The sequence below is a fragment of the Roseovarius marisflavi genome (assembly GCF_900142625.1).
Taxonomy (GTDB): domain Bacteria; phylum Pseudomonadota; class Alphaproteobacteria; order Rhodobacterales; family Rhodobacteraceae; genus Roseovarius; species Roseovarius marisflavi.
Map to the genome: position 1 here is coordinate 1 of NZ_FRBN01000013.1, position 57,096 is coordinate 57,096.

50 protein-coding genes, 1 tRNA gene and 6 pseudogenes are annotated in these 57,096 nt (G+C 59.6%); 26 read left to right on the forward strand and 31 right to left on the reverse strand.

The genetic code is table 11. The annotated features are described in order from the left end of the window. A partial coding sequence (locus BUB78_RS12140; protein WP_170865066.1) for a calcium-binding protein occupies positions 1 to 826 on the forward strand: 826 nt, incomplete at its 5' end. A gap of 320 nt (positions 827 to 1,146) precedes the next feature. On the opposite strand, the gene BUB78_RS20110 is transcribed toward BUB78_RS12140, so the two are convergent. Then, positions 1,147 to 2,090 (reverse strand): IS630 family transposase gene (locus tag BUB78_RS20110; protein WP_139279330.1). Its coding sequence is split into 2 segments (ribosomal slippage): positions 1,147 to 1,752 and positions 1,755 to 2,090, totalling 942 coding nucleotides; the frame shifts between segments, so codons are not numbered across the junction. 625 nt (positions 2,091 to 2,715) lie between these two features. On the opposite strand from BUB78_RS20110, the pseudogene BUB78_RS21560 reads away from it, so the two are divergent. After that, positions 2,716 to 2,871: pseudogene (locus BUB78_RS21560) on the forward strand (transposase domain-containing protein); the annotation flags it as partial. 279 nt (positions 2,872 to 3,150) lie between these two features. Here the strand turns inward: BUB78_RS21560 and BUB78_RS12160 are convergent. Continuing rightward, a complete protein-coding gene (locus BUB78_RS12160) occupies positions 3,151 to 3,783 on the reverse strand; it encodes a cyclic nucleotide-binding domain-containing protein (protein WP_073198370.1) in 633 nt (210 codons plus the stop codon). Positions 3,784 to 4,084: 301 nt separating this feature from the next. Continuing rightward, positions 4,085 to 5,503, reverse strand: a complete 1,419-nt coding sequence (locus BUB78_RS12165) for an MATE family efflux transporter (protein WP_073198371.1) — start codon at positions 5,501 to 5,503, stop codon at positions 4,085 to 4,087. 162 nt (positions 5,504 to 5,665) lie between these two features. Between BUB78_RS12165 and BUB78_RS20115 the strand changes: the two are divergent. Continuing rightward, positions 5,666 to 6,231, forward strand: a pseudogene (locus BUB78_RS20115) (IS6 family transposase). A 183-nt stretch (positions 6,232 to 6,414) separates the two neighbouring features. Here BUB78_RS20115 and BUB78_RS20710 read toward each other — a convergent pair. Then, positions 6,415 to 6,621 (reverse strand): hypothetical protein, encoded by a 207-nt coding sequence (locus tag BUB78_RS20710; RefSeq protein WP_170865064.1) that lies wholly within the window; start codon positions 6,619 to 6,621, stop codon positions 6,415 to 6,417. Positions 6,622 to 6,655: 34 nt separating this feature from the next. Between BUB78_RS20710 and BUB78_RS12175 the strand changes: the two are divergent. Then, positions 6,656 to 6,805: pseudogene (locus BUB78_RS12175) on the forward strand (ATP-binding protein); the annotation flags it as partial. A 53-nt stretch (positions 6,806 to 6,858) separates the two neighbouring features. Here BUB78_RS12175 and BUB78_RS12180 read toward each other — a convergent pair. Further along, positions 6,859 to 7,563: an IS6 family transposase gene (locus BUB78_RS12180; protein WP_073198372.1), complete on the reverse strand. Its 705-nt coding sequence runs from the start codon at positions 7,561 to 7,563 to the stop codon at positions 6,859 to 6,861. Here BUB78_RS12180 and BUB78_RS20715 point away from each other — a divergent pair. From BUB78_RS20715 to BUB78_RS12220, 10 genes and pseudogenes are all read left to right on the forward strand, one after another. Next, positions 7,514 to 7,684: a hypothetical protein gene (locus BUB78_RS20715; protein ID WP_170865065.1), complete on the forward strand. Its 171-nt coding sequence runs from the start codon at positions 7,514 to 7,516 to the stop codon at positions 7,682 to 7,684. The genes BUB78_RS12180 and BUB78_RS20715 overlap by 50 nt on opposite strands. 180 nt (positions 7,685 to 7,864) lie before the next feature. After that, positions 7,865 to 10,111, forward strand: a complete 2,247-nt coding sequence (locus tag BUB78_RS12185) for a molybdopterin-dependent oxidoreductase (protein ID WP_073198373.1) — start codon at positions 7,865 to 7,867, stop codon at positions 10,109 to 10,111. 120 nt (positions 10,112 to 10,231) lie between these two features. Next, positions 10,232 to 10,759, forward strand: a complete 528-nt coding sequence (locus BUB78_RS12190; RefSeq protein WP_073198374.1) for a 2,4'-dihydroxyacetophenone dioxygenase family protein — start codon at positions 10,232 to 10,234, stop codon at positions 10,757 to 10,759. A 222-nt stretch (positions 10,760 to 10,981) separates the two neighbouring features. Further along, positions 10,982 to 11,443 (forward strand): MarR family winged helix-turn-helix transcriptional regulator, encoded by a 462-nt coding sequence (locus BUB78_RS12195; protein WP_170865067.1) that lies wholly within the window; start codon positions 10,982 to 10,984, stop codon positions 11,441 to 11,443. Positions 11,444 to 11,540: 97 nt separating this feature from the next. After that, positions 11,541 to 11,783: a transporter substrate-binding protein gene (locus tag BUB78_RS20120; protein WP_139279333.1), complete on the forward strand. Its 243-nt coding sequence runs from the start codon at positions 11,541 to 11,543 to the stop codon at positions 11,781 to 11,783. Between the two features lie 12 nt (positions 11,784 to 11,795). Then, positions 11,796 to 12,761: pseudogene (locus BUB78_RS12200) on the forward strand (ABC transporter substrate-binding protein); the annotation flags it as partial. A 90-nt stretch (positions 12,762 to 12,851) separates the two neighbouring features. Continuing rightward, positions 12,852 to 13,604, forward strand: coding sequence for a branched-chain amino acid ABC transporter permease (locus BUB78_RS12205; protein WP_084732853.1), 753 nt, complete (start codon positions 12,852 to 12,854; stop codon positions 13,602 to 13,604). A gap of 120 nt (positions 13,605 to 13,724) precedes the next feature. Next, positions 13,725 to 14,846 carry a branched-chain amino acid ABC transporter permease gene (locus tag BUB78_RS12210; RefSeq protein ID WP_073198376.1) on the forward strand — a complete coding sequence of 374 codons (1,122 nt, stop codon included), beginning with the start codon at positions 13,725 to 13,727 and terminating at the stop codon, positions 14,844 to 14,846. Beyond that, positions 14,843 to 15,589 carry an ABC transporter ATP-binding protein gene (locus BUB78_RS12215; protein WP_073198377.1) on the forward strand — a complete coding sequence of 249 codons (747 nt, stop codon included), beginning with the start codon at positions 14,843 to 14,845 and terminating at the stop codon, positions 15,587 to 15,589. Before BUB78_RS12210 ends, BUB78_RS12215 begins: the two co-directional genes overlap by 4 nt. Further along, positions 15,586 to 16,050, forward strand: a complete 465-nt coding sequence (locus BUB78_RS12220) for an ABC transporter ATP-binding protein (protein WP_084732854.1) — start codon at positions 15,586 to 15,588, stop codon at positions 16,048 to 16,050. The genes BUB78_RS12215 and BUB78_RS12220 overlap by 4 nt, the downstream gene beginning before the upstream one ends. 94 nt (positions 16,051 to 16,144) lie before the next feature. Here the strand turns inward: BUB78_RS12220 and BUB78_RS12225 are convergent, their stop codons facing one another. Next, positions 16,145 to 16,330, reverse strand: a complete 186-nt coding sequence (locus BUB78_RS12225; RefSeq protein WP_073198379.1) for a hypothetical protein — start codon at positions 16,328 to 16,330, stop codon at positions 16,145 to 16,147. Between the two features lie 55 nt (positions 16,331 to 16,385). Next, positions 16,386 to 17,450 (reverse strand): amidase, encoded by a 1,065-nt coding sequence (locus BUB78_RS12230; protein WP_073198380.1) that lies wholly within the window; start codon positions 17,448 to 17,450, stop codon positions 16,386 to 16,388. A 283-nt stretch (positions 17,451 to 17,733) separates the two neighbouring features. Between BUB78_RS12230 and BUB78_RS12235 the strand changes: the two genes are divergently transcribed. Next, positions 17,734 to 18,927 (forward strand): amidohydrolase, encoded by a 1,194-nt coding sequence (locus tag BUB78_RS12235; protein ID WP_073198381.1) that lies wholly within the window; start codon positions 17,734 to 17,736, stop codon positions 18,925 to 18,927. Between the two features lie 140 nt (positions 18,928 to 19,067). After that, a pseudogene (locus BUB78_RS21185) lies at positions 19,068 to 19,142 on the forward strand (IS6 family transposase); the annotation flags it as partial. A 131-nt stretch (positions 19,143 to 19,273) separates the two neighbouring features. On the opposite strand, the gene BUB78_RS12245 reads toward BUB78_RS21185, so the two are convergent. Further along, a complete protein-coding gene (locus tag BUB78_RS12245; RefSeq protein ID WP_073198382.1) occupies positions 19,274 to 20,149 on the reverse strand; it encodes a hypothetical protein in 876 nt (291 codons plus the stop codon). Between the two features lie 162 nt (positions 20,150 to 20,311). Here BUB78_RS12245 and BUB78_RS12250 point away from each other — a divergent pair. Continuing rightward, positions 20,312 to 20,387: transfer RNA gene (locus BUB78_RS12250), tRNA-Thr, on the forward strand. A gap of 147 nt (positions 20,388 to 20,534) precedes the next feature. On the opposite strand, the gene BUB78_RS20720 is transcribed toward BUB78_RS12250, so the two are convergent. From BUB78_RS20720 to BUB78_RS12275, 7 genes and pseudogenes are all read right to left on the reverse strand, one after another. Further along, the gene (locus tag BUB78_RS20720; RefSeq protein ID WP_170865069.1) at positions 20,535 to 20,699 is read right to left on the reverse strand and encodes a hypothetical protein; all 165 of its coding nucleotides are present in this window, start codon (positions 20,697 to 20,699) and stop codon (positions 20,535 to 20,537) included. A 237-nt stretch (positions 20,700 to 20,936) separates the two neighbouring features. Next, positions 20,937 to 21,755, reverse strand: coding sequence for an exonuclease domain-containing protein (locus BUB78_RS12255; protein WP_073198383.1), 819 nt, complete (start codon positions 21,753 to 21,755; stop codon positions 20,937 to 20,939). Positions 21,756 to 21,771: 16 nt separating this feature from the next. Then, complete coding sequence (locus BUB78_RS12260) at positions 21,772 to 22,320, reverse strand: terminase large subunit domain-containing protein (protein WP_073198384.1); 549 nt, start codon at positions 22,318 to 22,320, stop codon at positions 21,772 to 21,774. Next, on the reverse strand, positions 22,317 to 22,682 hold the full coding sequence (locus BUB78_RS12265; RefSeq protein WP_073198385.1) for a hypothetical protein: 366 nt from the start codon (positions 22,680 to 22,682) through the stop codon (positions 22,317 to 22,319). Before BUB78_RS12265 ends, BUB78_RS12260 begins: the two co-directional genes overlap by 4 nt. A gap of 629 nt (positions 22,683 to 23,311) precedes the next feature. Next, positions 23,312 to 23,662: a hypothetical protein gene (locus BUB78_RS12270; RefSeq protein ID WP_073198386.1), complete on the reverse strand. Its 351-nt coding sequence runs from the start codon at positions 23,660 to 23,662 to the stop codon at positions 23,312 to 23,314. Between the two features lie 38 nt (positions 23,663 to 23,700). Continuing rightward, positions 23,701 to 23,882, reverse strand: a pseudogene (locus BUB78_RS20125) (transposase); the annotation flags it as partial. A gap of 37 nt (positions 23,883 to 23,919) precedes the next feature. Then, positions 23,920 to 25,722, reverse strand: coding sequence for a PHA/PHB synthase family protein (locus BUB78_RS12275; protein ID WP_139279334.1), 1,803 nt, complete (start codon positions 25,720 to 25,722; stop codon positions 23,920 to 23,922). Positions 25,723 to 25,957: 235 nt separating this feature from the next. Here BUB78_RS12275 and BUB78_RS12280 point away from each other — a divergent pair, with 235 nt between their 5' ends. From BUB78_RS12280 to BUB78_RS12290, 3 genes are read left to right on the forward strand one after another with little or no spacing between them, the layout of a single operon-like run. After that, positions 25,958 to 26,665: an ABC transporter ATP-binding protein gene (locus BUB78_RS12280; protein WP_073198387.1), complete on the forward strand. Its 708-nt coding sequence runs from the start codon at positions 25,958 to 25,960 to the stop codon at positions 26,663 to 26,665. 8 nt (positions 26,666 to 26,673) lie between these two features. After that, complete coding sequence (locus BUB78_RS12285) at positions 26,674 to 29,037, forward strand: ABC transporter permease (protein ID WP_073198451.1); 2,364 nt, start codon at positions 26,674 to 26,676, stop codon at positions 29,035 to 29,037. A 5-nt stretch (positions 29,038 to 29,042) separates the two neighbouring features. Next, positions 29,043 to 30,257, forward strand: a complete 1,215-nt coding sequence (locus BUB78_RS12290) for an efflux RND transporter periplasmic adaptor subunit (protein ID WP_073198388.1) — start codon at positions 29,043 to 29,045, stop codon at positions 30,255 to 30,257. Positions 30,258 to 30,273: 16 nt separating this feature from the next. Here the strand turns inward: BUB78_RS12290 and BUB78_RS12295 are convergent, their stop codons facing one another. The 4 genes from BUB78_RS12295 to acsA are packed head-to-tail and all read right to left on the reverse strand — an operon-like array spanning position 30,274 to position 35,511. Continuing rightward, a complete protein-coding gene (locus BUB78_RS12295) occupies positions 30,274 to 30,519 on the reverse strand; it encodes an acyl carrier protein (RefSeq protein ID WP_073198389.1) in 246 nt (81 codons plus the stop codon). Beyond that, positions 30,516 to 31,769, reverse strand: coding sequence for a dihydrolipoamide acetyltransferase family protein (locus BUB78_RS12300; RefSeq protein WP_073198390.1), 1,254 nt, complete (start codon positions 31,767 to 31,769; stop codon positions 30,516 to 30,518). Before BUB78_RS12300 ends, BUB78_RS12295 begins: the two co-directional genes overlap by 4 nt. Beyond that, on the reverse strand, positions 31,766 to 33,769 hold the full coding sequence (gene pdhA / locus BUB78_RS12305; protein ID WP_073198391.1) for a pyruvate dehydrogenase (acetyl-transferring) E1 component subunit alpha: 2,004 nt from the start codon (positions 33,767 to 33,769) through the stop codon (positions 31,766 to 31,768). The genes BUB78_RS12300 and pdhA overlap by 4 nt, the downstream gene beginning before the upstream one ends. Continuing rightward, positions 33,766 to 35,511 carry an acetate--CoA ligase gene (acsA, locus tag BUB78_RS12310; RefSeq protein WP_073198392.1) on the reverse strand — a complete coding sequence of 582 codons (1,746 nt, stop codon included), beginning with the start codon at positions 35,509 to 35,511 and terminating at the stop codon, positions 33,766 to 33,768. Before acsA ends, pdhA begins: the two co-directional genes overlap by 4 nt. Before the next feature lie 171 nt (positions 35,512 to 35,682). Between acsA and BUB78_RS12315 the strand changes: the two genes are divergently transcribed. Both BUB78_RS12315 and BUB78_RS12320 read left to right on the forward strand, forming a co-directional pair. Next, on the forward strand, positions 35,683 to 36,879 hold the full coding sequence (locus BUB78_RS12315; protein WP_139279335.1) for a hypothetical protein: 1,197 nt from the start codon (positions 35,683 to 35,685) through the stop codon (positions 36,877 to 36,879). A 21-nt stretch (positions 36,880 to 36,900) separates the two neighbouring features. After that, positions 36,901 to 37,332, forward strand: coding sequence for a DUF2267 domain-containing protein (locus BUB78_RS12320; RefSeq protein WP_073198394.1), 432 nt, complete (start codon positions 36,901 to 36,903; stop codon positions 37,330 to 37,332). 26 nt (positions 37,333 to 37,358) lie between these two features. Here the strand turns inward: BUB78_RS12320 and BUB78_RS12325 are convergent, their stop codons facing one another. Further along, positions 37,359 to 38,081, reverse strand: coding sequence for a helix-turn-helix domain-containing protein (locus tag BUB78_RS12325; protein ID WP_073198395.1), 723 nt, complete (start codon positions 38,079 to 38,081; stop codon positions 37,359 to 37,361). Positions 38,082 to 38,255: 174 nt separating this feature from the next. Between BUB78_RS12325 and BUB78_RS12330 the strand changes: the two genes are divergently transcribed. Continuing rightward, positions 38,256 to 39,032 carry a response regulator gene (locus BUB78_RS12330; RefSeq protein ID WP_073198396.1) on the forward strand — a complete coding sequence of 259 codons (777 nt, stop codon included), beginning with the start codon at positions 38,256 to 38,258 and terminating at the stop codon, positions 39,030 to 39,032. On the opposite strand, the gene BUB78_RS12335 is transcribed toward BUB78_RS12330, so the two are convergent. Further along, entirely contained in the window at positions 38,999 to 40,549 is a 1,551-nt protein-coding gene (locus BUB78_RS12335; RefSeq protein ID WP_084732861.1) for a PAS domain S-box protein, read from the reverse strand. The genes BUB78_RS12330 and BUB78_RS12335 overlap by 34 nt on opposite strands. 130 nt (positions 40,550 to 40,679) lie before the next feature. Here BUB78_RS12335 and BUB78_RS12340 point away from each other — a divergent pair, with 130 nt between their 5' ends. Beyond that, positions 40,680 to 41,117 (forward strand): host attachment protein, encoded by a 438-nt coding sequence (locus tag BUB78_RS12340; RefSeq protein WP_073198398.1) that lies wholly within the window; start codon positions 40,680 to 40,682, stop codon positions 41,115 to 41,117. Between the two features lie 66 nt (positions 41,118 to 41,183). Here BUB78_RS12340 and BUB78_RS12345 read toward each other — a convergent pair whose 3' ends face one another. From BUB78_RS12345 to BUB78_RS12370, 6 genes are all read right to left on the reverse strand, one after another. Beyond that, entirely contained in the window at positions 41,184 to 41,762 is a 579-nt protein-coding gene (locus tag BUB78_RS12345) for an NAD(P)H-dependent oxidoreductase (RefSeq protein ID WP_073198399.1), read from the reverse strand. Between the two features lie 4 nt (positions 41,763 to 41,766). Beyond that, positions 41,767 to 42,909, reverse strand: a complete 1,143-nt coding sequence (locus tag BUB78_RS12350) for a site-2 protease family protein (RefSeq protein ID WP_073198400.1) — start codon at positions 42,907 to 42,909, stop codon at positions 41,767 to 41,769. 121 nt (positions 42,910 to 43,030) lie between these two features. Then, entirely contained in the window at positions 43,031 to 43,795 is a 765-nt protein-coding gene (locus tag BUB78_RS12355) for a hypothetical protein (RefSeq protein ID WP_073198401.1), read from the reverse strand. Continuing rightward, positions 43,792 to 46,257 (reverse strand): Lon protease family protein, encoded by a 2,466-nt coding sequence (locus tag BUB78_RS12360; RefSeq protein ID WP_073198452.1) that lies wholly within the window; start codon positions 46,255 to 46,257, stop codon positions 43,792 to 43,794. Before BUB78_RS12360 ends, BUB78_RS12355 begins: the two co-directional genes overlap by 4 nt. 158 nt (positions 46,258 to 46,415) lie before the next feature. Further along, positions 46,416 to 46,730, reverse strand: a complete 315-nt coding sequence (locus BUB78_RS12365) for a Kelch repeat-containing protein (protein ID WP_073198402.1) — start codon at positions 46,728 to 46,730, stop codon at positions 46,416 to 46,418. A 69-nt stretch (positions 46,731 to 46,799) separates the two neighbouring features. Continuing rightward, on the reverse strand, positions 46,800 to 47,102 hold the full coding sequence (locus BUB78_RS12370) for a Kelch repeat-containing protein (RefSeq protein ID WP_170865070.1): 303 nt from the start codon (positions 47,100 to 47,102) through the stop codon (positions 46,800 to 46,802). Between the two features lie 445 nt (positions 47,103 to 47,547). Between BUB78_RS12370 and BUB78_RS12375 the strand changes: the two genes are divergently transcribed. After that, the gene (locus BUB78_RS12375; protein WP_073198404.1) at positions 47,548 to 49,533 is read left to right on the forward strand and encodes a hypothetical protein; all 1,986 of its coding nucleotides are present in this window, start codon (positions 47,548 to 47,550) and stop codon (positions 49,531 to 49,533) included. 71 nt (positions 49,534 to 49,604) lie between these two features. Here BUB78_RS12375 and BUB78_RS12380 read toward each other — a convergent pair whose 3' ends face one another. The 4 genes from BUB78_RS12380 to BUB78_RS12395 are packed head-to-tail and all read right to left on the reverse strand — an operon-like array spanning position 49,605 to position 53,530. Beyond that, positions 49,605 to 50,546, reverse strand: a complete 942-nt coding sequence (locus BUB78_RS12380) for an ATP-grasp domain-containing protein (RefSeq protein WP_073198405.1) — start codon at positions 50,544 to 50,546, stop codon at positions 49,605 to 49,607. Continuing rightward, a complete protein-coding gene (locus tag BUB78_RS12385) occupies positions 50,543 to 51,259 on the reverse strand; it encodes a hypothetical protein (RefSeq protein WP_139279336.1) in 717 nt (238 codons plus the stop codon). The genes BUB78_RS12380 and BUB78_RS12385 overlap by 4 nt, the downstream gene beginning before the upstream one ends. 60 nt (positions 51,260 to 51,319) lie before the next feature. After that, positions 51,320 to 53,227 carry a S8 family serine peptidase gene (locus tag BUB78_RS12390; protein WP_073198407.1) on the reverse strand — a complete coding sequence of 636 codons (1,908 nt, stop codon included), beginning with the start codon at positions 53,225 to 53,227 and terminating at the stop codon, positions 51,320 to 51,322. A 30-nt stretch (positions 53,228 to 53,257) separates the two neighbouring features. Next, positions 53,258 to 53,530 carry a hypothetical protein gene (locus tag BUB78_RS12395; protein WP_139279337.1) on the reverse strand — a complete coding sequence of 91 codons (273 nt, stop codon included), beginning with the start codon at positions 53,528 to 53,530 and terminating at the stop codon, positions 53,258 to 53,260. Between the two features lie 293 nt (positions 53,531 to 53,823). On the opposite strand from BUB78_RS12395, the gene BUB78_RS12400 reads away from it, so the two are divergent. Then, entirely contained in the window at positions 53,824 to 56,550 is a 2,727-nt protein-coding gene (locus BUB78_RS12400) for a trypsin-like peptidase domain-containing protein (RefSeq protein WP_073198409.1), read from the forward strand. Positions 56,551 to 57,096: the final 546 nt, after the last annotated feature.

Below are 57,096 nucleotides of genomic sequence, written 5' to 3' on the forward strand. Positions count from 1 at the left end.
GGTGCTGATCAATGCGGATGGCACGCTGAGCTATTCCCCGGATGCCGACTTCAACGGCACCGACACGATCAGCTACACGGTCTCGGACGGCGAGGGCGGCAGCGATACGGCCACGGTGACAATCACCGTGACCCCGGTGAACGAAAACGCGGGTAAGGACGATCCTGATATCGTGAACGGCACCGAAGGGGATGATCGATTGCTGGGCGGAGCCAGTGCAGACCAAATAAATGGCTTGGGCGGTAATGACCTAATAAAAGGTGCGGCGGGTGAAGACACGATTTTCGGAGGCCAGGGGAATGATACGCTAGAGGGTGGCTCAGGCGACGACTCTCTTGCAGGTGGGGCCGGGGTGGACTCGCTCAATGGCGGTCAGGGCGATGACCGTCTGGAGTGGGGTGGTTCAGAGGATGTATATAGCGGTGATGTTGGACGCGACGTTTTGGTTGTGGCTACCGGCAGCAACGTCGGCTCCGATCTGCTTCCTACATTAAAAGGCAGCGACATCGAGGCAATTGATTTGGAAAATACATCCAGTGAAGCACTCAATGTTACTTTTATGGATATAATTGATCTTTCCTCCAAATCCGACACCCTGTTGGAGCAACTTCTGGGAAAGAGTGCAGCAGAGAGCGCGACGATCTACGGAGACGGTAGTGACACCGTGAATTTGGCGGGTGACCCAGCCGGAACATGGTCGTTTAGTGAATCCGTCAATGACGGTGTTAACGATTTTGACGTTTACGAGTTCGTCGATGGGTCTAGTAATGTGCTGGCGACGTTGGCAATTGACGACGATATTTCGGTCACGCTTCCAGTTGCTTGAGTTGGAGGAACTTATTTCAGCACGAGTTGCGAAGATCGCCTTGCCAAGACTTATCTCCAAAACTTTTCGGGGCGGAAATCTAAGTGCGCCTCTTTTTTGAGTGGTAGCACGCGCATGCTATTGGAGCGTCTGAGAAATTCCGGCGCACTTTAGCAAATGCAGAGCATATGATTATGATTTATCCGTCCGGTGTCGCCGCTCTGACGGGATTGAGCTAATGGGATGAACTGCCTTCCCACCGAGACGCAGCTATTGTTGCGAGGAATGGTGGAGAAGAAGGAGCATTCCGATGGACATCGCAGTATTAGAGCGTTTCAGGTTTACACGGAAGCATAACCTGCGTTCTTAAGGTAGTTGGCGCACTCGTCGGGGGTTAAGCGGTTGAGGATAGTTCCGACGGAGCGCCAGAGCGTGTCCCGCGATCGGGGTGCCGCGGTGCGCATCCAGTGTTTGAGCTTTGCGAAGGCCTGTTCGATCGGATTCAGATGCGGGCTGTAGGGCGGCAAGAACAGAAGGTGGGCACCGGTCGAGCGGATCGCCTGCCGCACCGCCTGGCTCTTGTGGCTGCCGAGGTTGTCCATCACCACAACATCGCCGGGTCTGAGGGTGGGGACCAGAACCCGTTCGACATAGGTTCGGAAGATGTTGCCATTCACGGGACCGTCGAACACCCAGGGCGCATCGATGCGGTCATGGCGCAGGGCGGCGATGAAGGTAGACGTGTTCCAATGCCCGAAGGGCGCCGCCCCGGGCAAGCGTTCGCCTTTGGGTGCCCAGCCCCGCAGCGGGGCCATGTTTGTCTTCACCCAGGTTTCATCAATGAAGACCAGCCGTGTCGGATCAATACCTCCCTGATGGCGCTGCCACCTGTCGCGACGACGCTTCACATCGGGACGTTCACGCTCATCGGCGACCATTGTCTTTTTTTGAAACTGAACCCACAGCCGCGCAGGAACCGCCAGACGGTGTCGTGGCTCACCGCGATCCCGCGCCTCGCCAGCATCTCTTGCAGCATCGCCAGCGTGATGTGCGGACGGGACTGCGCCTGTTTCAGCAGCCAGTCCCGGTGCGGTTCAAGAATGGGCCGACGATAGCCACCCATCTGCGCGGGGCTCACCGACCCGGTCTGCGCCGAACGCTGCGTCCATTTCACCACGCTCGACGGCGCGACCCCGAACTGCGCGGCAACGCTACGGCAACTCGCCCCGGATTGCATCGCTGCGACAACACGCTCCCGAAGGTCGTCTGAATACGGTTTCGTCATCCATGCTGGCCTCCTTCACCAGTGTGGATTCTGAATCACAAAAAGCACAACTTGGGAATCCCCTGCCGATTCAGAGAAAGACTGCGACGCTCTAGGCATCGATCTTGGCAAGCCTGTTTGCAGTTTGGCCGGGTTAGACGAGAGCGGGGCGGTGGTTTTGCGTAAACGTATCCAGCGCTTTCGGCTGTTGGAATTCCTGGCCGGGTTACCACCATGTCTGGTAGCCATGGAAGCCATTGCCGAAGCGGCGACCCGTCCGACCATGTCATTCGTCGCGGTGAAGACTGCCGAGCAGCTTGATCTGCAAGCTCTGCATCGTGCGAGGGAGCGGTTGATCCACAATTGCACCCGCCTGATCAATCAGGCACGCGGTTTTCTGATGGAACGGGGTGTTCGCATCGGAACTGGTCGTCATGTTTTCCAGCGAGCTCTTGCCCAGTTGGTTTCGGAAAACAGCAGCGACCTTTCACCGAGCATGATTGGGATCCTTTCGGAGATGGCTGACGAATTGGTCGTGATCAACGATCGGGTGTCGGTGCTTGACGCCGAGATCAGGGGTCATGCGCGTGCTGATGCTGACATGCAGCGTCTGATGGAAATCCCCGGCGTTGGCCCGACGATTGCGAGCGCTCTTGTGGCTGCCACCCGCATCGAGACCGCCAAGATGAAAGAGGTCGACCCCGAAGCGTGGCTCACATGGGTCCTCCAGCGCCTGCCTGATCACAAGATCAATCGCATCGACGAACTCATGCCGTGGAACTGGCAGCCCGAAAAGGCCTGAAACCGGGCCGACACCGGACGGATACGGCGTTTCGGCATTTGGAGCAGACAATGGATGGCAAACAATGGGTGGCGCAACTCTATTGCCATGTCTTCCAAGGTGATCACCGTACCAGCTATCTCGGGCCATTCGCCGCCCCGTAGGATATTTCCGGATCGGCTGCCAAGCATGCGGCATGACAGGACATCGCGTGTTGGACAGGGATGTCAGCCCTGCCACTCTCACGTCTCTATTGCAAAGCGGAAACGCCTTGCCTGGGTATGGGCTCTCCACCCGACATTAAGTGGGCTTAGCCTCCTGCGGGTGCGCGGCGTTCTCCACGAGCCGCCTGGTGACCAAGCGCATCACGGCCATGGCGAATTCGGGGTCTTCATATTGCAATCGCGTAAAGCGTTTCTCGTTGAGTTCATAGACAATCGTATCCTCCAGGCAACGAACCGTCGCCGACCGCGCGGCATTGCTGTTAAAGAAAGCCATCTCGCCGAAAATCTTCCCCGCGTCCACATATACATGCTGATCCTCGACTTCAACGCGACCCTCAGCCAAGTAATAAAGGCTGTCCACCGGATCGCCCTTATTGAAAATGACATCGCCCGCCTTGATGGCACTTTTTTTGCCGTAGGTCATAGCGGCGGAGAAATCAGGTTCCGAGTCATCCGTCAAATCTGTCACCAATCTGCGCAGTGCGATGATTTGGTAGAGGCGAAAGGCGTTCATGGATAGCAAGAAGATTTCAATCGCCAGAAGCGGCCAGATCTGAAGCGCGCCGCTATAGATGATGAAGCAGACAGACGACACCAGTGCGAGCATCCGCAGCCGGATCATTGAATGCATTGAGAAGGTGGCTATTTTCAACAGGACAGCGAGCCAGCCAACGGCCTCAATGATGTGGTGCGCGGTGATTAGTTCCATTGGCTTTTTTTCCTAATGAGCCCATCGAGCCAGGATCCAATTCATGAAGTGGGTAAGGCATTGCAGTGCTGTTGCCGCTTCCGTCAGGGATTATACAGGTCGAGGACGAGTTAACAAAAGAGTTTCACATCGGTGAGCAGGCATGTTTCAAGCTTTTACCTGCTATAGAGACCAGCTTTGCACGAGACCTAATGTCAGAAAGAAATTGGCGTTTTTTCAATTGCATATCCTGCTCGACTCCTGCGCTAAACGAGCGCAACAAGGGAGATTTGGCGACAGGGTTTTCGCCTCTTGGTGAGGATCATTTGTCTCCCGCGTGCTTGTTTAGAGTATACGCGATAAGGCTGCCGTGGCCAAACAGGGGGTGATGATGGCGATGCAATATGTTGTCTTGCGGTGGGTTGTTGATCAACCGCCAGCCCATCCAAATCGCGATTGATGCAAAGACGACGCTTCCAAGTGCCTGTCCGATCAGAACCCCATGCGCCCCCATCAACATACCGCCAGTGACCACAAAGGGCCAAGTGCCTAGCGTGTTCTGCCCCCAACCCAGCCACGTCGAATAAGATGGGCGGCCCAGCGTATTAAACGAGGCGCTGGCGACGAATATCGCGCCACTGAAGAACGATGAAAGTGCCACCGGAAAACAGTAGAGGAAAATCAGTGATTTCGTTAAGTTCTCGGCACCGAACAACTCGGCGATCTGGCCACGGAAAACCAGCAATAACATGGTGATGGACATCACATAGATCGCAACAAACTTAAGAGCGTCGACATAAGCTCTTTTGACCCTATCCATATTGCCTGCGCCAAAATTCTGGCCGATGATCGGCCCGATGGTGCCCGAGAGTGCCCAAATTACTGAGAATGCAACCGGGGTCATCCTTCCGATCACCGCCATGCCGGCGACTGCCTCAGGGCCAAATTTCGACATTTCACGGGTAACTATCGCGGTGCCGATTGGCGTGGCCACGGTAGCTAATACAGCCCTAACGGCGAAGTGTGAAACCGTCTGAAAATCTCGCCAGAGCAACCTTGCTCGTGGGTAAACAAAAGCCTTGTGCCGGCGCAACGCCGGATAAAATGCAAAGCCGAGCGTAACGAACCTTGCTGCAACCGTTGCCCAGGCAGCACCCTGCAGGCCCATGTCCAAACCGAAGATCAAGATAGGGTCAAGTACGGCGTTGGTCACCGCCCCCAAAAGCGATGGGTACATCGCCAGCCTGTTCTCACCATAACAACGTAGCGCCGTTACCGCGACCATGGACAGTCCCGATACCCACGTAAATGGGACGACTATCCAAAGATAGGTTGCGGCCAGTTCGGCCACCTCACCCGTAGCCCCGAGAAGTCCTACAAAAAATTGAATATTCAACAATAAAACAAATGGTATAGCGAGCCCGGTAAACACAACAAACATCGCCGTGCTTGTGGCATATTCACGGGCCTCTTGCTCGTCGTCCTCACCGATTGACCGAGATACCAAGACACCTGCAGCTACTGATAGGCCGATATTGATAGCGCTGGTAAAGAACATGAGCGCGCTGGCATAGCCAGCTGCGGCGGCCATCTCCTCGTACCCGAGCATCGAAATGAATATCAGGTCGATCAGATCGACCGCATAGATCGCCATCAGGCCGATGCTAGCCGTGAAAGATGACACCGACACGTGACGCATGATGCTGCCAGTGGTAAACACGGCATTTTTCTTGGCCGTCATCTCAAATCTTTCATAGTTGTGCCGACCATCGGCTGTGCAAGTGTTCTGGAGTCGCAGAATTCCCCGTTGCACTGAACCACTGTACAAGAATTAGTCGGTCTTGTCCGAGAAAACGGCCTTGAGGCGGGCGGGGTGGCTTCGTAACCTTGCTATAATGACGAAATGCTCCTTTTTAGGCATTTCAAAACGAGCCCCGGGATCATTCGCCTGGCTGTGATGTTGTACGTCCGGTTTCAACTATCACTTCGCAATGTCGAGAATTTGTTGCATGAACGCGGCATCGAAGTCAGCTATGACGCTGTGAGATATTGGAGGCATCGGTTCAGCCAGATGTTCGCATCCGGGAGCCGAAAATACGGGTCGCCGGGATGAAATCGATCAGGTGGCGTTGGCATCTGGACGAGATGTTCGTGAAGATCAACGGAGAAATGCACTACCTTTGGCGGGCCGTTGACCGCGACGGCGATATCCTGCAAAGCGACGTGACCAAGCGACGCGACAAGAAAGCGGCATTGAAATTCCTCAAAAAATCGATGAATCGGCACGACCGCCCTAATATACTGGTGGCCGACAAACTCTGATCCTATGGCGCGGAAATGAAGTGCAACGCCGTTCATTCCACCGTCTGCAATCATTTCAATCTGGAGTGCGCGCTTTACAGTAGAGGCAATTTAAAGGCCAACCGAGCCGCTGTTCTCGCCGAGTGGCGCGCGCTCTGTGTGGCATAAGGGGCAGCTTCACGGCTCTTGTAGAGACGAGTTCTCATCTGTCTGACATCACCGCCACAAACGACGACCAAACGTTTGATATTAAACAATAAAGCAAGATACTTTCGTTCACGTTCCCACGCGTGTTCCCACGGGCAAGGATCGTACCCCTTCTGCTTTCTGAACACGTCTGGGCGTGTCTCTTCATTCATCAGGCTTCCGCCCTGTGATCAACTCCCTCTGGCGTTCTCTGCTGATCTGGTCGTAGCTGCGCAGGGTGGTCAGAACATCGGTATGGCCAAGGTTTTGCGAATTGGCGACGAACTCGGCAACAGATGTGGACGTATTCGCAGCGTGGCGCGCCAGCATGTGTCGGAAGGCGTGCTTGGGTTTGATCGATGGCAGCTCCATCTCTTTTTCAACCGTCGTTCAAAGCCAGAATTGGCGCGAGAACGTGATCGCCCTCGGCCCAAGCGGCACTGGCAAAACCCATGTCGCCCTCGGCTTGGGGCTTGCCGCCTGCCAGAAAGGGCTGACCGTCACCTTCACCACCGCCGCAGCCCTGGTCAACGAACTGATGGAAGCGCGCGACGAGGTGCTCGTCAGACCAATTCGAACCAGTCCATGCAAGGGCAGTAACGCTGTCCTTTATACCGCACAAAGACCGCGCCACTCGGTCAGAGCGGCGGCCCGGTTGAGCTTGAAATTGGATCGTGCGGTGAGACTTCTTTCCGAATTGAACAGGTTGTAAATCGAGGCGTGAACGGCGGCGAATTTCTGCAAACTTTGCATGCGCCTGAAACATAGCATCGCCCTCTCTCGTCGTCGAAACGGCAAGTGAGAGTTCTCTGCCCTATTGTTCAGCCAGCGACCTGTTTCCTGCCTGCCAGACGCACCGATCTCCTTCAGCGCCGCTCCGTACGAATGCAGCCGGTCCGTGATGATAACCTCAGGTCGACCGTGTTTACGCATTGCTTTCTTTAGGAATTTTAAAGCAGCCTTCTTGTCGCGTCGCTTGGTCACATAGCTATCCAGGATCTCGCCCTCGTGGTCGACCGCCCGCCAAAAATAGTGTCTCTCACCGTTGATCTTCACGAACATTTCGTCCAGATGCCAGCGCCATCGGCTGGATTTCATTGCGGCAATCCGCCGCTTTCGGATCTCGGAAGCAAACATCGGACCGAACCGATGCCACCAATATCTCACAGATTCATGGCTGACATCGATGCCGCGTTCGTTGAGCAGATCCTCGACATTGCGAAGTGACAGAGGGAAACGAACATACAGCATCACTGCTAAGCGAATGATCTCGGGGCTGGGTTTGAAATACCTAAAAGGGGAGCGTTTCGTCATTCAGCAAGGCTACGAAACCAACCTGGCCGCCTCAAGGCCGTTTATCTCTGACAAGACCCATCCCGCCGATGACCTTGGTCTGCGCATCGCCGCGCGGGCGGGTTTTGCAAAGATGCATTGATCAAGATCGCGATGTCACGGGATTTTAGCGCTTGAACGACTGGAATCTGAACCGCGCAACCGCTTTTAGCCCGGGAACGGGGCGGGCGTGCGGTTCCTCTCTTGAAATTCTGCACTTTCGTGGCTTGATGACTTATGCTTCACCTAGCTGGAGGGCTGAAACATCATACGAGAGGGTCCGATGGCCGAGGGGTTCACAAAAAAGACGGGCGTGACGTCAAGCCACTGGGGGGCGTTCGAGGTCGATGTCGAGGGCAATCGCATTGTTGCGACCCGCCCGTTCTCGCAGGATCCCCATCCCACGACGATTCCCGACATCCTGCCCGCAGCGGTTCACCACCATACCCGTGTCCTGCGTCCCGCGATCCGGCGCGGCTGGCTTGAGGGGCGCGACCGCAAGGGGCGGGGGACTGACACCTTTGTCGACCTGCCCTGGGACGAGGCGCTTGATATCGCGGCGACCGAAATCGAACGGGTGCGCAAAACCCATGGCAACGAAGCGATCTTTGGCGGCTCCTACGGGTGGAGCTCTGCCGGGCGCTTTCACCATGCGCAAAGTCAGGTCCACCGCTTCTTGAATACGATCGGCGGCTATGTTGCCTCGTTTGGAAGCTATTCCACCGGCTGTGCCCAGGCGATCATGCCGCATGTCTTTGGCGTAAACTTTCTCAACCTTGTCTATGACCATCAGGACAGCTGGGAAACGATCTGCGAGCACACCGAAACACTGGTCATGTTTGGCGGGATCAATCCAAAGAACGCCCAAGTGAGCATGGGCGGTATCACCGAACACGAAACGGCGGGGTGGTTCGACCGGTTTGTCCAAAAGGGCATGCGTTGCATCAATATCGGGCCGCAGCGCACGGATGCGCCGACAGGGTGCGACTGGCTTGCGCTGCGGCCCGCATCAGACACCGCGTTGATGCTGGCCCTGGCCTATGTACTTGAGGACGAGGGCCTTACCGACACGAAGTTCCTGTCGCGCTGCACGGTCGGGTTCGAGCGGTTTCGCCCCTACCTGATGGGGCAGGTTGATGGTCAACCCAAAACGCCGGACTGGGCAAGCCCGCTCTGCGGCGTTGACGCAGAGGCAATCCGCAGCCTGGCGCGGCGCATGGCGCGCACCCGCACACTGATAACCGTGGCATGGTCGCTGCAACGCGGCCAGCACGGCGAACAGCCCTATTGGATGTCCGCCGTGCTGGCCGCAATGCTGGGCCAGATCGGGCTGCCGGGGGGCGGGGTCGGCTATGGCTACGGTGCTATTGGCGGAGTCGGTAAATCCCTGGTCGGGCTCAAGGGCATGACGTTGTCGCAACATCAAAATCCGGTCCGAACGGTGATTCCGGTCGCGCGGATCGGGGACATGCTGCGCAATCCCGGACTGCCTTACGATTTCAACGGCAAGCGCGCGCCTTACCCGGATATCAGGCTGATCTATTGGGCGGGCGGCAATCCGTTCCACCATCATCAAGACCTCAACAGTCTGCACGAGGCCTGGCAAAAGCCCGAGACGATCATCGTCAACGAGCCGTGGTGGACAGCGACGGCCAAGCGCGCCGATATCGTGTTTCCTGCGACAACCCCCTATGAGCGCGAAGATATCGGGCGCACGACCCTTGATGACTATCTGTTTTACATGCCACAGATGATCCCGCCCGTGGGCGAGGCACGGGATGATTATGACATCTTCACAGGGCTGGCCTGCCGCATCGGGTGCGAGGATGCTTATACCGAAGGGCGCAGGGCGCAAGAGTGGATCGAGCATCTTTACGCCGACTATCGGCACAGTGCCGCGAGGCAGGGCGTGGACATCCCCGACCTTGAAACCCTGAAAAAGCGCAACTGGGTCCGTTTGCCTATCCAAATTGAGGGGCCGAACCGAACGCTATTCGCGCCGTTTCGCGAAGACCCTGACGGCGCGCCACTGACAACGCCATCCGGCAAGATCGAAATCTTTTCCCAAACGATTGCAGGTTTCGGATATGACGATTGTCCCGGCCACCCGGTATGGCTTCCGCCAGAGGAGTGGCTTGGTACGGCAAGCGCGGCCTTTCCGCTGCATCTCGTGTCGCCGCAACCGGGCGACAAGTTGCACAGCCAGATGGAAAGCGCGCTTGCGGATGTTGCGGGCGCGCGACCGGTCGAGATCGTGATCCATCCCGACGCCGCCTCACAGCGCGGCATCCAAAGCGGCGACCTTGTGCGCGTCTTTAATGCGCGCGGCGCATGCCGGGCGCGCGCTGTGGTCTCGGATGATATCGGGCCGGGTGTGGTATCCTTGCCGACCGGAGCCTGGTTTGGCGATCCCGGCCTCAACATTGATCCGCATGGTAATCCCAATGTCTTGACCCTCGATGTCGGCACTTCGCGGCTGGGGCAGGGGTGCAGTGCGCACACCGCCTTGGTCGAGGTGACCCGCCTTTAACCGGAGAGGTGGGCAAAGGCGCTGGAAGCGGGCGATCAAAAGTGCTTTCATGCAGCCAAAACCGGATATCGCGCACGACTTTCATTCAAAGTCTTACGCAGACCGCATCGGAGGATGACAATGAACAAGACCATCGACATGCGCGCCGTGCCCTATCAAAAGCCGCAGCCGACCGCGATGATCGCGGATGTGCTTGTTGGTGGCGCATTGGAAATTGACGCAAATCCAGAGAGCTGGATTCCGCAGGCCGAGAACGTCTGGTTTCGGCCATTGCTGCTGAATGTGTCGGCCGGTTACTACGTCAATCTGCTCAAGGTCCGCAAATCCGGAATCCTGTCACGCCATCGTCATTCCGGCCCTGTCCATGCCTTTACGCTGCGCGGGGAGTGGCATTACCTGGAGCATGACTGGGTGGCCCGGCCCGGCGACTATGCCTTTGAACCACCGGGAGAAACCCACACATTGGTCGTGCCCGAGGGGGTTGAGGAAATGGTGACGCTGTTTCACGTCACCGGCGGGTATACCTATGTCGATCCTGAGGGAAACGCACTTGGCTATGAGGACGTTTTCACGAAACTCGACAAGGTGATCGAGCATTTTGACGCTTGCGGCCTGGACCGGAGCGGGGTCGACGCCTTGTTGCGCTGAACCGGTCCAGCCTGCCGGTATCGACCGAAGCGTCCAACTGTGTCTGGACCCGGATGAGCCATGCCCCGCCACGGCTGTTCGGGGTAAGCGTTGGTTTAACTCGACTTTATCGGTGTTTTTAGTACCATTTGGTACTCTTTAACGAATCATGTGGTTTCTCAGATGCGTTCTTCTCCGGATCAGGATTTTAAAGCCGAGGCCGCGCCGCTCGAGAAACGATTGATGACGCTGCTTGCCGGCAACGCGCTGGAAGAGATGTGGGGCGCGTTCTATCTCTCCAACATATTCCTTTTTCCGCTTTATGCGCGCTTTGAGGCAGAGCATCAGATCACGCGGCCGGAATTCGTGACGCTCTACTGTCTGCATCATCTGGGGCCGCTCATTGCTCAAGAGGTCTCGGAACTGACCGGCCTGCCTAAGAATTCCATAAGTCGCGGGGTGAAAAGACTTCTTTCCAAAAGTCTGATCGAGATGACGCGGGACAAGGACGACCGGCGACGCAACAACCTGAAGATGTCAGATCAGGGGCAAGAACTGTTCAATACGCTGTTGACCTCGGCCAAGGACCGGCGTGCCGCGTTGATAGAACCGCTCTCGTCGGCTGAGCGGGCCATGCTGCATGAGATAGTGTTGAAACTGTCCAACGGCGCGCGCGAGCGCTTGCAGGGTGATGGAATCTGTTAAGCTTACTTGACGGTTGATAAATTTTCGAGGATCGTACCATTTGGAACGATAGACGTGGCAAGCGCAATCAACAGTGGAGGAAGACATCAGACAATACATGAAGAGAACGGTATTCGCCGCAGCCGTGCTTGGTGTCGCGAGTGCATTCACCTTGCCCCAGAAAGCGGTGGCTGCGGATGATATTCCGGTCGGAATTCTGTTGCCACTGTCCGGCTCGGTTGCCCCCATCGGCATCAACAACCGCCGTTGGCACGAACTTGCGATCGAGGAAATCAACGCCGCCGGCGGGATCAAGTCGCTTGGCGGCGCAAAGCTTGTCATGATCGACGGTGACACGTAGGGCAACCCAAATGTCGGGATTTCCGAAGTCGAGAAGCTTGCCCAACGCGGTGTCGTTGCGATCATGGGCGCCTATCAGTCGGGCGTGACCTTTCCGACCACCCAGATGTCCGAGCGCCTGGGCGTCCCGTTCATTGACCCGGTCGCGATTGCCGACTCGATCACCGAGGGGCGCGGTTTCAAATACACCTTCAAGGTGTCACCGCTTGCGTCCTGGTATGCGCGCGATCAGATCCGCTTTGTGATTGACGCCTCGACGGCCGCAGGGTCGCCCGCCAAATCCGTTGTGCTTTTGCATGAGGATACGCTTTTCGGAACCTCGACGGCGGAAGGTCAGGTCGCTGCCGCCAAGGAGTTTGGCCTTGAGGTCCTGGCGGATATTTCCTACGGCAAGGATACGCCGGACATGACGTCGACCATCGCGCAGATCAAGCATTTGAATCCGGATGCGCTGCTCATGGTGTCGTACATCAACGATGCTGTTCTGGTCACCAAGACCATGAAAGAGCTGGGCGTGAATATTCCGATTGTGGGGACATCTGCGGGCCATATCGATCCGGCCTATATCTCGAACCTCGGGGACGATGCCGACCTGACCTTCACGGTTGGTGAGTGGAACACCGATCTCTCCAAAACCGGCGTGTCAGAAGTGTCACAACGCTTTGAAGAGAAGTTCGGCGTTCCCATGAACGGCCACGCGGCCGAGACGTACATGTCAACCATGGTGCTGCGCGACGCTCTGGAGCGGACCGGGTCCACTGATCGCGACGCCCTGCGTGACGCCATTGCCGAGACCAAGATTTGCGGCGAGGCGAATATCCTGCCCTATGACTGTATTCGCTTTGGTGAAAGTGGCCAGTCGCCCGAGGCACAACTTATCGTGCTTCAGATCATCGACGGCAAGCATCAGACGGTCTGGCCTGCGGATGTGGCTGCGCAAACCCCGGTCTGGCCCGTGCCGGCCTGGAGTGACCGCTAATACGACCTGACTGATCATACAGAAGAAAGACGCGCCCGCCAAAGGGCGCGTCACGGCTAATCCTGGTCTTAGCAACGGTGGGGAACCTTCATGTATGAGGTCTATATTCAGGCCCTGATCAGCGGATTGTTGATTGGGGGAGTCTATGCACTTGTGGCCGTCGGCCTGACGTTGATTTTCGGTGTCATGGATATCATCAATTTCGCGCATGGCGAGTTCCTGATGTTCGGGATGTATTCGGCGTTTTTTGCCTCGGCCTTGCTGGCCATTGATCCCTACTTCATCATTCCGATCGCGTTGCCTGTGTTTTTTGCGGTGGGCTGGCTGGTTCACGGCACGCTGATCCGGCCGGTGGTCGGGAAAAGTCACGCCATCCAGATCCTTCTTACCCTTGGCCTTTCGCTGTTCATGCAGGCGCTGGCCCAGTTCCTGTTCTCTGCGGATTTCCAGAGCCTGCAGCTTGATTACGGTTCCTCGACCTTTGAATTGTTCGGCACGCGCGTCAGTTACACCAAACTGGCGGCGTTTGTGATTTCGGTCGGCATGTGCGGCGCGCTCTGGGCGTTTCTTCAGGGCACCGACACCGGCAAGGCCTTGCGGGCCTGCGCGGAAGAGCACGAAGGCGCGCAGGCTGTCGGCATCGACCTCAACCGGATGTACAAGGTCGCCTTTGGCCTCGGCATTGCCTGTGTGGCCATCGCGGGCATCGCGATGAGACCGTTTTTCTATGTTGCGCCGCTGGTCGGCCCCAAGTTTACCCTGGTGGCCTTTGTCATCGTGGTTCTTGGTGGCCTGGCAAAATTCCGGGGGCTGTTGCCGGCGCCCTTATCGTGGGTGTCGTAGAGAGCGTCGGCGCGCTTGCCATGCCCTCGCCGTCGCTGAAGGATCTTGCCGTCTACGTTCTTTTCATTCTGGTACTGCTTTTCCGGCCTCAGGGTCTGTTCGGCGGAAAGGGGTCTTGAGATGATACGTTTGAGGGATCACTGGTTCTACCTTGTCGTTCTTGCAGGTCTTATCGTTCTGCCCCTGTTCACCGACTCTGACTTTGTCACTGCAGTCATGCCGAGCGGTCTTTCCGGTTCGGCCCTGTTGCACGTTTTCATCCTTATGTTCTTTTTCGCCTTCATGAGCCAAAGCTGGAACATCATCGGCGGCTTTGCAGGGCAGTTGTCGATTGGTCATGCCGCCTTTTTCGGGATCGGCGCCTATACCTCGACGATCTGCTACATCCACCTCGGGCTGTCGCCCTGGCTTGGCATGTTCGTGGCCGCCGGCTTTACGGCGATGATCGGGGCAGGGCTTGGCCTGATCAGCTTTCATTATGGTCTACGAGGACCGTTCTTTACGCTGGTGACGGTCGCCTTTGCTGAAATCACCCGTCTCATTCTGCTGCATTGGAATTTCGTAGGCGCGGCCAATGGCATCCTTTTGCCTTATTCGCGCGATGCCGGGTTCTGGGATTTTCAGTTCAATGGCAAAGAGCCCTATTACTATATCGCTCTGGTCATGATGCTGTGCTCGATCGCGCTGGTGGCCTGGGTGGCGCGCTCGCGGTTCGGCTATTACCTGCATGCTATCCGGCAAGACGAGGATGCCGCGGAGGCCGTGGGGGTGCCCACCAAACGCTGCAAGATCCAGGCGATTGCGCTGTCTGCGGCACTCGCCGGGCTTGGCGGCACGTTCTATGCGCAATACACCCAGTATATCGTGCCCGATGACATGGTCGTCGGCCGGGTTTCGGTCGAGATCCTGCTTGGCACGGTGATCGGCGGCGCGGGCACGATCATGGGCCCCATCGTCGGGGCCTTTATCCTGATCTCGGTCGGCGAAGCGACCCGCGTGATCTTTGAGGGCGGTGGCACCGGCATATCCCTGACGACCCTTATCCAGAGCGATGTCGGCCTCGCCGAGAAATTCTCCGGCTATCTCGCTTATCTGGCGGGCGGCGGCGGCGGCGGGCTTGCGGTGCTGCTTTACGGTGTTCTTCTGATTGCCGTGGTTCTGGGCATGCCGGGCGGCGTCTTGCCCTGGTTGACCAGAAAGCGGAAGAGCTTTGCCAAATCCGATAAGAAGGGTGACTCATGAGCTTGTTCGAGGCCAGAAAGGTGACCAAGAGGTTCGGCGGTTTGACGGCTGTCAACGCCGTGGATTTCAACGTGCAGCAGGGCGAGATCGTCGGATTGATCGGGCCGAATGGCGCTGGAAAGACGACCTTTTTCAACGTGATCTCGGGTTTCATGAAGCCGGACGAGGGCGATGTGCGCTTTCTTGGTGATAGCATCGTCGGCCACAAGCCATCCGATATCTGCAAGCGCGGCATGACGCGCACCTTTCAGATCGTCAAACCTTTCCCGGAAATGACCGTGACCGACAACATTCTGGTGGGGGCGTTCAATCATCACCGCGATGCGGCCACCGCCAACAAAAAGGCCCGTGAAGTGATGGAGCTGGTCGGCCTTGGCGCGCAGGCCGAAAAGCTGGGCCGCGAACTTACCGTGGCGGGGCGCAAGCGTGTGGAACTTGCCAAGGCACTGGCGACCGAGCCCAAGCTGATGCTGCTTGACGAGGTCATGGCGGGGCTGACCCCCTCCGAGGTGACGGGCATGATCGAGGTGCTCGGCCGGGTGCGCGAGGCCGGTGTCACGATGGTGATCGTCGAGCATGTGATGCAGGTCATCATGAACCTGTCCGACCGGATTTACGTACTGCACCATGGCGAGGCCATCGCCGAGGGCTCACCAAAATCCATCACCAGCGATCCGAGAGTCATGGAAGCCTATCTCGGCGAAAGTTTTGTCGCAGAGCCCGGAGGAGAGCACGCATCATGAGCATGCTGGAGATTGACGGCGTTCACACAGGGTATGGCGATGTGCCGATTCTTCATGGTCTAAGCCTTAAGGTCGACGACGGCATGATCGGGGCCGTGGTCGGTGCGAACGGCGCGGGCAAGACCACGACCATGCGCGCGGTGGCCGGGATTTTGCCCTGTTGGCAAGGCGAGATCCGGCTTGCGGGCGAACGCATAGATCAGCTCTCGCCCGGTCGTCGGGTTGATGCCGGGGTGATCCTGGTGCCGGAGGGGCGCAAGCTTTTCCCGTCAATGACGGTGCTCGAAAACCTGGAACTCGGATCGCTGCACCCCAAGGCAAAGGCGGCACGCTCGCAAACGCTGGAACAGGTTTTCGAGATATTTCCCCGCCTCAAAGAGCGCGAGGCACAAAAGGCGGGCACGCTTTCGGGGGGCGAGCAACAGATGTGCGCCATGCGCTCGCCCTGGACGAGCTGGTGATGATGCTTGAGGGCAAGCCCCATGTTCTGCCGGGGTTTCAGGCCGCATTCGATGTGCAGACCCATGTCGAGGCAATCCTCGCAGAGCGGTGATCTCAGACCGGCAACACCCCGGCGCCAAGTCCAAGTCGTTCGGCGATCACGGCGACATCCGCCAGAAACGCCGCGTCGCCATTGCGCGGGCCGACAAACTGGACCCCCACAGGAAGCCCGCCCGGGCCTGTCGCGCTTGGCAATGTGGCGCAGGGGCCAAGCATCAGCGTCCATGTCCGGTTGAACATCGGATCGCCCGTGGCCGTAAGGCCAGGGGGGGGGGCTCGCCGGGCGCGGCGGGTGTCAGAATGACATCGACCTCTTGAAACAGATCTTTGAGCGCCCGGCGACACGCGGCGGCGGTCGCCTCCGCCTCGGCGAGGGCGCCCTGAGAGATGCTCTCTCCATAGGCAAGCACCTCGACAAGTTGGGGCGACAAGGCATCGCGGTGCTCTGTCCATTCTTGCGCAAGCGCAACGCATGCGCCCGTGAAAAGACGATGTTCTGACACTCGACCAGGGCGCTGAAGGCCTCGGGCAGGACCGGCTCTGACACCACAATGCCCGCCTGTCCAAGAGTTGCAACCGCGGCCTCGACCGCCCTGCGGCTTTCGGGGTTTGCCGCGTGCCATTGCGCGCTGCGCACCAGGGCCACCTTCGGCCGGCGATTGCGCCGCGGGGCGGGGGTTTGCCGGGACAAAACCGAAAACCACAGAGCGGCATCGCGCACCGACCGGGTGAAACAGCCAAGGGAATCGAGCGCAGAGGCCAGCGGTTTCACCCCTGTGAGGTCAAGCAGGCCTTGCGTCGCCTTGAAACCGACCGTCCCGCAAAAGGCCGCCGGGCGGATGACCGAGCCGACGGTCTGCGTGCCAAGCGCGATCGGGGCCATGCCTGAGGCCACCGCCGCCGCAGAGCCGCTGGAGGATCCGCCGGGCGTGCGCTCGCGATTGTGGGGGTTGCGGGTCTTGCCGGGTCGGAAGGTCGCGAATTCGGTTGTCACGGTCTTGCCCATGATGACGGCCCCGGCCGCGCGCAGCGCGCTGACACAGCTTGCGTCTAGGCCGGGGCGATGACCGCTGTAGATCGAAGAGCCATAGCCGGTTGGCATCGTCGCGGTATCGATGATGTCCTTGATCGCCACCGGCACGCCATGCAGCGGGCCTTTGCCGGGGGTGGCGTCGCGGGCACGGGCCGCCGCGAGCGCCATGTCGGGGTCAAGGAATTCCCAGGCCTCGATCGACGGATTACGTTCGGATATCCGCTCAAGACAGGCGCGCATCAGGGCTTCGCCGGTGGCGCCGCCGGTTTGTACCAACTCTGCCATCGCCGTTGCGTCATGCGCCCACAGGTTTTTCGACACTTCCATTTATCCCATTATATCAATTCGTTGCGCACCATAGTTGAGGAATTTCCCGGTCTCGTTTGAAACTTGCCCCGCAAAGCACGATACGCAACAGGTTTCTATAATATCATAGGGGGCGCGTGATCCGCGTCACGGCCTTGTCAGCGTAAACCCCTGTGCTACGGTCAACATGAGCGAGCGCTCGTTTGGCTGCTGTTTGCAAGGCTGGGCCTGGCTGTCAGGACATGCAAGGCCAGCGCGAGCGACCTGCCGCTTGCCAAGCCGCGACCTTTGAAGGACCCAACCCATGCCCGTTATCCCCCAAATCCAGGCCTTCGCTGCCGATCTGACCGCACTCCGGCAGGATTTTCACGCCCACCCCGAACTTGGCTTTGCAGAGCACCGCACCGCCGGCATCGTGGCGCAGAAGCTGCGGGACTACGGCGTCGACGAGGTGCATGAAGGCCTTGGCGGCACCGGTGTTGTTGGCCTGATCAAGGGGCAGGGTGGTGGCAACCGCCGCGTCGGCCTGCGCGCTGATATGGATGCGCTGCCGATCGAGGAAGCGTCGGGCGTGCCTTTTGCGTCGGGCAATCCGGGGCGGATGCACGCCTGTGGCCATGACGGGCACACCACCATGTTGCTTGGCGGTGCGCGCTATCTGGCGCAGACTCGCGATTTTGACGGCAGCGTGGTCTTGATCTTTCAGCCCGCCGAAGAGGGGCTTGGCGGCGCGCGCCGGATGATTGAAGAGGGGCTGTTTGACAGGTTTCCCTGTGACGAAATCTACGGGATGCACAACGATCCCGATTCTGCGCCCGGTGTCGTCAGCGTCACCCCGGGCCCGGCCATGGGGGGGGCCTCGTTTTTCGACATCACAGTCAACGGCACCGGCAGCCATGCAGCCATGCCACACCAGTCGAAAGACCCGATCGTGATCGGCACTGCCCTTGTCCAGCAATTGCAATCCATCGCAAGCCGCAACACCCCGCCGACCCGGCCGATTTTGCTGTCGGTGACCATGTTCAACGCCGGCTCTGCCTATAACGTGGTGCCGGATGTGGCGAGCATCTCGGGCACGATCCGCTATTTCCATGATGATGTGATCGAGATGGCCGAAAGCCGCCTGCGCGAGCTTTGCGGGGGGATGTCGCAGTCGTATGGTGTCGATATCTCGCTGGAGGTGCGCAACGTCTTTGACGTTCTGCGAAACGACCCCGAGCTTTCAAGCGCCTATGTTGCGGCCGCCGCAGAGATCGTAGGCGATAGCTTTGCATCGCAAAGCACTGAACTTGCAACCGTTTCCGAAAATTTTGCCGATATGCTAAAGGTCGTTCCGGGGGCTTATTGTCGTCTCGGTCATGCGGGCAATGTGCCTTTGCACAGTGCGGCCTTCATGTTTGATGACACGATCCTGCCGGTTGGCGCGTCGGTCTATGCCCGCCTCATCGAAACCCGCCTTCCGGGCGCGCGCGCGTTGACTGCGGCGCAGTACCTTTGAGCAGGTGCCTTGTCAGGCCGCGCCCGAGCGGGACTGGAAAAACCGGTCCGATCCGTCAGGCGAGGCGCGGATATCCGCTGAGTTTGAATCTGTAATAATTAATAAATAACAGCATATTATAGATCGATCCTCAATCTATATTGCGTGCATACTCGAATTGGCAGTGGCACCTGGACGAGGTTTTCGTGAAGATCAATGGCGAGCGGCACTACTTGTGAGGGGCGGTTGGACGCCCACGTGTTGCTGTCCGCCACGAGTTTTCCGGCCAGCTTTCACCAAGGTCTGTCAAAGGAGCGGCATCAAACCGGGACAGGCCCAGGACAATTTGCGCAGAGTCCAAACCGGCTTAGGGCGTGATCACCTGCACGCCCTGGAGCCGCTGAATTTCATAGATGTCTTCGTCATACATCTCTGTCAGCGCATCAATAAGCTCGGCTGTCCAGCCTGGCACATCAAGCTCTTCCTCGATCGCGTCTTCATCAGCAAACTTGTCTAGAAATGCCGTGATCACCCGGCGCTTTTGCGCCTCGGTCATGCCGGGGTGGCTTTCCATATAAGCCATAAACCGCTGTTGGCCGGGGCGGGTCATGATCTCCATCAAGAGGCTGAATTCGCCGACAAATTCGACCGTCGGGTCGATGCCGGCCACTTCACGCACGACTTGAGACCAGATCAGTGGCGTATCCTCATTGCACCAGATCGTGACCGGAATATCAGGGTGGCTGTTGCGGATACGCGCCACCATTTCGGACCATCGCATATGCCTCGGATCCGAGCCGCGCAACAGTTTGTCCATCTCCTTGTGCGGCGTATTGCCAAGCAGCGCCGGGAGAAAAGTGGCCGGGTTGCGGATGGCAAAGAAAAGCTCGATTTCATCATCCGGAAACATCTGGCGGAAAAGGCTAAGCCGCCATTCCGCCGCCCCGTAGAAAACCCCGCCACCAACAGACATCTTGGGGGTGCCGAAAAAGCCCGGATTGGACAGGACAAGCCGGTCAACCGCGCCATCATGACTAATGGCGTCAACCAGCACGTCGCGCGCGTCGGCACTCAGCCCGCTATCCTGTGCCTGATGCAGAATGTCGCGCACCAGGCGGCGATAATTGATTGGGTCAGGCACATTGGTGCCGGATTTGGCCAGGATATCGCGATTGCCCGACAGGCAGTGTACCAGCCTGTCGTCATCCGTACTATGGGCGCCCGCGTGAATTACGACCTGCATGTGTATCCCGGTTCCTGTAAAAGTAGAGCCAATATATACGGGCTTTTCGCCCGAGTTAAACCGCAATTGCTCTTTGCCTCGGCACGGCATCTGTATAAAGTGTCAGAGTGGTGCGGAATTCGGCTTGAAGTGATCCACGTTAATGCGTAATGAGGCGCCCGAGCCCCTATAGCTCAGCTGGTAGAGCAACTGATTTGTAATCAGTAGGTCCGCGGTTCGAGTCCGTGTGGGGGCACCATATAAATCAATAGGTTAGCGGTGATTTTCGGGTTTGTAGAGGACCGCTCTACAACAACGCTGCAACATGGCGGCTTGCCGATCACGTTGGAATCGAACGAAAGAGGCCGCCCTGAAGGACGGCCTCAATGCTGCGATATCGTCGATGCTAGCTGTGGATTTCGAAGCCCTGCGTTATGGTGACGTCCGCGTGGGAGTCTTCTTCCCACCTTACGTCCACAGTTGAGCCGTCACGCAGAGAGAAGCTTGCCTCCTCCACGCTCTTAGCCTCCCACAGGATATGCGAGATCAGTTCTTTCAGTTCAGCAGTCATCTTTTGGGTCTCCAATCAATGATGGCGATTGGTTGGAGGACGAGGACACCTGCCATCAACGGAGCCCACGTCTCATTCGCCGCTGACGCGGCAGAATTCTGTGCATGTTTTTCTCCGTTGATATTGCGAGCAGAGGGCGCACCCATGTGACCGCAGGTCTATGGATCGCAGATTCGGTGATCCGAGTCAACGACTAAGTGTCTGAAAAGGAAGGACGTTTAAACGATTAGTCTTTTATCAGGACAGCGTGACCATTTCTTTGAAGTCGGTTTCGCGGATGATACGCAACGGCTGACCCGCCTCGACCAACTGTTCCGCCTTCCGATGCTTCGATGACTTGTCGTGACCGGCGAGCTTCGTCACATCCATATCGCCCACGACGAGCATGGTCGTCTTCTTGGTGACGCTGTTCGCCACATTGCAGCCCACGGAAGCGGCAAGGTCTGCGGCCTCACGGCGCGGTATCTCGAGCGCGCCCGTGAATACGATCACCTCGCCCGTAAGCGGTCCATCCGGGTTCCCGTCGCGCGTTATCGCTGCCGATCCGCTCGACGACGGGTCGATGGGTTGCAGGACCCGCTTCTGGATCGCTTCGAGATCCAGGCTGCTCTCCTGCATCGCGGCGAGCATGACGTGCCCTGCCGCTTTTGCATCCTCAAGCGCGTTGTGGTGATCGAAGGTGTATCCGATCATCTTGCAGACGTTCGCGAGGCCGTAGCCAGACTTCGCACATTCCGCCCATGTCCTCCGGGCAACGCGGGCCGAGTCGAGCCAATTGCAAGCCGGGGCCGGGATTGCCCAGCGACCCGCCGCTTGGTGCATCGCGACGCGGTCGAAATGCGTGTGGGTGACAACGATCTGCGATCCGAGGAACCGTTCGATGTCTGCGGCGGCGTCCTTGAACGTCGGCGCGCCTTGGACATCACCTTCCGTGATACCGTGGATCGACATGTTGACGGGATCGAAGAAGTCATCCGGGTCGATAAGCGAGTACCATTCAGACGCGAGCGCACCGTTTTCGAAGCCGGCGACTCCAATTGAGCAGATGGATGCCATGTCGGCATTTGCGGTTTCAACGTCGATGGAAATCGCCTTCTTTCCATTTCGGCGTTGACGTAACTAGAAGGCGACCTGTCACCTTCTTCCGCAAGGGCAGGACTGCCGCAATGTCGTCGTCCGCCAAATCGGCGCACTCATCTAGGCACAAGATGTCTGCCGTGAAGCCACGCGCACTGTCCGTCGCGGGCATCGCGAGGATGCGACCTTTATGAGACGCCGCCGTCACCTCCATCTTGAGGAATTGGATGTCCGGCGGTGAGAATGGATCGGCGTCGCGGAATTCTTTGACGCGCAGCAGGAACTCCTTCGATTGTTTTTCGGTCGGACAGATGACGACAACGGTCAAGCCGCGCAGGAACGCGTCCCATGCGACGCAGGCGACCGCCGTTGACTTGCCCAGTTGCCGCGACGCCATCAGGATGATGTGCGACGCCGAAGACAGAAGCAGGTCTTTTTGGAAATGACGCGGCTCGACTTTCATCGCAGCCTTGAACCGTGCGATGGGATCGAGCGAGGTCGTCAGACCGCCGAGGTAGCGGTGGAGAGCCGGATCGAGCATCATGGCTGGTGCTCGACCACCTTGAGGGTCTGCATCTTGGCGAGGAAGTCAGCTTTTGCGGCTGGGTGCTGTTCTAGGACTTTCAAGATGATCTTCCGCAGCATGATGAACTGAGGTGAGGTGCCGAGGTCTACCGTCACGTCGATCTTGTTCGAGAACATGCCGCGCACCTTGGCGAGGTCCATCAGCGTTTGGCGCATCTCTTTCATCTGGGCGAGTTCGAGGATGCGGTCAGGTTCGCCTGTTTCGTCTGCCTCCTCGATCACTTTGCGAAGACGTCGCAGGAGCCAGCGCAAATCCGCGTCAATGTCGTCACCGTCAGAGGCAACGAGGTCGGCTGCTTCCTGCACCTCCTCCTTTTTCATCTTGGCCGCGATCAGCAGTTTCTTGTCTTCCGGGACGGCCTGCGTCCACCACCGCTTGACCGAGTTGTCCGAGATACCGAGTTCGTCGCCGATAGAGCCGTAGGACCGCCCTTTCAGACGGTCCTTGATCAGCTGTTCCTGCTTCCACTCGGTCAGCTCGGATACACATCACCTCGGATCGCATAAACTGTCAGGGTGTCATAACCGCAGGAACACGACAGACGCGCACCACATCCGAACAACCGGCATCCTGCGCGACCTTTGCCCAATTGATATTTCTCAATCGGCCTTTTGCCTGACTATGTGACACTTGACCGGTAGAGTGGGTGGTAATTTAAGAAGTTTTACCTTTTCCAGCAAAGACGTAAGTTGGCTGCCTGCTCTACACTACGTCGAGGAGTATTAGGCACCTGGAGTTGCAGGAAATCACTCCGATCCGCCGATAAAGTCCCGCGCCTCTTTCCTGAGAGCCGAACCCGCTGGCGCACCACCGCCTGCGCCGTGCAGGCGGCCGACGCGCTTAGATGGGCAATGACAGCGTTGCCCTGTACTCTTGGCGGTAGCACTGCATCTGGGCGCATCTCTGAGCCTTTGCGTGGGGTCCATGGGGTTATCGTTACTTTTCATCCTCAACCCTCCGCCTGGTGGCTTACGTCGCTCACAATCGCCTGTCCGCCGCTCTCAACATTCACGCGCTCGACACGCACGATTTTCCGGGCCTTGGCGTGATGACGTTTCAGCGCCTCCATCTGGGTTGTGAATGTCCTCGTGAGTTTGGTCATGGCCCGTTCTGCGCTGTCCTTGCCGTCCAGGGACGTGGTCGAGAGATACCGCCGCGATGCGTCCGGCGCGCAGATATGAACCGCCGCCATTTGCGCCGCCAGCATCGTTTCAATCTCGCTTTCAGGTTTGATGCTCTTGATAAACGCAATGACGAACTGAAGCGACGCCTCAGGGCTGTGTTTTATGCTGCGTGTCATAGCTACAAGCCTTCGCAATATGCGTCGTCCGGTGCCTGCCGATCATTCTCCTGGGCGAGGGGGAAATCCTCTTTCGGCACTACATCCGTGCCGTGTTCCATGTGTTCAGCGGCGCCAGGCCGACGCCGAAATCATCGGCAACCTGCCTGCGCGTCAACCCACTTTTCAGCGCGATCCGCATAGCATCCTGGCGGAATTCGTTTCTCCCTTTCTGTTCCATAGCCCGTCTTTCTTGGCGACAAGTCCAATCCCGGCACTCACATCTGATGAACATAGGTTCCGGGTGCCGGGCAAAGCGGGGCAAACCCGGCTTTGGGGTTTCCCATCTGCGGCGGTTCACTGCTGCGTTTGTTTTTCTTGCCAAGCCAGGCCGCGTATTTGGGCCACCACGATCCGGGCTCGGTCGGATGCGCGACAAACCAGCGGTCCGGCCCGATATAAAGAGCGCCCGGCGCCCGGTGCCCGATGCGGAAATGGCGGCCTGGGTGGCCGGGTTCGCTCAGGATTCCGCCGTTGTGCCCGCCTTTGGTCAAGACGAACGTCAGGTCGCAATCGGTGAAAAGCTTGGTTTTATAGACCGACTTCCACGGCGCGATGTGGTCAGACTCGGTTGCGATGACGAACATCGGCACCGCGATATCCTTGAGGGCAATGACCCGCCCCTCGACGGCAAAGCGCCCCGCCGTGAGCCGGTTTTCCAGAAACAGCCCGCGAAGATACTCTGAATGCATGCGCGCAGGCATGCGGGTGGTATCGCCATTCCAGACGGTGATATCGGTCGGAAGGTCATCCTTGCCAAGGAAATACCGGTTCACGGCGCGGGTATAGATCAGGTCCTCGGCGCGGATCGAGGCAAAGGTGCGCGTCATCTGGGGGCGGTCAAGATATCCCTGTTCCCACATCATGTCTTCGACAAAGGCGACCTGGCTTTCGTCGACAAACAGCAAGAGTTCGCCCGCCTCGGCGAAATCCACCTGCGCCGCCATCAGCGTGACCGAGGCCAGCCGGTCGTCGCCGTCCCGCGCCATGGTTGCCGCCGTGATGGCAAGCAGGGTGCCGCCAAGACAATATCCGTTCGCGTGAACCTTTTGACCCGGTACGATCGCATTGATCGCGTCAATGGCTGCCAGAACGCCGTGTTTGCGATAGTCCTCAAGCGACAATTCGGCCTGATCCGCCGTTGGATTGCACCAAGAAATCATGAACACGCTAAAGCCCTGGCCAACCAGATAGTTGATCATGGAATTCTGCGGTGAAAGATCGAGAATATAGTATTTCATGATCCACGCAGGCACGAAAAGCACCGGTTCGGCGCGCACCTTTTTGGTTTGCGGCGTGTATTGGATCAGCTCGAAAAGATCATTGCGAAACACCACTTCGCCCGGCGTGCAGGCAAGATCGGTGCCAATCTGATAGCCCTCGGGCGCGGGTTTATGAGTCTGGGTGAGGGTTTGCATCAAATCCTCGGTAAAATGGGACGCGCCTTCGATCAGGTTGCGCCCGCCTTGCCGTGCGGTTTCTTCGATGATCTCGGGGTTTGTCCAGGGGAAATTGGAGGGCGAGACCAGATCAAGCGCCTGCCTCACCTGAAAGCGGGTTCGTTCTGCATCCTGCGGATCAAGCCCGCGCGTGGTGTCGGTGGCGTGATCCCACCAGTCCTGCACCGCCAGAAACCCCTGTTTCCAAAGGTTGAACGGCGGATTGTCCCACGCGGTATGGGCAAAGCGGTGGTCATGGGGCTTGGCGGCGAATGGCGCGGGCGTGTCTTTGCCAACCGCTGCACCGGTCGCATAAGACATCACCTTGAGGGCATTGGCCTGCGCGCGCTCGGCAAGCTCTAGCTGGCGACCGGGCGAGCGGCCAAGGTGCAACGCCCAGTCGTTCCAGGCTTGCGACACCGAATAGGGCGAGATGCCGCCGGTTACCTGGGCAAGAGCGGCGCGAATGGCGCGATCAAGGTTCCTGTGCGGATGCGCCTCGGGCCGTGGTATGATGTCATCGGGCTTTGCCATGACCATGACAGGAAGATTGGCAACCGGTTTCGGGGTGGTTTTGGTCATGGATTTTCCTGTTGAAAGAGGGACCCGCCCAATCATCCTGCGCGGCACAGCGCCTGCACCATAGACATTGCATGGCCGCGCTGCATTGATCTGTGTCAGGGGCGTGCAAACCGGCGCACAGCTGCTGATCCGGGCGGTGCGGCCCTGCGCCGGGTCCCGCTTATCCGCCCGGCAGTTGCGTTATATCAAGGTTTGGATATGCCGCGTGGCTAGGGTCATGGCATAAGGGGGGGCAATGCCCGAAATCGTATTCAAAACCCAAGGCGTGACCAAGGTCTATGATACCGGCGAGCTTAAGGTTCATGCCTTGGCCGGGATTGATCTTGAGCTGTTTGCCGGCGAGCTGAGCGTCTTGCTCGGCCCCTCGGGCAGTGGCAAATCGACCTTGCTGAATATCCTCGGCGGGCTGGATCATGCCACCGAGGGGCGGGTCTGGTTTCGCGATCTGGAACTGACCGCGCTTGGGGATCGCGGGCTTACCCGGTATCGGCGCGATCATGTCGGCTTTGTCTTTCAGTTCTACAACCTTGTGCCAAGCCTGACCGCGCGCGAAAACGTGCAGCTGGTAACCGATATCGCGCGCGATCCGATGGCCCCTGAAGAGGCGCTTGATATGGTCGGGCTAGGGCATCGGATGGATCATTTTCCCGCCGAGATGTCGGGCGGTGAACAGCAGCGCGTCGCGATCGCCCGCGCCATTGCCAAACGGCCAGAGGTCTTGCTGTGTGACGAGCCGACGGGCGCGCTTGACAGCAAGACCGGCGTGCAGGTGCTTGAGGCGCTCAAGACCATCAACGACACGCTAGGCACCACGACGGCGGTGATCACCCATAACGCGATGATCCGCAAAATGGCGCACCGGGTGATTTATTTTCAGGACGGGCGCGTGGCGCGGGTCGAGGTGAATGACGCACAGATCGCCCCGTCAGAAATTTCGTGGTGATCGGTCCGATGCGCGCGCTCGATAAAAAGCTGTTGCGGGATTTTCGCCGCTTGTGGGCGCAGGCGCTTGCGATTGCGCTTGTGCTGGGCTGCGGGGTGGCGATCCTGCTGACCACCTATGGCATGTACGGGGCGCTGGAGGACACACGCGCCGCCTATTATCAGCGCAACCGCTTTGCCGATGTCTTTGCCAGTGCCAATCGGGCGCCGCAATCGCTTGTCGAGGCCATGCGCAATATCGACGGCGTGCGCAGCGTCGCGGCGCGGGTGGATGAACATGTGATCCTTGATCTTCCGGGCCGGGTGGAAACGGTCACCGGGCGCATCCTGTCGCTGCCGGTCAGCGGCGAGATGATGCTGAACCTGCCGATTGTCCGTGAGGGGCGGCTTCCCTCGCCCACGCGCACCGACGAGGTGGCGGTAAACGAGCCCTTTGCGCGCGCCAACGGCTTGCGCCCCGGCGATACCTTCTTTGCCAATCTCAACGGGCAGAAACGCGAGCTTACCCTGACCGGCATGCTGTTGTCGCCCGAGTTCATCTATACCATCGGTCCCGGTGCGCTTTTGCCGGACAACAAGAGCTTTGGCATTTTATGGATGTCCGAGCGCGCGGTGTCGGCCGCCTTCGACATGCAGGGCGCCTTCAATAGCGTGTCGCTCAAGCTTGACCCCTCGGCCAACGAACAGGACGTGATCGACCGCTTGGATGACCTTCTCAAGCCTTATGGCGGGCTCGGGGCCTATAGTCGTGATCTTCAGATTTCGCATAGCTTTATCGACGCCGAGATCGAACAGCAGCGCACCGGCGCGATGATCTTGCCGCCGATCTTCTATGGCATTGCGGCCTTTCTGGTCAGCATGGTGATCGGTCGGATCATCGCGCTGGACCGCGCCGAAATCGGGCTTTTGAAGGCGATCGGCTATTCCAACGCCGAAGTCTGTCTGCATTACCTGTTGCTGGCGGGTCTGATCGCGGTTGCGGGCATGCTTCTGGGCTGGGGCGTGGGCACGTGGCTGTCGCATGCGGTGGCGCAGATGTATGCCAGCTTCTTCGACTTTCCCTATCTGGTCTACCGGATGTCCTATGGCTCCTATGCGATTTCGGGTATCCTCGCGCTTGTCAGCGTGGGTCTTGGCGCAAGCAAAAGCGCCCTCGGGGCCGCCCGGCTGGCCCCCGCCGTGGCGATGTCTCCGCCCGCGCCGCCGCGCTTTAAACGGACCATTCTTGACGATCTGCTGGCGCTCATGCGCCTGTCACAACCGATGATGATGATCCTGCGCAGCCTGATGCGGTGGCCGATGCGCTCTGCGTTCACGACGCTCGGTCTTGCGCTTGCTGTTGCGGTTCTGATCGCGTCGAGCTTTTTCGAGGATGCATTGGACGCGATGATCGACAAGACCTTTGATCAGACCAACCGCCAGGATGCCACGCTGTTCTTTGCCCCCGATATCCCGGAAACCGCGCTTGCGGCGGTTGCCGATCTGCCTGGTGTTCTCGTGGCGGAAGGGCAGCAGTTCCAGGCCGCGATCCTGCGCCATGGCCACCTTGAAAAGGACGTCGCCATCGAGGCGCACCGCCCCGGTATCGATCTGTCGCGCGTGGTCGATAGTGCCGGTCGCGCGATCACTGTGCCCAGAGATGGGATCGTGTTGTCGCGGCGCCTTGCCGGGCAGCTCAGCGTCGGGGTCGGCGACGTGATCGAGGCCGAATTTAAGGGCGGGCGCGCGGAAACGCACCGCGTTCGCGTGGTCGGCATCGTGACGCAATATGTCGGGCTTGGCGCCTATATGGACCTTGAAACACTGAATGCGATGTTGCGGCAGGCGCCCCGTATCTCGGCGGCAAACCTCCTGTTGGACAGTCGTCAGATCCCCGCCTTGCACGCGGTCCTGAAACGCACGCCGGAGCTTGGCGGCCTGGTGATGACAAATGAAATGCGCCAATCGTTTCAGGACACGATCCGCTATAACGTCACCATCATGACCACGATCTATCTGGTGATCGCGGTGCTGATCACCTTTGGCGTGGCCTATAACGGCGCGCGCATTCAGCTCTCTGAGCGGGCGCGTGAACTGGCCAGCCTGCGCATTCTGGGGTTCACGCGTGGCGAGGTTTCCTTCATCCTGATCGGCGAAACCATGATCCTTGCGGTGCTGGCACAACCCCTCGGCTGGCTTTTGGGCGCGGGCATCGCGGCGGCCCTGGTCGAGGGGTCAAGCAGCGACCTTTACGCGATTCCGCTCGTGCTTGAGCCTTCGGGATTTGCCCGCGCCAGCCTTATCGTGCTGGCGGCATCACTGGTGTCTTCGCTGATTGTGCGGCGCCGACTTGATCAGCTTGACCTTGTTCAGGTCATGAAAACACGGGAGTAAGGTAAATGGCCCTGAAATCGCGCAATTACGTGCTTGGCTTTATCGGCGCGGCAATTGCTGCCTCGCTGGTTTACGTGGCGCTGCACACCGATCCCGTGCCGGTGGATTTGCACAGGCTGACGCGCGGGCCGATGCAGGTGACGATCAACGCCGATGGCAAAACCCGCATTCGCGAGGTCTATGAAGTGTCGAGCCCGATCACCGGCACCGCGCTGCGCGCGCCCGTGCGGGTGGGGGACCCGGTGATTGCCGGGCAAACCGTGGTCGCCGTGGTCGAGCCGCTTTCCTCGAGCCTGCTTGATCCGCGCAGCCGCATTCAGGCCGAGGCCGCCGTGCGCGAAGCCGAGGCCGCGCTTCAGGTCGCCCGCAGCCGGGTGCGCGAGGCGCAAGAGGATCTGACCCATGCGCAGCGCGAATACGACCGCAGCAAGGCCCTTGTCGAACGCGGCGTGGCCTCGCAGATGCGGCTTGAGGACTCTGAGCAGATGCTTGGCATGAAACAAGCTGCAGAAAACGCTGCGGCTTCCGGGCTCGAGATGGCCAATAGCGCGCTTGAGCGCGCCCGCGCGGCCTTGATCGAACCGGGGGGCGCGGGCGACGACGGCGAGGGGAGCTGTTGTTTGCAAATGACGGCGCCGGTGGATGGCCGGGTGCTTGAGATCGACGTCATCAGCGAACGCCCCGTCGTTGCGGGCATGCGGCTTTTGTCGGTCGGTCAGCCCGATGACCTTGAGATTGTCGCCGACCTGTTGTCGACCGATGCCGTCCGCCTTGATCTGGGCGATCGCGCGATTGTCGAACGCTGGGGCGGCGATGAGCCGCTCGAGGCGCGGATTTCCAAGATCGAGCCGTCGGCCTATACCAAGGTTTCGGCCCTCGGCATCGAGGAACAGCGCGTCGATGTGGTGTTTGATCTGATCACGCCGCCCGAGCAGCGCGCTGACCTTGGCGACGGGTTTTCGGTCTTTCTGCGTGCGGTTGAATGGGAAAGCGATGATGTCCTTGCAGTGCCGCTAAGCGCCGTGTTCCGGGAGGGCGGCGATTGGGCGGTGTTCGTGGCCGAGGGGAGCACGGCGCACCTGAGGGGCATCGAGATCGGGCGGCGCAACACCACCTTTGCCGAGGTTCTGGGCGGGCTTGAGGCGGGCGAAACCGTGATCCTGCATCCCACTGAAGACATCGCGGAGGGCACGAAAATCGAGGCGCTTGTGTCGGAGTGATTGCCCGGTTCGACCCCTAGGCTGTTTTGCTGCGCAAATACTCCAGCAAGGCGTCATAGCTTTCCATTTTCGGATAATCGGCCTCGGGCATGTCGAGGTCAAAGCGTTTGCCAAGCGCGGTGACGAGGGTCAGGAAATCCATTGAATCGATATCGAATTCCTCGCGCAGATCCTGCGTTCGGTCGATGTCGTCCAGCGCGATATCAGGCGCGATGCGGTGGAGTTCTTCGGCCAGGGCGGCCTCAACGGTCATATCTGTCATAGCGTTTCCGGTCTTTGCAGATGCTTGGCGATTGCAGTGAGAAACAGCGCGCCTCGGCGGCCATCGCTGACCCGGTGATCCGCGGCAAGCGTGAGTGTGGCCGTAAGGCGGGGCACGACTTTCGCGCCCTCGATCCAAGGGCGCAGGGCAGGGGTGCCGATCCCGACAATCGCCACCTGCGGTGGATAGATCACGCCGTAAAGCTGATCCACGCCGCGATCCCCAAGGCTGGAAAGGGTGATCGTGGCCTCTGACAATTCGCGCGCGCGATAGCGCCCGGCGCGGACCCGGGCGATCAGGTCGCGCATGGATGTCATCAGGTCGTCAAGATTCTGCCTGTCGGTATCAAACAGGGCCGGGGCCACCAATCCGCCGCTGCGCAAGGCGATGGCAAGACCCGCATGCACAGCCTCGCTTTGATGAAACTCACCCTCTTCAAACGTGCCATTCATTTCCGGCACCTTTTTCACCGCGCGGGCAAGCGCCTTGAGATAGAGCGCCCCCAAAAGCAATCTTTCATCCGGCGCGCGCTTGGCGTTCTCGGCGGTGATAAAGGCCTCGGCCTTGGTCAGATCGACGCTATGGGACAGGTAATAATGCGGGATTTCGCGTTTGGAGCGGCTCATCGCGGCCGCGATGGCGGCGCGCATGTCGCTTTGCGCCGGGGACTGGCTTTGGCCTAGTGACGCGATGTCGGACCGGGTGATCGGCCTGGCCGCACCGGTGCCAAGGCTATGCAGGTCAACCCCGGTCTGCGCCGCCAGACGGCGCGCCGCAGGGCTTATGCGTTGGCGGGGTGGAGTGGGCGCCGGGCCGGTTGCCGCGCGGTCTTCGGGCACTGGAATTTCGGGAAAGGGCCCCTCTGGCATCGGCACTTCGGGGCCCGGCCCTTGAGGCGCGGGATCGTGTGGTGCGGGGTCTTCGCGCGGCACCGATGCGGGTTTGGGATCATGCGGTTGCGGCGCTTCTGGCTCTGGCGTGTCCGGCGTGTCCGGGTCTGCGGCGCTGCTGTCCGACGTTGACCGGATCATCGCGAGCGGCGTGCCAACGGGGACTTTCGTGCCCGGATCAACAAGCCACGCGTCAAGCACGCCATCCTCGAAAACCTCGATCTCGATCACGCCTTTCTGGGTTTCAATCGCGGCAATCACATCGCCGCGCGTTACGTTGTCGCCAGGCGACATCAATTGTTCAACCAAGGTTCCGGCCTCCATATCTGCGCCAAGCGAGGGCATGAGAAACGCGCTCATGGCGTGGTGTCCATTATCTGTCTGACCGTCGCGACGATCCGCGCGGTCTGGGGGATTGCGGCCTGTTCGAGGTGCTGTGCGTAGGGGATAGGCACCTCTTCGCTACAGACGCGGGCAAGCGGGGCGTCAAGGTCGTAAAAGGCCTCTTCGGCCAGCCGCATGCCAATCTCTGCCGCAAGGCTTCCGCTTTTCCAGCCTTCATCGACCATCACGGCGCGCCGGGTCTTGGTAACCGAAGCGATGATCATCTCCATGTCGAGCGGTCGCAGGCTCCGCAGATCAATGACCTCTGCCGAGATACCCTCATTTGCCAGTTGATCGGCGGCCTCAAGCGTCTTGAACAGCGACCCGCCATAGGTGATCAGCGAGACATCATTGCCATTCCGCCGGATCGCGGCGCGGTCGATATCGACGGGACCGGCATTTTCGGCAATCTCGCCCTCACGGTTATAAAGCATCACGTTCTCGAAAATCAGCACCGGGTCAGGGTCTTGCAAGGCGGTCCAGAGCATGCCGCGCGCATCCTCCATCGTGGCGGGGGCCAGCACGCGCAATCCCGGAATATGGGCGTACCAGCCCTCAAGCGAATGCGAATGCTGCGCCGCAAGCTGTTTGCCGGCCCCCGTCGCCATGCGGATTACCACGGGCACGCCAAACTGATTGTTGGACATATGGCGCAGGGTGGCGGCGGTGTTGAGGATCTGGTCCAGCGCCAGAAGCGAGAAATTGACCGTCATCACCTCGACAATCGGGCGCATTCCGGCAATCGCCGCGCCGATCCCGGCCCCGGTAAAGCCGGATTCCGACAAGGGCGTGTCACGGATGCGCTCGGGGCCGAATTGATCCAGCAGGCCCTTGCTGACCGCATAGCAGCCGCCATAATGGCCCACATCCTCGCCCATCAGAAACACCTTGGGATCGCGCGTCATGGCATCGACAATCGCGCCGCGGACGGCCTCGCGATAGGTGGTCGGGATCATCGGACCGGGTTTAACGGGCGCGGGCGGGGCAGGGCGGTCGGGCGACATGACAAACCGCGTCAGGCTTTCCAGCGGCTCGTCTGTGCCCGCTTCGGCAAAGGCAACGGCCTTGGCGATCTCTTCATCGACCTCGACGATTATTCTTGAGACCTCATCCGAATGCAGCAGCCCGTTTTGATCAAGCCATGTCTGAAACCGCAGGATCGGCCCCTTTTCGCGCCATTCCGCGACCTCTTCCCTGGAGCGGTAAAGCTGGGCGTCAAACATCGAATGGGCGCGAAAGCGATAGGTGCGGCATTCGAGGAAATAGGGTTGGCCGGTCTCTGCGATGTGGCGCAGGGCGCGGCGCGCGGCGACCTCGACGGCGACGACATCCATGCCGTCGACCGAAGTGCTCTCGATGCCATAGCACGCGGCCTTTGCGCTTATGTCGGTTTGCGATTCAGACAGGTTCAGGGCTGTGCCCATGGCATAGCCGTTGTTTTCGCAGACAAACAGAACGGGCAGCCCCCAGAGCGCGGCAAGGTTCAGGCTTTCGTGAAACTCGCCCTCGGCAACGGCGCCTTCGCCGCAAAAACAGGCCGTCACGCTATCGCGCGCCTCCATCCGGTCGGCGAGACCAAGGCCCACGGCCATCGGCAAGCCGCCGCCCACGATGGCGTTGCCGCCGTAAAACAGGTGATCGCGGCTAAAGAGATGCATCGAGCCGCCACGCCCCCCGGCGCAGCCCTCGGCCTTGCCGTACATTTCAGCCAGGATGTGGCCCATCGCAATGCCGCGCGCCAGGGCATGACCATGTTCACGGTAGGTCGCGACCACCCGGTCCTTTGGCCCAAGGAGCGGGATGATGCCCGCCGCGATCGCCTCTTCCCCGTCATAGAGATGCAGAAAGCCGCGGATTTTCTGTTGGGTATAAAGCTCGGCGCATTTGTCTTCAAAGCGGCGGATGCGGATCATCGCCTTGAGCAGATCGCGCACATGGTCATGGTCGAGGCGGGGTTTGAGAGGGGGCGCTGTCATTGCTCATCACTTTCCAATGTCGATATGTCGCCTTCCGGCAGGCCCAATTCACGCGCCCGCAACAGGCGGCGCATGATCTTGCCGCTTCGGGTTTTCGGCAGGTTCTTGCGAAACACGATCTCTTTCGGGGCAACGGCAGGGCCAAGCCGTTTGCGCGCATGGCCGCTTAGCTCAAGCAACAAGTCGTCGGTCGTTGCAAAACCCGGTTTCAGCGCGACAAAGGCCTTGACCCGTTCGCCAGCCGTTTCATCGGGCACGCCGATGACGGCGACCTCGGCCACGGCCTCGTGTTCCATCAGCGCGCTTTCAACCTCGAACGGGCCGATCAGATGGCCGGCACTTTTGATCAGGTCATTGCTGCGGCCCACAAACCAGAAATACCCGTCGCTGTCGCGCATCGCCAGATCGCCCGAAAGATACCAGCCGTCGCGAAAGCATTTCTCATAGCGCGCCTCTTCGTGCAGATAGCCCCGCATCATCGACGGCCAGCCCGGGCGCAACGCCAGTTCGCCGATCGCCAGAGGCTTGCTCACCTCGCGAAGGCCATCCTCTGTCACCTCGACAATGCCCGCCTTGATCCCCGGAAGCGGCTTGCCCATCGAGCCGGGTCTGACATCCATCGCGGCGAAATTGGCGATCATGATGCCGCCGGTTTCGGTCTGCCACCAGTTGTCATGAAAGGGCATGCCGAAGACGTCATTGCCCCAGATCACCGCCTCGGGGTTCAGCGGCTCGCCGACGCTGGCCATGAACCGCAGGGACGAGAAATCATGCCCTTTGGTCGCCTCGATCCCGGCCTTCATCAGCATCCGGATCGCGGTGGGCGCGGTGTACCAGACGTTTACGCTTTCCCTGTCGAGGATGTCATACCAGCGGGTCACGTCAAATTCGGCCTCATCCACGATCATCGTGACGCGGTTGGTCAGCGGCGCGATGATGCCATAGGAGGTGCCCGTAACCCATCCCGGATCGGCGGTGCACCAATAGGTATTGCCGGGCCTCAGGTCGAGCGCGAGGCGCCCGGTCATGTGATGGGCCACAACCGCGTCATGCACGTGCACCACGCCCTTGGGTTTGCCGGTGGTGCCAGAGGTGAAATGCAAGAGCGCGGTGTCTTCGGGATGCATCGGCTCGGTGGTGAACTCGGGCGAGGCGGCTTTCATCAGGGGCGACAGGGCGTCGGTGCCCTCTGCCGTGCCATCGCTCAGAAACACATGGCGCAGATCGGGCAGCAGATCGCGCAGCGCGCTGACCTTTCGCTTGTAAAGCCGCGCCGTGGTGATCAGCACATTGGCGCCGCCGATCTCCATCCGCGCGCGAATAGGCTCGGGGCCAAATGCGGAAAACAGCGGGCAGAACACGCAGCCCGCCTTCAGCGTGCCAAGCGCCGCGATGTAGAGATCGGGCGTGCGCCCCAACAAAGAATAGACCCGCGCGCCTTTTTCAATGCCGTGGCTGCGCAGCACATTGGCAAAGCGATTGGTCAGCTGCGACAGCTCGAGATAAGTGTAATCGGTCCTCTCACCGGATTTCGCGATCCAGCGCAGCGCCACCTGCGCGCCGTGACCGGCCGCGACGTGCCGCTCGATCGCTTCATGGGCGATGTTGAGGTGCCCGCCCGGCAACCCATCGATCTCGCGGCGCGCGTCCTCCCAGCGAAAGCTGTCATATGTGGCCGCGTAGTCGGCCATATTGGCGGCCTTTGCTGCCGCCTCTGACTTGATGATGGTGTCCTGTGGCATGTCTGGTTTTGTCCTCGGCGCACTGATCCAGGACAATGTTAGCCCGTTGCTTTGGCGCGCGGATGATCAAGATCAATTTCGGGTCGCGGCCGGATTGATCCGCATCAATCGCGCCTTGGCCAAGCGGGGTATGATCTTGGGATGCAAATGTGAAACCCACAGGAGGCTGTCATGACCCTCTCTCTGTCCCGACATATTGCCGCTGCATGCCTGCTCGTGGGGCTTGCGATGCCCGCTTTTGGCGAACCGGTGATGGTGACCCGGAACGGCAGCGACACCTTTATCGCCGGAGCATCGGTCACCGAGACACTCGATACCCAAGGCGACACCTTCATTTCAGGGCAAACGGCGGTGGCGCGCGGCGTGAGCGAGGGCGATCTGCACGTGGCCGGTTTCGATGTCTCGGTCAGCGCCGACACCCGCGAAGACCTTTATGCCCTCGGGGCGACGGTTGTTTTGCGCGGGGCGATTGCCCGCGATCTGACGGCCGCCGGCATTAGCCTGCGCACCGAAGACAGCGCGCAGACCAGTGGCAATGCGCGTCTTCTGGGCAAGACCGTCACCATCGAGGGGCCGGTCGCGGGCGCTTTGTTGGTGACCGGACGAGAGGTCGTGCTGAACGCGCCGATCACGGGGGATGTGCGTATTCTTGCCAAGACCCTGTCTTTTGGGCCGAAGGCGGTCGTCACGGGGACGCTCACCTATAGCATGGAAGACAGAATTGACGTGCCCGAGCGCGTGGCACCTGCGAGCCGCGTGGTCTATGAGAAAATATCGCCAATGGATGTCTGGGACGACATGGCAGAAATGGACCATTGGCGAGAAATGCCGATGTTCCCGACATTCGCGTCGATCATCTTCGGGTTTATCATTTCACTCCTGTTTTTCGTCGTGCTCGGCGCACTTGCGCTTGGGATCATGCCGAAACGTCTTGAGGCCATGCGCAAAAGCATTGTCGCAGGCCCCGGCCGAACCCTGATTGCGGGGATTGCCGGGTTGTCGGTCATGTTCGGCATGGTGCCGGTCACCGGTCTGACGATTGTCGGATTGCCCTTTGTGCCGATTGTCGTGCTCGGCATCACCGCGGCATGGACGCTTGGCTATGCGCTTGGGGCCTATGCGGTCGCGATGCGTGTCTGGGTTGGCTTTGGCGGCGATCCCGAGGCCGGAACCATACCGCGCCTGCTGGTGTTTGCAGGGGCAATCATCGCCATCGCGCTGTTGAATTTCATCCCCTTCGTGGGCTGGGTGGCGAATTACACCCTTGTTCTCCTCGGGATCGGCGCGATGACCACGACGCTATTGACCCATTTCATCGGCAACTCGTGCCAGGCGCTTGATGTCGACATGAAGCCGACCAAAACTTGACCCCGCAAAAGGAGAATACGCATGTCTGCCCAAGGTCTCGAAGTGATTGATCACACGGTTCACCTGACCCACGAATGGATCAACGACCTGACCGCGCGTCTGGGGTGGTATTCAAGCCGCAGCGCGCTGCGGCTGTTGCGGGTGACCTTGCAACATCTGCGCGATCACCTGTCGCCGGATGAGCTTGCACAGCTTTCGGCGCAGCTTCCGCTGTTGATCCGGGGCATGTTCTTTGAGGGCTGGGTGCCCAAGCAAACACCGATCAAGGAGCGCAGGGCGCAAGCCTTTGCAGGTTATATCGCCTCACAGATGGAAAACACCGATGAATATCGTGGAGCGGAAGATATCGCATGCGTCTTTGCGCTTTTGAATGACCGTCTGAGCGCGGGCGAAATTCACGATGTCCGCGTCAGCCTGTCCGAGGATGTCCGGTCGTTGTGGCCAGCACCCTGAGGGCGCTGGCAGGCTGGTTTGCAACGCTAGCAGGCCCGTGCCAGGCCATGCAGACCGGACTTTGACGGGCAATCGATGTCTTCACGCCCTTGCGACAGCCCAAACAGCGCATTGGGCTGCAAGATCACCACCGTATGGATATTGTTGATTGCGATAATCCCGCTTTTGCGAAGCTGGCTCAGGGTGCGGCTGACCGTTTCCGTTGTCAGGCCCAGAAAGTCGGCAATGTCTGAGCGGCTCATCGGCAAGAACGCCTGATTGCGTGACCCTGTGTCACTGCTCATTCTTTCAGTCAGGACGCACAAAAATGAGGCAACCTTTTCGACGGCGGATTTACGCCCAAGCATCATGAAGTGATCCTGCATGGCGCTTATCTCGCGCAAGGCCGCCTGAAGCAGTTCCTTGTGAAGCTCCGGATTGCCGTTCTCACCTTCCAGCGCCGACAAATGGTAGGCCTGCAACCGCGCTTCGGTCAGAACGTCACAGTCGGTGTGATAACGCCCATCACAGGGAAATCCAACAATATCACCGGGAAAGCCGAAGGCGATCACCTGACGGCGGCCATCCTCGAGCAGACGAGTGAGGCGCAGGACGCCGGATTGCACTTGATAGAGTCGGTCAACTTTATCACCTTCGAAATATAGATTGTTACCGGCTTTGAAAACCTTTGTAACGGTTGTCGCCTGCTTGCGTGCACACCGGAGTTGCGGCGCAAAAGGTGTTTGTTCAGACGGAATAGTGACATACATTGGCAGCGCCCCCATAAGATGTAATGAGGTCAACTTGGACGGCCAGTGTAGTAGGGGTTAGGTTGGATAGTATAAGTTTTGCATCAATTTGTATCGAAGGGCGCGCATGCCCCGGATTGATGACTTGAGTGTGTATTTCAGCAAGTTGCCAATCTCGGCGAAAAGGGACGAGTTATGACGCGCAAGATGATCCTTGTTGTAGATGATGATCCAAAAATCAGAACTCTCCTGCGTAATGTTCTGGAGGGTGAAGGCCTCGGCGTGTGCGAGGCCATGAATGCCGAAGAGGCATTTGAGCAAATCAAGGACTCTGTGCCCGATCTTGTCACGCTGGACATCAATCTTGGCGCCGACAACGGTCTTGAAGTGGCGCGCGCGATCCGCGCCACGTCGCAGGTGCCGATCATCATGGTGAGTGGCAAAGACGATGTGATTGACCGCGTCGTCGGCCTGGAAGTCGGCGCTGACGACTACATCACCAAACCGTTTCACACCCGCGAAGTGGTGGCCCGCGTGCGCAGCGTTCTGCGCAGAAGCAGTGGCCCCGCCGTATCGGATGACCCCATTGCCGGAACGCCTTTGGCGGCACCGGGCGAGGGCAGCGCCACTTTTTCCTTTGACGGGATCACCGTCCTGCCGGACCGCCTTGAAGTGCTGGACCGGGACGGAACCAGCTGTGGGCTGACAACGGGTGATTTCAAGCTGCTTGCCGTGTTTCTGGAACGCCCGAAACGTATCTTGTCGCGAGATCAGCTGATGGATCTTGTGGGCGGCATCGAATGGAGCCCGCTTGACCGTACCATCGACAATCAGGTCGCGCGCCTGCGCAAAAAGATCGAACGCGATCCGTCAGACCCCAAGCTTATCAAGACCGTGCGCGGCATCGGCTATACCTTTGTCGGCGATGTGGAGATCACTCAATCCTCGGATGGCGCAACCAAAAGCGCCTGAAGCCGCTGCGCCAGATCGGCGTGATGGTAGGGCTTGTGCAGGATATCCTGGCTTTGCGAATACTGCATTTTTCCGGTGACGACATCGCTTGCATAGCCGGATGTCAACAGGACCTTGATTGACGGGAATTCTGTTTGAACCTTTGCGGCAAGCTCGTATCCGCTCAGCTTGCCAGGCATCACGAGATCGGAAAACAGGATATCCACCTGCAAGCCCGCCTGTAGCCTTTCAAAGGCGGCATCGCCGGTCTCGGCCTCTTCGGTGTGATAGCCAAGCTTGCGGATGCGATCGACCGCAAGCTGGCGCACTTTGGGATTGTCCTCGACAACAAGCACGACCTGCCCATGACCATGTGGCAAGGCGTCCTCGCGCTGTTGACAGGCCTCGTCGCTGTCGGGGGCGGCACAAGTGCCGGAGACCGGAAAATAGAGGCCGAAACTCGTGCCGTGGCCGAGCTCGCTATAGAGTGTGATATGACCACCGGACTGGCGCACGAATCCGTAAACCATGGACAGGCCAAGCCCCGTGCCACCGCTGTCGGTTCTTGTGGTGAAAAAGGGTTCAAAGGCGCGATTCTGTGCCTCGGGGGTCATGCCTTTGCCATTATCGCTTACCGACAGGCGCACATATTCGCCGGACTCTATGTCGGTTTCCTGCGCCATATAGGTGTCGTCGATCGTGACGTTGGCAAGGGAAATCAGCAATTCGCCCTTTTGCCCCATGGCGTCGCGTGCATTCAGCGCAAGGTTGATCAGCGCCGCTTTCAATTCGACCGGATCGACCATGACGGGTTTCAGATCCGCCGCGAAATCCGTTCTTATGCGATAGGCTGCGCCAAGGGTTCGCTTGAGGAGGTTCAAGGCCACCTTGCAAAGGTCACGAAGGTCGGATTCGACCGGTTTGAGGTTGCTTTTGCGCGCAAACACCATCAGCCGCGAGGTCAGATCGGCGCCAAGTTCGGCGGCATCCATCGCGTCGCGGATCAGCGGAGTCTGCCTGTCGGTTGGCCCGCGCATGTCCAGCAATTCGAGATTTCCGATCACAACCGTCAACAGGTTGTTGAAATCATGGGCAATTCCCGCTGTCATCTGGCCGATGGCGTCAAGGCGTTGTGACCGGGAAAGGGCCGCCTGGGTCGCATGGCGATAGGTCAGGTCATGCATGATGCTGACGAACATCGGCGCGCCCGTCGCCTTGGTTTCGCCAACAGAGATATGCAGCGGAAACACACTACCGTCCTTGCGCTGGCCTTTGATATCGCGACCGGTGTCGATGATATGTTTCTCGCCCGTCAGCATATAATCCGACATGAACCTGTCATGCCCCTCGCCCAACGCTTGGGGCATCAGCATATTTACGCTTTGCCCGAGCATCTCGGATATCTCGTATCCAAACATCTGCCCGGCCGCGGGATTGGCGCGCAGGATCACGCCGTGTGCGTCCGATATGACCATCGCGTCAACGGCGGCGTCCATGATTGCGTTGAGCAATGCGCTGTCCTGAGTGGCGTTCTTCACTTGCTGTCCCGTTTTGTTTCCTGATCGTGCCAACATCTCGCGGTTTGACGCAAGTCACAATTGATATTGCTCAAGGTCCGGGCGCCATCATCTGCGACAAAGGACGAAGATATTAATTCTGGAGTGTGACATGAAACCGATTGTGACTTGGGTAGTTTTGGCAGACGCGCGCAATGCCAGCGTCGTGGTCAATAGCGGGCAGGGCAAAGGGCTTGCCGTCCTGGAGGATAAGGCCTGGAGTGCTAAACCCGCGATCGGGTTTTCATCCGAGGCAGGGGTTGGCCACAGCAGCGCCGGGCCGGGCATCAGCGCGGTCGATCAGGGTGACCCGCAAGAACACGCCGATCAGGTCTTCGCCAAGGAGATTGCCCGTGATCTTGAGGTCTCCCTTGCGAGAAAAGACTTTGACCGGCTCGTGATCGTATCAGGCCCGCATATGCTCGGGGTGATGCGCAAGGCGCTTACGCCGCCGGTGCGAGGCGTGATTGTGGGTGAAATCGCCAAGGATCTGTCGGATGCGCCGCTGGACAGCCTGCAAAAGTATCTTGACGACATCATCGCGACGTAGCTCGGCCCTGAAACGGTCGAGATGAATTCTGTGATCGGGGGCTCTGCGAGTGGCCCCCGTAAGCGGTTAGCGGGCGCGCCTGCCAAGCTGTCCGGCTTTTGCCAGAAACCGGGACTGCGCCCGTCCGCTTGGGTCTTCGGCATTGCCGAGGATGCTCCAGCGGACCGGGCGGATGCCGCAGAACTTGAGGATATTGCGATCAAGGCTGCGCAGGGAATGCGCGAAAAAGAGCCACCGGTAAACGAAGCCCGGCATGCCCATGGTCACGATCACCCGCGCCGATTTGCCGCGAAGGGCAGGATGCCATCCGCGCCGGTCCATCTCAAAGGCAAAGCCCTTGCGAAACACCTGTTCGATCCAGGCTTTCAGCAGGGCAGGGACATCCCCCATCCAGAGCGGGTAGACCAAGACCAGATGCTCGGCTGCCAGGATCGCGGCCTGCGCCGGGGCGCAGATGGGCGGCCAATCTGGGCCTTCCCATTGCGCCTGCGAGCGCAGAAAGGGAACATCCTGCTGGGCGATATCAATCACGTTCACGCGATGGCCCGCGGCCTCGGCGCCGGCGCGATATGCCTGAGCTATCGCATGGCACAGATGGGGCTCTGCGGCGTCGGGATGGCCCTGAATGATCAGGATTTCGGTCATGACCTCAATCGCTCTTGGGGGGATGGGCAAGCATTGCCGAGAGGTGGAGATAGGCCGTCAAATCCGACAGGGTGATCACCCCGAGCAAGGCGTGATTGTCTGTCACCAGAAACTTGCGCCGCCCGGTCCTGGCGATCAGCGACATCAGATCCCTGATCGGCAGGTCAGAGCGCACCCTGGTTGACGCGTCCAGAGTGGTGAAAACATCGTCGACACGGGTGCCGGCCCAGTTTTCCCGGTCGATCCCGCCAAGAACCGCCGTGTCGATATGACCAAGCAGAACGCGATCCTCGACCACCGGAACAAAGCTGATGCGGTGTTTCAACATGATCAGGTTGACCATGTCGTTCAGCGTCATGTCCGGCCCGACAACAACCGGATCTCTGGTCATCAGGGCCTTGACGGTTTTGCCGTCAAAGGCGCTGCGCATCAATTGCGCCTGATAGCTTCCTCTTGCGGCAAAAAGCACGAAGCCGCCAATCAGGATATGCCAAAGCCCGGTCACCGTCGCGCCCTGAAAAAGCGCCATCAGGCCCAGAGCCATCAGGGCATAGGCGAAAACCGCGCCGGAATTTGCCGCCATTTCGGTGGCGCGCAGGATGTCGCCGTTGCGATGCCACAGGTAGGCGCGCAGCACACGCCCGCCATCCAGCGGAAAGGCCGGGACAAGATTGAACAACGCCAGCACAAGGTTGATGACCGAAAGATAGGACAACACCTCGATGATCGGTGCAGGCATCGACACCATCGCCACGACCCCGGCAAACACCCAGAAGCCAAAGGCCAGTGCCAGACTCATCACCGGGCCGGCAAGGGCCACCTGAAACTCCACGGCGGCAGTCTGGGGCTCCGATTCGAGCTCGGCCACGCCGCCGAAAAGAAAGAGGGTGATGCTTTTGATCTCTACGCCATAGCTTCGGGCCACGACCGAATGGGCCAGTTCATGCAGCAGGAGCGAGCCGAAAAAGCACAGAGTCGCGGCAATCGCCATGACCAGATAGACATCGCTTGTCTGCCCCGGAAGGACGTTCGGAAAATACTGTCGTGACAGGCTCCAGGTGATCAGCGCGGCAATTAACAGCCAGCTTGGATCAACCTTGATGTCAAACTTATTGAGTGTGAATATCTTGACGGCGTTCTTGAACATGGCCACCCCTGATCTCTTGCTGCCAGTCTAGCGAGACGATGTGTCGATTTGTTGATCTTGCTCAAACGGCGCGCTTTTTGTTTTGGCGGGCAGGGGCGCGGGTTTGTGCCTTGCGGCGGGTCTAGGGGCGGTCCCGGCTGGGCGGGATTTGAGTGCTGTGCTCAAGTTGATCGCCCGAACCCGCCGCCCCGAACACAAACAGAGGACAGCGCGCGACCTCGAGCACCTGGCGCAGCTGATCCGGGGTGCGGACCGGCCCGTGCGCGAGGTCAAGCAGGACCGCCTGCACATTCATGCGCGCCAGGGCCGCCAGTGCGCCGTCGAGGTCGGCAAAAACATGTGACCGGGGCGGGCCATCGGATTGCTCACCGACCGAGAACACCAGATGGTCGGCCCCCAGGGCCTTGGCCAACCGATCGGAAAACGCCTCAAGCGCGTCATCCGCCACGGGCGTGGCCCTGAGCGAAATGATCTTGCCCCGCATCGGATGCACGCTTCGGTGCCCGACCACGACGATGTCCCACCCGGCAGAGGCCGTCAGGGATTGCTGCACAAGCTCGCCGATAGAGTGCTCAAAGCTCCAGGCGGCACCGGCAAGCCCGGCAACCTCTGCCAGGGAGCGCTGAAAGGCCTTTGCATCGGCTTCAAGGACGGTACGAAGCTGTGCCGGGCTTGGGGCGAAGACAAGCGTGCCGCTGGCCGAGACAACCCGCTGATTTGGAATCTGACAGATATTCAGCATGTCCCGGTCTTCGATCAACAGCCCGCCGAAGGCGACATTCACCCCCCCGGCCAATCGGCCGAGGATCTTGAGGGCGGTGGATGCATCGGCAAAAGACCCGGCACCGATCAGGATGCGGGTTTCGGCACGCGGCGGGGCGGTCACGTCATGTCCTCCGGCTTTGGCGGGGCCAGGACGTTCCTGGCAAAGTGTCGGCGGTTTTCGGCGAATGCTCTTAGCTGTGCCTCCACGAGCGCATTTATGCTGCCCTCGGGAAAGGCGCCGCTGCGTTTGCGTTTTCCGGCCACGCGCCCGGTCAGGGCCTCGATGCCCTCGTCGATGGTCTTGATTGCAATGACCCTGAATTTACCGGCCCTTGCCGCCTCGACGATATCGTGGCGCAGCATAAGGTGATCGACATTCGCGGCCGGGATCAGAACGCCCTGCTTGCCGGTCAGGCGCCGCGCCTTGCAGGTGTCAAAAAAGCCTTCGATCTTTTCATTGACCCCGCCGATGGCCTGCACCTCGCCGTTCTGGTTGACCGACCCGGTGACCGCCAATCCTTGCCGGATCGGCACGCCGGACAGGGCAGAGAGAAGCGCATAAAGCTCGGCAGAAGAGGCGCTGTCGCCGTCGACGCCGCCATAGCTTTGTTCAAACACCAGACTGGCATGCAAGGACATCGGCACGTCGCGCGCATAGCGAGAGGCCAGAAAACCGCCAAGGATCAGCACACCCTTCGAGTGCAGCGGGCCACCAAGTTCGACCTCGCGCTCGATGTCGATCACCTTGCCGGCCCCCATCCTGACACGCGCGGTGATACGCGACGGGCGGCCAAAGTAATGCTGGCCGGTGCCGATCACCGAGAGGCCGTTGACCTGCCCGACCACCGATCCAACGGTGTCGATCAGAATGGTCTTGCGCGCGACCGCCTCTTGCAGGCGTTCCTGAATGCGCGAGGCGCGTCTGTCGGCCTGCGTGATGGCCTGTGCGATATCGGCGTCGGTGATCAGGTCCTTGCCCGCTTGCCCGGCATAGTGATCCGCCTCGCGCATCACGTCCTTCAGCGCGCCGAGTTGCAACGTGAATTTCTTGCTGTCATCGGCCAGCCGCACCGCCTGATCCAGTAGCGCCGCAGCCGCCGCCGCGCTCATCGGGCGCAGGTTTTCCTGCTGGGCATAGCCCGCGACGACCCGCGCCATAAGGCGGGTATTCTTGGCCGTTCTGGGAAGGTCATCCTCAAAATCGGCCTGTAGCTTGAACAGCTCATTGAATTCCGGATCGAGCAGGCAAAGCAGCATGTGCAGGCGCCGGTCGCCGATCAGAACCACGCGCAGGTTGAGCGGGATCGGATCCGGCTCAAGCGAGACCGTCGACACAAGGCCAAGCCGGTCACCGAGCGAGGTGATGGAAATCGACTGGCTTTGCAGGCTGCGCTTGAGCGCCTCCCAGGCATAGGGCTCGGACAAGAGGCGCAGGGCGTCAAGCACGAGAAAGCCGCCATTCGCCCGGTGAAGCGCGCCGGGCTTGATCAGGGTGAAATTGGTCACCAGCGTGCCCATTTCCGAAATATGCTCGATCCGGCCGGTCAGGTGATGCAGGGTTGGCAAGTCTTCGCTGACAACCGGCGCGGCGACGTCCTTGGATGCCTCGTGCGACACCATGATGTTCACGGCGTATCTGTCGAACTGTGGCTCAAGGTGGAACTTCCGGATCACTTCGGGGAAGGGGCCGTTGTTCTCCTCTTCCTTTGAGACAAGAAACAACTCGGCGTTCGAGATCATGTCCTTGCGGACTTTCTCCAGGTAAATGCCGACCTCGGCAATTTTCCTGAACTGGTCCGCGACCTCCTTGACCCGAAGCGACACGACCCGCTCGGCCAGCCCGGCGTGCAACTCTTCGATCCGCTGGCGGTATTCCTTTTCAAGTTGCGGCCCATGGCGAAGCACCTTGGCGAGCCGATCTTGCAGCCGTTCCACCTTGGCGTCGATTTCTTTGCGTTCCTCGGGGGCAAGCGCCTCGTAAACCTCGGGCTTGATCGGTTTGCCATCAATGATTGCGGCCAGCATGAACCCCATCGGCGTGCGCAAGAGCGCAACACCCTCTTTCGCGGCACGCTCGGCAAATTCGGCGATCGGCTCTTCGTGTCTTTGACCGAATTCCTCCTCGATGGCGCGGCGTTGCGTCTGATATTCCTCGGACTCAAACAGCGCCGGAATCTCGTTGGCCAGATCATCGACCAGATCCTGCATGGCGGATTTCAAAAGAGACGCAGAGCCCGCGGCAAGCTGCATGGCGTTCGGTTTGTGCGGCGCGTCGAAATTGTTGACGTACACCCAATCCGAGGGGGCAGGGCGGTCAGCGGCCTGTTCGGAAATCAGCTTTGACACGGTTTCATGACGTCCCATGCCCATGCGGCCCAGAACGTAAATATTGAAATCCTTGTGGGCGATGCTGGCCGCGAGATTGATGGCGTCGATGGCGCGGTCCTGCCCGATCATGGTGTGGGCCGAGCGAAGGTCGGCGGTGGTTTCAAACCCAAGGTCCGCCGGGTCGCATTCCACGCGCAGCACCTCGGGCGCCAGCCCTGTCGGGAGCGATTCTGCCTTGGATTTCTTTTTTGCCATGATGAGGGCCTCTGATCTCAGGCGTTTGTTGCCCCTCGCCAAAATGGGGTGCGATCCGAGGGGCTTGCGCCCTTCCACGAGGCCTTGTTTGTGGCATGGATCGCGCCCCGGACCTTTGATGTTGATCAATCAGGCCGGATTTCGATTTTGGCGGCCTCTCAATCGGTCACCGGCTCCGAGGTTGCAACGACCGAGTCCAGAAACACGGCATCGGCAAAGCAGCCTTCCTTTTGCTGACCGCCAATGACGAAAATCCTGTTGTCCGACATAAAGACCGCCGCGTGATCCATGCGCGCGCCGGGAAGGTCGGGCAGGGGGGCGTAGGTTCCGGGCCAGGACGACAGGTTGTCCACAATATCCTGACGATAGACGTAATTCGAGTGATTGAATCCGCTGGTTTCGCCGCCAAGACCACCAAAGGTGTAGATATATCGATCCTCGATCAGGACCGCCGCATAAAGGGTGGTCGGCATCTGGATCGTGCCGCCCGGGGAACAGGTTTTTGTGGTGACGTCAAAAATCTGGATCGCGTTGCTCTTTCCTCAGGAATAGGGCTGTTTCGAGAACCCGCCGACGACACATATCTTGGTGGCCCCATACCGAAAGGCCGCACAATGCGACCGGGGCGTGGGCATGGTGCCTGTCGTTGTCCATGCCCCGGTGGCCATGTCGTATTCAAGAACGTCTTCGCCGGGGATCGTAATCAGATAGCCATCGACATATTTCTCAAACTCGTCGCCGCCAAAGACATAAATCTTGTCATTGACCACAACCGCACTTGGGTTGCGCCGCGCCACCGGGAGCGGGGCTTGCGGGTGCCAGCTCAGAAACCGCAGCCCAAACAACTTGTTCAACCCACTATAGAAAGTCGGCTTGAGCGGCACCTACTTCCAAAACAGAGATGGCATGATCACCCTCCTTGCGATCCGTTGTTCAAGTGTCCGGGCTGGCCGCCTTCCCCGTTTTCGAGATCACGGCGTTCAACCGATGGTGGCGCATTTCGGACATCCCCAAGTTGATTTGCATCAAACGACAGAACCTGGCGATTGGTGAACAGGACGGCGCTCTTTGAAGGCCCCCGGGAGAGCAAAACACCAATTAGGCAAAGTTTTGCCGACTGCCGGTAAACGAAAGTCGTATGTCAGGATATTCAACCATGCATTGATTGCGATCAATTCAGGCCTGAAATTTCCACATACCCTTGGCGGCCTCAGAGGAAATTTATTGGAGGAACTCGGAATGTCGATGATTGTTCAATACATCTCACAGTACAGTTGCCGATTAAGGCCGGTGTTGGCCGCAGCCTTCGGAGGGCTTTTCCTGGCTGCCGCCGGTTTGCCCGAGAGCGCCCTGGCGCAGGACGATCCGTGCAGTGGCCTGTTGTTTTCCACGTCCGAGGATTTTCTGACCAGAGGCCCCAAACCCGCAGATGGCAATCCCATCATATCGGACGGCGACCTTCTGGCCTGGCATGTTTCATCGGGCGCGCGGATTTGTCGGCGCAATGCCGATCTGATCCGCCGGTTCGATATCTCGCGGGTCGACCTTGGCCTTGATGCGGTTGCTTCGGTCGATGAGAAACGCGAGTTGATTGCCTTTTCCACCGAACTCGACAGCCCCAACGGTGATCAGTTCACGGCGGGCGATCTGTTGTTCACCAATGGCGGGATCATTCCCAACGCGGCGCTTCTGGCGCGCTTCAAGCTGCCGCGCTCGCTTGATCTTGGCCTTGATGCGGTCACGCTCATCGGCAAGGAAGATCGGTTGCGCCGTTTTGCAGAACTGGCCCGCACGGGCAGACTTCGGGATAATCCCGATCAACTTGCCGGGATTTTGAAGGAACTGGATATCGACATCTGGTTTTCAACCGAAGGCACGCCGCCGGAAATCGGCAAGCCGATGTTTCTGGATGGGGATCTTTTGTCGGCGCGCGACGGTGTGATTGTGCGCTCGAACGCCTCGCTCTTGCCGGCCCTGCCTGCGGGTATTCCGGTGCGTGGTGCGGATTACGGGCTTGATGCCTTTACCCCGGCGCTCGACCCGATTGAAAATGTTCCGGTCGAATTGATGTCGACCGAGATCGTTGGCTTTGGGCCGACGCCCTTCACTGACGGCGATGTGCTTCAGCCGGGGCCGTCGATCTGGCTCAAGGCGGGGGACCTGCTGAAAACGCTGGAACCGGCAACCCGCGATCTTGGCCTTGATGCCCTGCATGACACCGTGGGCGACGTGGTGCAATGCGCGCCCCCGTCGATCACCTTTATCAGCAACGTCGAGGTCGGGGTGATCGACCTGACAACCGGCCTTGCCGACTTTTCGGGCGTCACGCAGCGACCCTTCGCCAATGATATCCGCATTCAGGGCTCGATGCCCGAAGTGGTGAATTGCCCGGAGCTTGCCAAGTACGAGTACCGGGTAGAGATCGATCAGGGCGCGGGATTTCCGGCCTTTGCCGATCCCGGTGTCGTGCATCCCGCAAGCGACAACTGGCGCCGGATGGTGCGCCCGACGCCCGCCTCGCCCTGTCCGATCTCGCGCAACGATGTCTATGACAGCGATCCGCTCGGCTGGTTCGCGGTGACGGATTACCGCCGGTTTGACGGCTGCGGTGACCCGCCGAGCCTTGCGGTCTGGGACTCGACCACCGGGGCGAGCAATGCCCTGGTGCGGGTTCGCCTGGTGATGCGTGAAATCGGCGCCACGACCCCCACTTACGTCAGTGGCGCGGTGCGCGTTCAGATCGACAACGACCGGATCAGCCTGCCGGACAACCTGTTGCAAACCTCTTCGGGTACCGGGGACATGTGGTTTGACATCTACCGCGCGTCTGCGACCTCGCCGCTTGGCGATCAATGCAAGGTCGAGGGCGATGGCAAGCCCGTGGTTCTGGATATGAAGGGCCGGATCAATGACGATCATTTCTGGAAATATGACCTGCGCTGGTCGGGGGGATTTGTGGTTGGCGCCCATATGATCACCACTGCGGCGGATCAACCCGAGTTTGATGACGGGCGGGCCGATCTTGACGGCACCGGCACACAGCCCCCGAATTCAATCCTTGTGCCGCTCAAAACCGGGTTCGATCTGACGGCGGCCTATGCAAGCGTTGCTGCGGCGCAAAGCGTTCCGACCGAATTGCCGGATGTGTGCGGTTTCACGGTGCATTTCCGGGCCTGGGACCGGGCGATCCAGCTTAACTTTGCCCCCGCCGCCAATTACTTTGGCCCTGTCAGTCGACACACGACGATGTGGCGCTCGTTCTGCGTCTCTCGCTAAGGCGGTGCGCGATGCGAACGGCCCCTGTTCCCAAGCGGAACGGGGGCCGTTTTTCGTGTGCGTTCGGTCGATCAGCCTGCCAGATAGCGCGCAATCGCGGTTGAAATCGGCTGGCCGGTGTTGGCCTCGTAATAGGAATAGGCCGGGCTTGGGTTGACCTCGAAACACACCCACTCCCCCGTGGGCGTTTCGCGCAGATCAATACCGGCCAGCGGCAATTCAAGCATCTGCGACAGGGCAACGGCCCGCTTCGCCACCTCGGGCGGAAGGTCGAATGGCTCAAGCTCGGTAGAGCCGCCCTCGTCGCGGCTGGCATAGCGGTAATCGACACCCGTCGTGGTGATGCGCGTGGCAAAGACCTCGCTCCCCACCACATGCACCCGCACATCGCGGCCCTCGACACGCTCTTGAAACTGCACCGGGCAGATGCGCAAACGGTCAAGCCGGGCCAGATCATCGGCCGTTACGCTGCGCACGATCGAGCGCACGGCACTGGCGGATTTAAAGATCACCTCACGGCCCTGCGCCGCGGCATCCTCTACAAATTCGCGGGCGCGATCCGGGGCATTGGTGATCAGGGTGCGCGGAATGTCAAAACCGGCGCGGGCAATGATCTGTGCCTGAAACGGCTTGGAATTATTGGTGCCCATCCCCGGTGTCCGGTTCAGAACCCTGCCGGTGCAGAGGTCGGAAAACACCGTGAAAAGCGTCACGAAACGCGAAAACCGTTGCCGCGCCGGATCGTCAGGCGCCAGCTTGCACAGCTCGGGAAAACTCTCGTCGGAATGCAGCCGCTGATAAAGGCCGGTGACGTCTTCAAGGGCGATATCGTCTTGCCCCGCACAGCGCAATTTGCCCTGCAAGACGCCCTGTGCGCCCGCCGGATCAAAGGCCAGATGCAGATCGGCGTGGCGGCGTTGGTCAATCATGCGAAAGGCAATGCCCAGATCGTCAAGCGCGGTCGCGACGCGGGCAAGGGGCGGCTCATCGGGCAATCCGGCCAGCACGATCATGGCGCGCCCTCCTGAAAGATGTGCGCCACCTGTGCCAAAAGGCCGGGTTGTGCGCGGCTCAGGTCGGGGACTGGCGCGGCATGCGAAAACACCGCGCCCCCCGGTCCCTGGCCGAACATAACCTCGAGCATGTCGAATCCGACATAGCGCGCCAGATCGCAGCTGGCCCCGAACAGATCGGGGTGCACGGATGTGCTGTGGCATTGGTCCCTGCAGACGATCACCGAGTGCACCGGGACGGGCGGCACCGGATCAGGCAGGTCAACGTCATAGAGCATCGGCGCCGTCGGCAGGCCTGCGGCGGCGGCGTGGTGCTGCCATATGGCGGGATGAAACAGCGGCCCGGTCACGGAGATCGCCGTTGGCCGGTTGATGACGGGGCAGGGCAGTGCACTTATCCAGCTTGACCAGATCGCCAGCAATTCCTGCTGACTATAGGCGCGGTCCGTTGCGCTGACCCGTGCCAGATGCGCGTCGGGCAGAAACTCCAGCCGGTTGACCACGCCGGTGATCGAGCTGCTGTCGAGCGTGCCATGGGATTTCAGCGTTACGCTGCTAAAGGTGTCGGTGCCGTCCAGCCGATGCTCCATATCAGGGGCATAGACCAATTCCTGCGGGGTGATGATCTGTGCGGCAATACCGTGATCATGCCGCAAACTCGCGACAAACCAACGCGCCGATATGTCGTCGGGAGAGCATAGAAATACAATCATATCAATGGCTTTCATCGAAAGTGGTGGCCCCGCCGCGAATGCGGCGGGGCCGGGCCGGGATCAGAAGGTTTCGGTGTCCTTGCTGTCCTTTTCATCCTTGGCCAGTTGCGCCGCGAGTTCGGGGTCATCGTACTCGCCCGCGTAATCCTGCGCGCCCTGCGCCAGATCGGGGCGCAGTTCCGAGGTGATGAAATGGGTCAGGTCACTGACCATCGCCTCAAGCGAGGCCATGCGGGTCTCGATGTCACCACCGCCCGGTGTCAGGCCACCTTCACGTTGTTTTTCGGCCTGCTTCTCGATCTGCTTGTCAAAGCGCTTTTCAAGGGCCTTTTCAAAGCGATCCTTGTCCTTCTCCTTGAATTCCTTGATCTCCTTGTTGTCCTTGCCCTCCTTGAATTCCTTCTCCTTGACCTCTTTGCGATCCTTTTCCTTCAGCTCCTTGATGAACTCCTTGCGCTCTTTAACCTTTTCGATCTCTTTCACCGTTTCCTTGGTGATTTCCTTGGCCTTGATGACCGGACCAAACGCACAGCGATGCAGCGCCTTGAGATCGGGCCGGTTGCCGATGCGTTGTGTGCGCGGGCGCCCCGGTCCGTCGGTTTGCGCGGCCCCTGTGGTGCGCAGGCACTGGCGCACCTTGGCCGGGCTGAGAACCGCCGTGCCACGGGCGCGGGCCATGCCCTGCAACGAGCCGATGGCGCCCACCACGATGGGCGAGGCAGAGGATGTTCCCGAGAAGGTATCGGTGTACCAGACGTCTTCGCTCCCGCCCTGAAGCCCCCCGTAACCGCAGGTCGTGACCTCGCGACCCCAGCCCTGGGCATCAATCAGCGCGCCGTAGTTCGAGAAATCCAGCCGCGAGCGGTCTGGCCCGTGGTTGCGCCCATGGGTGCCGGGAGGCGGCGCGCCGGCCCCGACGACAATCGCCCCGGAATCGCGGTTCGAGCGGCGGAACGGATTGGTCCAGCTGCCGGGAAATCCGGCGGGGCGCGCCTGATAGATGTTGTCATCAAGGTTCTCGGCGCCGTTGCCGGCGGCCTCGACCACGATGATCCCGCGCCGGGTGGCGGCGAGGATGGCGGCGAAATCGTCCTCCCACCACTCAATCGCGATATAGCCTTTCTGGTCGCCGCGTGACTGAAAGTTGTGACGCGGCCCCGGACGGTGCAGTTCCAGCAGCATCACATCGCCGCGCCGCAGCCGCGATGTGGCATGGCGGATCGCGCCCGCCGAGCCCATGCCGCCAAAGATCGACACCGCCGATGCCGTGGCCTGATCACAGATGCCCGAGATGCCAAAGCTGTTGTGATCGCCGGAAAATTCGCCAAGCACCGCCGTGCCGTGGTTGCGCCAGCCGATATTGGTGGACTGGGTGCCGCCGACCACGCCGCCCTGCATCTGGCGCAGGTCCTCGTGGGTGAAGCGCCAGGCGCCTTCGATGTCGATGATGCGCACGTTCTGGCCACGCCCGCCGCCACGCGCCCAGGCCCATCTTGCATCGACGCCTGTGGGCGAGGGATCGAGGTAACCCTGACGCGACACGTAATTCGGTGTCACGGGGGGCTCGTCCAGACCCGGTGCCGGGCCGTCATCCAACATCACCGGGGGCTCTGCGCCGGGTTTGACATAGGCGGCCTCGACCTGGCTCAGCTTGGCCAGGGCCTCGGCGGCTTCTTCGGCTTTGGCGTCTTCGACGTCGAGCCTGTAGAACCGGTTCAGCTCTGGCATCGGGGCATCGCTTTCGGCGGATTCCTCCATCATTTCAAGTTCGACGCGTTCTTCGGTGCTGCCGAACATGGGCAACATGCTGGCCTTGTATTTCTTCAGGACCTTTTCAAGGTCCGTGACCGGCTCTGCCGTGGTGGTTTCAAATCGCCCGGCAGAAGACCGCAGGCCCGCGTCGGGCTGCATCACTACGATGGTTTCGCGCGGGGATGCCGGCGCGGTGTTCAATGTGTCGTCAGTCATGTCTTGACCTCCTCCTTGGTTGAAAATGACCTAGGGAAGGGCGTCGGCTGGCTTTCTGTAACTGGTGTCAACGAACGCCTTGCCCAGAAGATCCGCAATCAGCGCGTCTGCCTGAGCCTCATCAGAGGTCAGAACAACCGCAAACCGCAGGGTTTCAGCGTCGGTATTTACAGGGGGCTGCACAGTCACATCCTGTGTGGCTGCCCAGTCGTTCAGCATCGCAAAAGCATGAGCCATGGTTACTGTGCCGGACGGGTCCGGTACTGGCTTTAAAATCACTGTCACTAATACCGGCTCAGGCAACTGAAACACTCCTCTCAGACGCGCGGTGAATGCACTTAAAAGGGTATTGCTGTTGCGTTTGCAGATATTGATAAATATCAGGTCAGGCCGCGATTTTCGACCTAAGCTTTGCTGAACCGGCAAAAAATGGCCGATCAGCCTCTGGTTGACGTATCGCGTCGCGAAATCGCTCTTTTAAGTGGCATGATCGGTTTAGCCCCACGTCATGTTTTGGGGATACAAGTATTAAGGGTTTTTTGCGCCGGTTTTTTGCCCGGTTTTTCGGGCCTCACCCATAGACCCAGAGGTGCCTTATGACACAGCAAATCACACTGTCCGAGCTTAAAGCCAAAATGCGCGATATCGACACCCCGGATGAAGAAATTGCCGCCTACCTTCTGGAAGCCTCAGAGGTTTCTGATGCCTTCGCCCCGCAGGTCCGGATCAACCCGGAACTTGTGGATGACGAGGGTGTTGAGGCCGATGTCGCCATGCGGTTTTTCAACGCCATGTCCAAACGGCGGCGTCAGAAACGGTATCAGCGGAAAATCGAGAGCGGCTGGAGCGGGCTTCGCATCGTGTCCGAAGGCGATAGCTGGTTTCAGTATCCCTTCCTGCTGCGCGATGTGATCGACCAGCTGTTCGACGATTACGCGATCTACAGCCTTGGGGCGGCTGGTGATCTGGTACAGGACATGCTGGATCAGGACGAGATATTGCAGGCGGTGCGCCAGCAAAAGCCGCATGCTTTCCTGATCAGCGGCGGCGGGAATGACCTTTTGGGCGATGGCATGCTGAAGACCGCTGTTCATCCGTTCAAGGCCGGCAGACCAGCCAAGGACTATCCCAATGCCACCTTCGGCAAGCGCCTGAAGGACATCATCGGCGTCTATCGCTCGATCTTTACCGCGCTGCTGGCAGAATTTCCGGGGTTGAAAATTCTCTGCCACGGCTATGATTACGCCCGACCCGACAACGCCCGCTGGCTGGGCAAGCCGATGGCCAGCCTTGGCATCAAGGACAAGGCGCTTCAGGCGCAGATCGTGGCCGAGATGATCAACCGCTTCAACGCGGCCCTCGTGACGCTGGCGGCAGAGTTTCCGGGCTCGGTCGTGCGTGTCAGCTGTTTGAATGCGGTGGGCGACAACTGGCATGACGAGTTGCACCCCAACAACAAGGGCTATGCCGACGCCGCCGATAAATTCCGCTCGGTGATTGCCTCGATGTTCGGCTCAGTCACCGAGTTTGAGACCACCGCGCCGCTGTCGCCCGGCAAAGAGGCGATGATCGACGCGCAGGACCTTGAGCCGCAGGCCTTTCGCGAATTGGTCGACTATCGCGGGCGCGAATTGCTGGAAACGCCGCTGCCGCCGACAGAAGACGAGGGCCGCCGCAGGGAAATCGAACAGGACATCTCGCAGCACTTCGAGAAAATCTCGGGCGGGGCCGATTTCCTTCCGGCCAGCTTCCTTTATCGCGGGGCGGATACGGCGGCCTCGGTCTGTCGCGTCAACCTGCCGGGCGGGTCGGGCACAGGGTTTCTGATCGGCACCAGCAAGTTCATCATGACCAACAACCACGTCATCGCCGACAAGGAAGAGGCCCGCGAAGCGATCGCCGAATTCCGCTTTGAAGAAGGCGGCGCCAGCCTGATGGTCAATCTTGATCCGGACCGGTTTTTCGTGACCTCCAAAGAGCTGGATTTCACCATCGTCGGCTGTGACGATCCCGCGCTGGACGAATTCGATCCGATCCCGCTGCTGCGCAACCCGTCGACGGTGACGCGCGGTGAAAAGGTCAATATAATCCAGCACCCGCGCGGCCGCCCGAAAGAGGTGGCGCTTCACAACAATGACGTGTTGCGGGTCAAGGACAAGGTCGTCTGGTATGAAACCGATACCGAGCCGGGGTCATCCGGCAGCCCGGTGTTCAACAACGCCTGGGATCTGGTCGCCCTGCACCACGCCGGCTGGATCGAGAACGGCGTGACCACCAACGAGGGCGTGCGGATCGCGGCAATCGTGTCGCATCTTGTGGCTCGCCAGCACAGCGAGGCAGCCGGCTCACCGGGGTTGGTGCAGCTGCTCTCGACCATCCCCGATAGCTCTCCGCATTTGGGATTCTTCGATATCGCGGGCATCACCGGAGCCAGTACGCAGGAAGTCGAAGTGCCCGAATACAGGGGCTCGCTTGAATTCGCCGATATCGGGTTCTGGAACATCGAACACTTCAACGATGCCATTTCCGACATGCGGGTGAATGCGGTTGCCGGTGTGCTGGGTCACCTGTCGCTTGACGCCATGGGCCTTGTCGAGGTGCAAAAGGACGCGATGGACCGGCTGGTTGCCTCGCTTCAGGCGCTTGGACAGAGCTATGATTACAAATACCTCAACGTCAGGGGGCGTCAGGATCTTGCCGTTCTCTATGACAGCAAGACCACCGAGGTGAACATTTCCGCCAAGATCATGAACCGTCACAAATCGGCCTGGGCCGCGACAACCGGGACCGGGCGCACCGCCTTTCCGCGCCGCCCGCTGATCGCCAACGTCAAGGTCGCGCCCAACACCAAGAGCGGCGAGCCGGTGGAATTCATCATGGTCCTGCTGCATCTCAAGGCCTTTGGTGACCCGCAAAGCAAGGCCCGCCGCCGTCTTGCGGCAGAAATCCTGACCGAGGTGATTGCCGATATCCGCGAGACCGAGAAGCTGCCTGTGGTGCTTGGCGGTGATCTTAACGAGACGCTGAACAATGATGTGCTCAGCCCGCTGACCGATGCGCCTGACCTGTTCACGCTGACCACAGATGATGCCGCCGACAACGCGCTGTCTTATGTAGGCGCGCGGTATCGGTCGTTGATTGATCACATCGTGGTCAGCAATGACGTGCGCATGTCACCCATCAGCGGTGATGACGCGGCCATTGTGCGGCTTGACAAGACGGTGGCGGATTTCACCCGCGATGTGTCGGATCACGTGCCGCTTGTCATTCGCATGGTAAGCCGCGACGCGCCAATCCAGATTGGTGACGGCGGCAAGACGTGACCTATAAGTGGCCCATGCCTGCCAATTGGCTTTTGAAAGAGGTCGGAGCCAAACCGCGACCAGACCAATATTCAACATAATAAGTCTTTGATCACCTGTCTCAGGCTTCGTTGTTGAAGTGTCTGGCTGCGGCGACCGGCATCCGGAGGTTCGCAACTGACCCGATCGCAGGCCGGTAGCTGCGCGCCCGGCAAGCGGTCACGACCTCCAGCCCCGTTGCGCGCGCTCAAAGCAGTCGGTTGAGCCAGAAATGTACAACGATGACGCATGTGTGGATGTATATGGACCCCGCCTTATTGTAACGATTTTGGTCGGTCTGGTTCAGGATCACGATTGCAGACGTATATCCGGCTTCTATGAGCGGCCCAATACATTGTCACCGCGAGCCTAGATGGATTTTCGCGTGTTTCTCCCTCAAACGCCACAGCGGCTTGAGGCGCTCTCGGGCGACTGCACTCGCGCCGGACGGATACATGGCGCTAGGCCGCGCCTGCGTCTCTGAGGCGCTTATTCAGGTGGTGACGGGCGACGCGCCTTGTGCAGCAA

Coding starts and splice junctions, on each gene's coding strand:
- BUB78_RS12325 (WP_073198395.1), bottom strand. CDS start 38,081: ATGTATGTCACTATTCCGTCTGAACAAACACCTTTTGCGCCGCAACTC.
- BUB78_RS12340 (WP_073198398.1), top strand. CDS start 40,680: ATGAAACCGATTGTGACTTGGGTAGTTTTGGCAGACGCGCGCAATGCC.
- BUB78_RS12225 (WP_073198379.1), bottom strand. CDS start 16,330: ATGTTCAACCGGACATGGACGCTGATGCTTGGCCCCTGCGCCACATTG.
- BUB78_RS12400 (WP_073198409.1), top strand. CDS start 53,824: ATGACACAGCAAATCACACTGTCCGAGCTTAAAGCCAAAATGCGCGAT.
- BUB78_RS12180 (WP_073198372.1), bottom strand. CDS start 7,563: ATGACGAAACGCTCCCCTTTTAGGTATTTCAAACCCAGCCCCGAGATC.
- BUB78_RS12205 (WP_084732853.1), top strand. CDS start 12,852: ATGTATGAGGTCTATATTCAGGCCCTGATCAGCGGATTGTTGATTGGG.
- BUB78_RS12295 (WP_073198389.1), bottom strand. CDS start 30,519: ATGACAGATATGACCGTTGAGGCCGCCCTGGCCGAAGAACTCCACCGC.
- BUB78_RS12330 (WP_073198396.1), top strand. CDS start 38,256: ATGACGCGCAAGATGATCCTTGTTGTAGATGATGATCCAAAAATCAGA.
- pdhA (WP_073198391.1), bottom strand. CDS start 33,769: ATGACAGCGCCCCCTCTCAAACCCCGCCTCGACCATGACCATGTGCGC.
- BUB78_RS12270 (WP_073198386.1), bottom strand. CDS start 23,662: ATGACACGCAGCATAAAACACAGCCCTGAGGCGTCGCTTCAGTTCGTC.
- BUB78_RS12300 (WP_073198390.1), bottom strand. CDS start 31,769: ATGAGCGCGTTTCTCATGCCCTCGCTTGGCGCAGATATGGAGGCCGGA.
- BUB78_RS12260 (WP_073198384.1), bottom strand. CDS start 22,320: ATGATGCTCGATCCGGCTCTCCACCGCTACCTCGGCGGTCTGACGACC.
- BUB78_RS12265 (WP_073198385.1), bottom strand. CDS start 22,682: ATGAAAAAGGAGGAGGTGCAGGAAGCAGCCGACCTCGTTGCCTCTGAC.
- BUB78_RS12380 (WP_073198405.1), bottom strand. CDS start 50,546: ATGATCGTGCTGGCCGGATTGCCCGATGAGCCGCCCCTTGCCCGCGTC.
- BUB78_RS12390 (WP_073198407.1), bottom strand. CDS start 53,227: ATGACTGACGACACATTGAACACCGCGCCGGCATCCCCGCGCGAAACC.
- BUB78_RS12210 (WP_073198376.1), top strand. CDS start 13,725: ATGATACGTTTGAGGGATCACTGGTTCTACCTTGTCGTTCTTGCAGGT.
- BUB78_RS12220 (WP_084732854.1), top strand. CDS start 15,586: ATGAGCATGCTGGAGATTGACGGCGTTCACACAGGGTATGGCGATGTG.
- BUB78_RS12235 (WP_073198381.1), top strand. CDS start 17,734: ATGCCCGTTATCCCCCAAATCCAGGCCTTCGCTGCCGATCTGACCGCA.
- BUB78_RS12360 (WP_073198452.1), bottom strand. CDS start 46,257: ATGGCAAAAAAGAAATCCAAGGCAGAATCGCTCCCGACAGGGCTGGCG.
- BUB78_RS12290 (WP_073198388.1), top strand. CDS start 29,043: ATGGCCCTGAAATCGCGCAATTACGTGCTTGGCTTTATCGGCGCGGCA.
- BUB78_RS12255 (WP_073198383.1), bottom strand. CDS start 21,755: ATGGCATCCATCTGCTCAATTGGAGTCGCCGGCTTCGAAAACGGTGCG.
- BUB78_RS20720 (WP_170865069.1), bottom strand. CDS start 20,699: ATGACTGCTGAACTGAAAGAACTGATCTCGCATATCCTGTGGGAGGCT.
- BUB78_RS12280 (WP_073198387.1), top strand. CDS start 25,958: ATGCCCGAAATCGTATTCAAAACCCAAGGCGTGACCAAGGTCTATGAT.
- BUB78_RS12285 (WP_073198451.1), top strand. CDS start 26,674: ATGCGCGCGCTCGATAAAAAGCTGTTGCGGGATTTTCGCCGCTTGTGG.
- BUB78_RS12320 (WP_073198394.1), top strand. CDS start 36,901: ATGTCTGCCCAAGGTCTCGAAGTGATTGATCACACGGTTCACCTGACC.
- BUB78_RS12315 (WP_139279335.1), top strand. CDS start 35,683: ATGACCCTCTCTCTGTCCCGACATATTGCCGCTGCATGCCTGCTCGTG.
- BUB78_RS12230 (WP_073198380.1), bottom strand. CDS start 17,450: ATGGAAGTGTCGAAAAACCTGTGGGCGCATGACGCAACGGCGATGGCA.
- BUB78_RS12190 (WP_073198374.1), top strand. CDS start 10,232: ATGAACAAGACCATCGACATGCGCGCCGTGCCCTATCAAAAGCCGCAG.
- BUB78_RS12350 (WP_073198400.1), bottom strand. CDS start 42,909: ATGTTCAAGAACGCCGTCAAGATATTCACACTCAATAAGTTTGACATC.
- BUB78_RS12245 (WP_073198382.1), bottom strand. CDS start 20,149: ATGCAGGTCGTAATTCACGCGGGCGCCCATAGTACGGATGACGACAGG.
- BUB78_RS12275 (WP_139279334.1), bottom strand. CDS start 25,722: ATGACCAAAACCACCCCGAAACCGGTTGCCAATCTTCCTGTCATGGTC.
- BUB78_RS12165 (WP_073198371.1), bottom strand. CDS start 5,503: ATGACGGCCAAGAAAAATGCCGTGTTTACCACTGGCAGCATCATGCGT.
- BUB78_RS12185 (WP_073198373.1), top strand. CDS start 7,865: ATGGCCGAGGGGTTCACAAAAAAGACGGGCGTGACGTCAAGCCACTGG.
- acsA (WP_073198392.1), bottom strand. CDS start 35,511: ATGCCACAGGACACCATCATCAAGTCAGAGGCGGCAGCAAAGGCCGCC.
- BUB78_RS12385 (WP_139279336.1), bottom strand. CDS start 51,259: ATGATTGTATTTCTATGCTCTCCCGACGACATATCGGCGCGTTGGTTT.
- BUB78_RS12365 (WP_073198402.1), bottom strand. CDS start 46,730: ATGCCGACCACCCTTTATGCGGCGGTCCTGATCGAGGATCGATATATC.
- BUB78_RS12215 (WP_073198377.1), top strand. CDS start 14,843: ATGAGCTTGTTCGAGGCCAGAAAGGTGACCAAGAGGTTCGGCGGTTTG.
- BUB78_RS20120 (WP_139279333.1), top strand. CDS start 11,541: ATGAAGAGAACGGTATTCGCCGCAGCCGTGCTTGGTGTCGCGAGTGCA.
- BUB78_RS20710 (WP_170865064.1), bottom strand. CDS start 6,621: ATGGAGCTGCCATCGATCAAACCCAAGCACGCCTTCCGACACATGCTG.
- BUB78_RS12345 (WP_073198399.1), bottom strand. CDS start 41,762: ATGACCGAAATCCTGATCATTCAGGGCCATCCCGACGCCGCAGAGCCC.
- BUB78_RS20715 (WP_170865065.1), top strand. CDS start 7,514: ATGATCTCGGGGCTGGGTTTGAAATACCTAAAAGGGGAGCGTTTCGTC.
- BUB78_RS12195 (WP_170865067.1), top strand. CDS start 10,982: ATGACGCTGCTTGCCGGCAACGCGCTGGAAGAGATGTGGGGCGCGTTC.
- BUB78_RS12160 (WP_073198370.1), bottom strand. CDS start 3,783: ATGGAACTAATCACCGCGCACCACATCATTGAGGCCGTTGGCTGGCTC.